The sequence below is a fragment of the Actinomadura sp. 9N407 genome (assembly GCF_044326315.1).
In the GTDB taxonomy this organism is placed as follows: domain Bacteria; phylum Actinomycetota; class Actinomycetes; order Streptosporangiales; family Streptosporangiaceae; genus Spirillospora.
The window spans coordinates 114,114-171,784 of record NZ_JBIRAW010000007.1 but is presented as its reverse complement, the minus strand read 5'-3'; the positions used below and the strand labels follow the sequence as shown (position 1 = coordinate 171,784).

The window sequence follows — 57,671 nt, the reverse complement described above, 5'->3', positions numbered from 1 at the left end:
GGGGGCAAGAGTTCCCTGATCAAGGGGCGACACGTCACTCGCCAAGAGTGAACAAATGGCGGACACTCCGCAGTCGGACGATTACTCTGCGAGTTGCGGACGTCAGAACCGTGCGTCGACCACCCGGAGTTCCATCACCCGGAAAGGAGCGGGTCTCATGGCCAGCTCGGTCAAGGGAGTCCCCCGCCGTCCGGCGGAGGACCACGACGGCGAATCGCTTCCGCCGCCCGAGGAGGTCGGCGGCCTGTTCTCGGCCCGGGCCCGTGCGTACGCCCGCGAGAAGCCACTGGTGGACCTGCACGTCCTGGAGGCCGGCTGCGGCTGGGGCCGGGGGCTCGATCTGGGGGCCCGCGAGCACCAGACCACGGGCGTCGATCTCGATGCCCCCGCGCTGCGCGCGCACACCCGCGAGCGCGGCGATCTGGACGCCTGGCATCTGGGCGACCTGCGCACGGTGCCGATGCCGCCCCGCGCGTACGACGTCGTGCACGCGCCGTTCCTCATCGAGCGGGTACCGCACGCCGAGCTGGTCCTCGACCGGTTCGTGGCCGGGCTGCGGCCCGGCGGGCTGCTGCTGGTACGGCTGCGCGACCGCGACACCGCGTTCGGATTCCTCGACCGCAGGCTGCCGCGCTGGATGCGGGAGTCGATGTGGCGCGGGCTGGCCAAGCTGGAGCCGGGCGCCGGGCGGGCACCGGTGCCGCCGCCGCCCGCGGTCTACGAGCGGGTGGCCTCCCGGCAGGGCATGCGGTGGTACTGCGTGATGCGCGGGCTGGTGATCGCCGAGGAGTACACCTCCCGCGACGCGCTGGACGCGCTCGGGGCCGGAACCGGTCTCGTGGGGGCGCTGTGCCGGCTGGTCTCGGCGCTGAGCCGGCGGCGCCTCACCAGCGAGCACAGCGAGGTGACCCTGGTGATCCGCAAGCCGGAGAACCGCTTCGCCCGGGTGATCTGAGCCGTCGCGGGCCCCGTTTTCAAGCGGCATTGCGAGCCCGCCCGACACCGCGCCGGGCGGGCCGAGGTGCGCGCACCCTCCCCGGCTCGGTAGTTTTCTGCGGAAACCCCTGTTGACCTGCACCAGCCCGGAATCGTTCCCGGGCGGGATCGGAGATCGCGGTGACCGCCGAATCCGGCCTTCCCGACACGCTGCGCGACCTGCCCGCATGGACCCCGGACGCGACCGAGCTCGCGGATCTGGAGTCGCTGCTGGCCGGCGTGTACGGCCCGCTGGCCGGGTTCCTCGGATCGTTCGACACCGCGATGGTGATCGCGGGCGGGCGGCTGGCGGACGGTACGCCCTGGCCGGTCCCGGTGACCCTCACGGTGCCCAAGGACCTCACCGCGCACGAGCGGGTCGTCCTGCAGGATCCCGAGGGCGTGCCGCTGGCCGTGCTCGACGTCGCCGAGGCATGGCAGGACCCGACCTCCCAGGGCTGGCGCCTGGCGGGCACGCTGGAGGCCCTGCGCGCTCCCGCGCACGGACCGTTCCACGGACTGCGACTGCGCCCCGACGAGATCCGGCCGCACGAGGGCCCGGTGCTGGGCGTCGCGACCCGCGAGCCGCTGCACCGCAAGCAGCTCGGGCAGCTGCGCCAGGTCGCCGAACGGCTCGACGCCCGGGTCCTGGTGCTGGCGCTGATGGGCGGCGAGCACGACGAGGCGCTGGTCCGGGCGCTGCTGGCGGTCCGCAAGGAGCTTCCCGAGGGGGCACAGGTCGTCCCGATCCCGCTGCCCCGGCGCGATGACGAGCAGCGCGATCTGCTGCTGCGCTCGCACGTGGCCGCCGCGTACGGCGCGACCCACCTGCTGGCCGGGGAGGAACTGGCCGGGAAGGAGATCGAGGGCACCGCGATCCCGGTCGTGGTCCCCGAGCCCTGGGCGTACGACGCCGACGTCGAGGTGTGGCGGCCGGTGGCCCGGATCGAGCCCGACCACGTCCAGGCGGAGCTGACCCCCGAGCGGCTCGGCGAGCTGCTGGACCGCGGCGACCCGGTCCCCGACTGGTTCACGCCGCCCGCGGTGGCCACCGAGCTGGCGGTGGCCCGCCCGCCCAAGCACCGGCGCGGCATCACGGTCTTCTTCACCGGCCTGTCGGGCTCGGGCAAGTCGACGGTGGCGCGGGGGCTGGCCGACGCGCTGATCGAGCGCGGCGGCCGTACGGTCTCGCTGCTGGACGGCGACGTCGTACGGCGGCTGCTGTCGGCCGGGCTGACCTTCTCCAAGGCCGACCGCGACCTCAACATCCGGCGGATCGGCTATGTCGCGGCCGAGGTCACCCGGCACGGCGGGGTCGCGATCTGCGCGCCGATCGCCCCGTACGCGCAGACCCGCGCGGAGGTGCGCCGGATGGTGGCGTCGGTCGGCGACTTCGTCCTGGTGCATGTCGCCACGCCGCTGGAGGAGTGCGAGCGGCGCGACCGCAAGGGGCTGTACGCCAAGGCCCGCGCCGGGCTGATCCCCGAGTTCACCGGGATCTCCGACCCGTACGAGGAGCCCGGCGACGCCGACCTGGTGCTGGACACGTCGCGGATGGCACCGGACGAGGCCGTCGGCCAGGTCCTGGACCTGCTGGCCAACGGCGGCTGGGTCCGCCCCGCCTGATTCCATGCCGGGACCACCTCGTATCCTGACATCTGAACAATTCCGATATATCCGGTAGGACATAGCGATGGACTTCGATTGGGCGATGGCGCTGGGCTCGTTCCTGGTGGCCATCGTCGTCGGGCTGACCGGCATGGGCGGCGGCGCCCTGATGACCCCGATGCTGGTGACGTTCTTCGGCGTCAGCCCGCTGGCCGCGGTCTCCAGCGACCTGGTGGCCGCCGCGGTGATGAAGCCGGTCGGCAGCGCGGTGCACTACCGCCAGGGCACGATCAACATGCGCCTGGTCGCCTGGCTGTGCGTGGGCTCCGTACCGTCCGCCTTCTGCGGGGTCCTGGTCGCCAAGGCCCTGGGCAGCGGCCAGGACGTCCAGCACGTGATCGAGATCGCGATGGGCATCGCCCTGCTGATCGCCGCCTTCGGCCTGGTCGTCCGCGGCTACCAGGCGATGCGCGACCGCGCCGCGCGGCACACCGGCGCCGACCGGCGGACGGCGGCGCCGGGCTCACCCGCCGCCACCGACGCCCCCGAGATCACCGTCCGCCCGATCCCCACCGTGCTGGTCGGCGCCGTGGGCGGGCTGGTCGTGGGCATCACCTCGGTCGGCTCCGGCTCGCTGATCATCGTGGCGCTGCTGGCCCTCTACCCCGCGCTGAAGGCCAACCAGCTGGTCGGCACCGACCTGATGCAGGCCGTACCGCTGGTGATGGCCGCGGCGATCGGGCACCTGCTGTTCGGCGACTTCCAGATGGAGGTCACCACGGCGCTGCTGGTCGGCTCCATCCCCGGCGTCTACATCGGCTCGCGGATCTCCTCCCGCGCGCCCGGCGGTCTGATCCGGCGGCTGCTGGCCTTCGTCCTGGTCGCGTCGGCGCTGAAGATGTTCGGGCTCTCCACGACCGCGCTCGCCTGGTCCCTGCTCGCGCTGGCGGCGGCCAGCTGGCTGACCTGGATCTTCGTGCGCCGGCAGGTGCACGCCCGGCTGGCGGCGGACGCCACCGACCGGCCCGAGGAGGACCTGCGGGTACCGGCCGGCGACGCCTGAGGGCCGCCCTTTCCTGTACGGGACATGACGGAAATACGGCTCCCGGCGAACCGGCAGGCCACCGAACCGGTACGCTGCCCCCGTTCCTGGTCTCCGCGACAACTACCTGGTAAGGAGCCGTTCAGCGCGATGAGGGGGGCCATCGAGGCCGCATGGCGGCAGGACACCGTTGACGTTCTTGGAGTGCGGGTCAGCCGGGCCGACGCCCCCGCGCTCACGAGGCTGATGGCGGCGGCCATCCAGGCGGGGGAACGGCTCACCGTCACCTTCGCCAATCCCGACTACGTGCTCAAGGCCGCCAAGGACCCCGAGCTGCGCGACATGATCAACGGTTTCGACCTGGTCCTGGCCGACGGCTGGGGCGTGGTGATGGCCTCCCGGATCTTCGGGCGGCCGGTCCCGCAGCGGATGGCCAACGACGACCTCACCGACGAGCTGTTCGGCGTACCCACCGATGAGCGCTGGGGCGTCCACCTCTTCGGCAACGCCCCCGGCGTGGCGGACGCGGCGGCCGACAACCTGCGCCGGTGGTATCCGGGCCTGCGGATCACCGGGACCCAGCACGGCCACTGGGCCGGCCCGGACGGGCGCATCCCCGCCGACGTCGCCGAGCAGCTGGTCAAGGAGATCAACGCGGCCCGTCCCGACATCCTGCACGTCGGCCTGGGAACGCCCCTCCAGCAGCGCTTCGTCACCGAGTACCGGGACCGGCTCGAGGTGCCGGTGATCTTCACCTGCGGCGCCTACTTCGAGCATCTCGCCGAACGGCGCTCGTACTACCCGCGCTGGGTCCTCAAGCTGCGCGTCGGCTTCCTCTACCGGCTGGCCCGCGAGCCCCGCCGGCTCTGGCGGCGCTACACCATCGAGCTCGGCACCTATGTCTGGCGGGTACTGGCGTACCGGATCCGGAACGGGCGCCAGCGCTGACCCGATGGCAGCGTCGCCTCGATACCACAGGAAGCCGCGATGACGGAAATCGTGTGACACGGGGCGACGGGAGCCTGTTCATGGGAACAGAGCACACCAACGTGATCATCATGGTACAAAGAGCCGTCCCAGACCATCCGACCGTGGAGTGACGACATGCGCCCGCGTTCTATGGCGACGACAGCACTGGGTGCTCTCGTCGTGACCATCCCGCTGGCGGCTCCACCCGCGTCGGCCGACATGGCCCACTCGGCGGTGGTGTCGACCAACCCCGCGAACAACACCCCCCACGTGCTCGACGGCACCGTGCGCGCCATCGCGGTCGTGGGCACCCGGGTCGTCGTCGGCGGCAACTTCACCAAGGTGAAGGAGGCCGGCTCCGGCAAGCCGACCATCGCCCGCGCCAACGTGTTCGCCTTCGACGCCGCCACCGGCAAGATCGACACGAAGTTCGTCCCCAAGGTCGACGGCACGGTCTACACGCTGGAGACCGGCGCGAGCGGCACCGTCTACGCGGGCGGCACGTTCAAGAACGTCAACGGGACCAAGACCGGCACCGTGGCACTGCTGCTGGCGACCACCGGCGCACCGGTCAAGACGTTCCAGGCGAAGATCCCCTGGGGCCGGGTCTCGGCCGTGGTACGGCGCGGCGCCAAGCTCTACATCGGCGGGGCGTTCACGCAGGTCGCGGGCAAGAACCAGCCCGCGCTGGTCCGGCTGAACAGCACCACGGGCGCCGTCGACCCCACGTTCAAGATCACGCCGAGCAGCCCGCGCGCGGGGACCCTGAAGGTCCAGGAACTCATCGTCAACCCGCAGGGCACGCGGATGGTCGTCAACGGCACGTTCACCCAGGTGAACGGGGTCCGCCGGTACCAGATCGCCATGATCGACACCGCCGCCTCGCCGGCCGCGCTCACCTCGTGGTCGACCGAGCGCTACGCCACCGCGTGCAACCCCCGGGCGTTCGACACCTACATGCGCGGCATGGACTTCTCACCCGACGGCTCCTACTTCGTGGTGACCACGACGGGCGGGCCGTACGGCCGCGCCCAGCTCTGCGACACCGCCGCCCGCTGGGAGACCGGCCGCACGGGCTCGGGACAGGACCCGACCTGGGTCAACTGGACCGGCGGCGACACGCTGCTGTCCACGGCGGTCACCGGCGCGGCCGTGTACGTCGGCGGGCACCAGCGGTGGCACGACAACCCCTACGGATCCGACTTCGCCGGTCCCGGCGCCGTCGCCCGCCCCGGGATCGCGGCGCTGAGCCCGACCAACGGCAAGGCCATGTCGTGGAACCCGACCCGCAGCCGCGGGCATGGTGTCGAGGCGCTGGTGGCCACACCCAAGGGGCTATACGTGGGTAGCGACACCGACCAGCTCGGCAAGGAGTACCACGGCCGGATCGGAATGTTCCCGCTACCGTAGCGGTAACGGAGAGAGGACGGTCCATGGCCCACGGTCACCACCGCAGATCCTCCGGTCCGCCACCGAGCTTCGGGGGCGGAGAAGGTCCGGCCTCCGGTGGCCGTGGACGCCACCGGCCGGCGCCCGTGCGGCGACCGGAGCCGGGCCCGCCCCGCCCGTCCCGGCGGCGCGGCCGCAGGATGGCCTTCTCCACCGCGGCGGTGCTCGCCGCCGGTGCGTGCGTCGCCGGGGTCACGGTGTCCGCGTCCAAGGCGGCTCCGAAGACCGCGGAACGCGCGTCCTCCGGTCCGGTGAGCCTGCCGGCCGTCGCCGACACCTATGTCATCCAGCAGAGCCCCGCCGTCCGGCGGGGCACCTCCGCCACGATGAGCGCGGCGGCGTGGCCCGGCTGGAACACCGAGGGCTATGTGGCCTTCGAGGTGCCGCGCCGGGCCAAGGGGGTCCGCACCGCCCGCCTCGACCTGACCTTCGAGCGGCTGGCCAACCGTCCCTCGACGTTGGAGCTGCGCTCGCTGCCCACGGCAGGCTGGTCCGAGCAGGGGACGACCTGGGCCGACCGTCCCGCCGCCGGTGACGTGCTGGCCAGTGCCCGGAGCGCCGAGGGCGGCACCGTCTCGTTCGACGTCAGCCGCTGGGTCGACCGGCCCGGCCGGTACGCGTTCGCCGTGACCAATCCCGGCCAATGGTCGGCCGCGCGCTTCCACGCCCGGGAGAGCGGGCCGCGGGGCCCCCGGCTGGTCGTCTCCGACGCCTCCGACGTCGCCATGCCGCCCGCGCCGCGGCCGTCCCGGCCGGCTCCGACGCCCAGTCCGGTGCCGAGCAGCGAGCGGCCCGTACCGAAACCGACCGCCGGCGTCCCCGCGCCCGCGCCGTCCGACGACGACCGCATCCGCAAGGGCACGCTGTGCGGTGCCTCCTTCGAGCCCGAGGGCGGCCAGTCGGTCAAGTCGGCGCTGAAGGCCACCGACCAGCGGTACGGCGGGATGGAGATGACCCGGGTCTTCTATCCCGGGCTCCCCGCCGGCTGGCCCGGCAAGCTCGGCGACGACCGCCGCACCACGGTGGTCTCGTTCAAGATGAACCCGCGCGACGTGCTGTCGGGCCGCCACGACGACCGGATGCGGACCTGGTTCCGCGACGCTCCCGGCGACCGCGACGTGTACTGGGTCTACTACCACGAGCCCGAGGACAACATCGCGAAGGGCGAGTTCTCGGCGGCCGACTACCGGGCGGCCTGGCGGCGGCTGCGGTCCCTGGCCGACAAGGCCGGCAACAAGCGGCTCAAGGCCACGCTGGTGCTGATGAGCTGGAGCCTGGAGCCCGGTTCCCGCCGCGACTGGCGCGACTACTACCCCGGCCGCGGCGTCGTCCAGGTGCTCGGCTGGGACGCGTACAACCTCTCCAAGACCGGCTACCAGGATCCCGCCGAGATGTACCGCAAGATCATCTCGGTGAGCAGGTCGGAGCGGCTCCCGTTCGGTGTCGCCGAGACCGGCAGCCACCTGATGGGCGGCGACACCGGCGCGAAGCGGGCCGCCTGGCTGCGCGAGATGACCAACCACCTCACCAAGAACAAGGCGCTCTGGGCGGCCTACTTCGACCTCGACTGGCACACCGGCGACTACCGGCTGCGGGACGCGGCGGGCATCAAGGCGTGGCGCGACTTCTGCTGATCCGCTCTCACCGGCCGAACTCCTACCGGCCGAACTCTCACCGCCGAGGTTTCAGAGGCTGACCGAAGCGAACGCGGCCCGGTCCGGGATCTCTCCCGGACCGGGCCGCGTCATCGCGTTCCCGCCGCCCTCGCGGTCAGCGGTTCAGGACGATCGTCCACATCTGCGCGCGGCTGGGGGTGTCGGTCGTGGCGCTGAGCCCGTTGAAGGCCCCCGCCGGCACCGCCCCGCCGCTGTCCACGACCAGGGACGTCACGCGTCCGCTGCCCGAGCCGATGCTCGTACCGCGGACGGTGCCCGCGGCCGGTGCGGTCCACGCCGTGGTCGTGGACGACTTGTCCGCCCAGTACGTCACGACCCAGCTGCCCGGGTTGGCGACGGTCACGTCCGGAGCGGGATGGGACGCGGTGTCGGCCGAGTCGGCCGCGCCCTCCGCCACGGCCACCGGGGTGGCGCCCGTGTCGGCGTAGGCCAGGATCCGCAGGTCGGCCTTGGCGAAGCCGCTGAGCCCGACCTGGACGGCCGTACCGGCGTCACCCGCGACGGCCGTCCGCCGCCACACGGTGGACACCGCACGGCCGTTGTCCTGCCGGCCCACCTGCGTCCATCCGGACGGCGGGGTCGGGGTCACGCCGGTGGCGTTGTGGGTCAGGATCAGCAGCATGCCGTCACCGGCCTGGACCCCGGCGGGGACGTTCACCGTGGCGGCGTCGGTGTTGGCGTTGTACCCGTCGGTGCCGCGGAACGAGATCCCGACCTGGTCGGGGGCCACGGTCACCGACTGCTGGGCGCTGTCGGAGGACCCGCGGTCATCGGTCACCGTCAGCTTCACGGTGTACGTGCCCGCCTGGTCGTACACGTGGTCCGGGGTGGCGCCGGTGGCGTTCTCGCCGTCACCGAAGTCCCAGTCGTAGGTGGTGATGGTGCCGTCGGGGTCGTCGCTGGCCGAGGCGTTGAACGAGCAGCTCAGCTCCGCGCAGGTGCGGGTGAAGTCGGCCACGGGGGCCTGGTTGGCCGTTCCGGAGAACAGGAACGTCGCGCGCCCGCGCCAGTCGCTCTCGTCCACCACGGCCGGGGTCCCGGAGGGCACCCCGTCGGTGAGGGCGAGGCTGCGCAGCTTCCCGTCCGCGGTGTCGACGTAGTAGAGCTTGCCGCCGGCGGTGAACATCCCGCCGACGTTGCTCCAGTTGACGCCGGGCAGGTTGCCCGTGGCGGTCAGTTCCAGAGCGCCGACCACGCGGCTCTCAGGGGTGAAGTACCGGTAGTACAGCGCCGAGGTTCCGCGGGTGTAGTAGACCTTGCCGTCCGCGTAGAACATGCCCTTGATCGACGGCACCTGGCCGTGCCAGGTGGTCATGTTGGCCAGCTGGTCGGCGGTGTCGACCGGCTCGGCGGGACCGAAGCCGCCGCCGTCGAAGGAGCGTGACACGAAGGCCCCGTTCGAGGAGCCGTGGTAGAGCACGCCGCTGATCATGAAGGCGCCCCGGGTGGTGCGCCAGTCGATCCCGCCGGTCGGATCGTCCACCGGCGCTCCGGCGGTGGTGCCGTCGAACGAGCGGTGCCGCAGGTAGTTGTCGGCGATCAGGCCGGTGCCGCCCGCGTAGTAGATGTTCCCGGGCAGCGCTCCCGTGTTGAGCGCGGGCAGCTCCTTGCCACCCGCGGTGGGGAACATCGCGACCTTCTGGTGCCACTCGCCGCCGGCCTCGTCGGTGTCGCTGCCCATCCACAGTCCCTGCGGGGTGGCCAGCAGGTCGAACACGCCGACGCCGCGGGTCCGTCCCGGGTTCCAGGTGAACGGGAGCCCGTTGGCCGGGTCCAGGGCGGCGATGCCCTCCCTGGACACCGCGCCCTGACCGGCCCGGTCCGCGGCGTAGGGGTTGTTGGCCCAGCGGAAGTGGCCGCCGACGTAGACCGCGTTGCCGGTCACCTCGACCGCGTAGCTGGTGTCACCGCCGGTCCAGTTGACCCAGGTGGGCTGCTTGCCCGTACCGGTGGCGACGTTCTCCCAGCGCGCGTGGGTGTCGCACAGCTTCGCCGAGCCCCCGTGCCCTCCGGTGGTCGTCACGACGAAGAAGGCGCCGTCGGGCGAAAAGTCGACGTCGCGCATGTAGGTGTCGAACGACGCCGAGCACGCGTCGGCGTACCGCGCGGTCTGCCAGCCGGCGAGCTGCGCCTGCGCGCCGCTCAGGTCGAACATCGCGATCTGTGGCCGGGACTGGCCGCCGACGGTGGTGAAGTTGCCGACCGCGACCAGCCGCGTCCCGTCCGGCGAGAGGTCCATCTTGAGGATGGAGGTGGTGCCGCCGCTCTGCGTACCGGCGATGTCGATGTCGAAGAACGCCTCGCGCGCGCCGGTGGTGGGGTCGACCGCCGCCAGCGCGTTCTGCGCCACGCCGCCGACCGTGCTGAAGGGGCCCGACACGTACAGCCGGCCCCCGGCCAGCCGCAGGTCCAGCACCTTGGCGTCCAGTTGCGGCTGGAAGCCGGCGATGGGCGCGCCGGTGTTGATGTTCACCCGCGCGAGCTTGAACCGCGGGGTGCCGTTGATGTTGCTGTAGCTGCCGCCCACGTAGAGCGACTGGCCGTCGGGGGCGGGCAGCAGCGCGCTGACCTCGCCCTTGTCGATGTCCGGGGCGAAACCGGCGTCGATCGCGCCGGTGCTGGCGTTGAACGACAGCAGCCGGGTGCGGGTCAGAACCGGCTTGCCGGCCCCGTTCTCCTTCACCTGGGTGAAGCTGCCGCCCAGGAAGATCCGGTCACCGACCTGGACGATCGCCTTGACGGCACCGTCCTGGAGGTGCGGGGTGAAGCCGACCGGGTCGGCGTTCACCAGCGAGCCACGGTCCGCCTCGGCGTGGGCCGGGATTCCGGCCGCCCCGAGTCCGACTGTGGTCAAGACCGTGGCCGTCACAACGGCGCAGAGCCTTCTCAGGCGCATACATGTCCCCTTCTCCCGGCCGGATCCTCGATCCGTCGGCACCCATGGCACACCCCTGGCACGAGCCACGACGACACGGCGACAGCTCGACCAACGACATTCGACCAACGACATTTCGACAGGGAGCTGGGCAACATTACCGCTGGCAGCGGTATCGGACAGCGGCGGGTGCCTAACGTTTTCGTCTCCACGGCATCCGCCTGATCCGATGCCGGGACGATGCGTGATTTATCCCGGTCCGGCAACGTTCGGTCACGGGCGCCCAGTAGGATCCATCCTCGGTGAACGGGGGTGGAACGGTGGCGAACGACAAGACGATCGCGCTGCCACTGCCGCTGCCCTCGACGCCCGATCCCTCGAGGCCCGGCACGGACCCGGCCCGGTCGCCGCAGGGCCCGGCCGCGCAGCCGGGACGCCTGCGTCCCGGCTGGCCACTCAGCGTGATCTTCCTGGCCTTCCCGCTGTGGTGGATGCTGGGGCTCGGCGCACTGATCTTCATGGTGATGGCGGTGCCGATGGCGCTGTACCTGTGGCGGCGGCGCGAGCGGCTGGTGGCGCCCGGCGGGTTCGGGGTGTGGCTGCTCTTCCTGGCCTGGGTCATGCTCGGCGTCGTGGTGCTGTGGGCCGACGCCCCCGACACCGAGCCCGGCGGCGGGGTCAGCCGCCTGCTGGTCTTCGGCTGGCGGATGGCCTGGTACCTCTGCTGCACCATCGTGCTGCTCTACATCGCCAACCACGACGAGCGCGAGCTGCCCACGGGCCGGATCGGCGGCCTGCTCGGGATCATGTTCATCTTCACCACGGTGGGCGGGCTGGTCGGCTCGTTCCTGCCGGGGCTGCAGATCACCTCGCCGTTCGAGCTGCTGCTGCCCGAGGGGGTGGCGAGCAACCCGTTCGTCCGCGACATCGTGGATCCCAAGACCGCGGAGATCTCCACGATCCTGGGCTTCGAACAGTCCCGGCCGATGGCCCCGTTCGCCTACGCCAACACCTGGGGCGCCGCGTACGCGTTCCTGCTGCCGTTCTTCCTGATCACCTGGGTGATCCGCGCCCGGGGCCGCAAGCGGCTCTTCGGCGTGCTGATCCTGATGGCCTCGCTGTGGCCGGTCGTGTACTCCCTCAACCGCGGCCTGTGGGCCGCGCTGGGGCTGATCGTGGCGTTCGCACTGATGAAGATCATCATCGTCGGCGGCGCCAAGTACATCTCGCGGGCGATCGCCGTGCTGGCCATCGGCGCCGTCCTGGTCGCGTTCTCCCCGCTGCCCGGCATGATCATGACCCGGCTGGACAACCCGCACAGCAACAACCGGCGGACGGAGCTCGCCTCGCAGACCATCGGTACCGCCCTGGCCGGCTCGCCGCTGGTCGGCTTCGGCTCGACCCGTGACGTCCAGGGCAACCTGCAGTCGATCGGCGGCGGGTCGCGGCCGGGCTGCAGCGCCTGCGGCTCGCCGCCGCTGGGCACCCAGGGGCACATCTGGCTGCTGATCTTCGCCCACGGGACGGTCGGCACGCTGGCGTTCCTCGTCTTCTTCGGGATCCGGTTCGTCCGCCACTGGCTGGACCGCTCGGCCTACTCGCTGGCCGGATGCTGCGTCCTGCTGTCCTGTGCCCTGTTCCTGTTCTTCTACGACCTTGTGGAGGTCCCGCTGTACACGGTGATGATCGCGGTGGCCCTGATGTGGCGGGCCAAGCGCGACGCGGCCGCCGCTCCGCACGGGGCGGCGTTGTGACCGCCGGCGAGGTGAACGGCGCCCCTGTGAACGGCGGCCCTGTGAACGGCGGCCCTGTGAACGGAGACCGTGCCGGCGGCGGCCGCTTGGGCGACACCGCCGCTCCCTGGGTCGAGACGGTCGCGGCGCTGTGGCCCGACGCCGAGGTGACCTCCGCCGGCGGTGCCGGCGGCGACGCGCACGAGCTGTCGTTCCTGCCGAACGCGCAAGCGCCCCGGCTACTCATCCCGTCCACGCTGCCCGCCGTGGCGGCCACCGCGCTCCGCCGGTACAGCCACGACCTCACGGTGCGCCAGCGCGTGTCCCGGAGCCTGGTGGCCACCGCCGCCCGCACCGGCCTGCCCGGCCGCGCGCTGCGCGACCGGCTCCAGGTCCACGGCGGCACGGGCTCGGTCCAGGACCGCCTCAGCGACCTGCTGGGGCGGCGCGTGGTGGTCACGATCGGGCTCGGCACCGCCCGCGCCAACCGCAAGCCGATCCTGCACGCGATCACCCCGGAGGGACGGCCGCTGGCCTTCGTCAAGGTCGGCGACACCGGCGTCACGCGCGAACTGCTCGCCGGCGAGGCGGCCGCGCTGTCCTTCCTCGACGGCCGCCCGCTCCACGGGATCACGATCCCGCGCGTCCTGTGGCACGGCGGGTGGAACGGGCTGACGCTGCTGGTCCTGTCCCCGCTGCCGACCAGCGCGCGCGGGTGGCGCCCGCGGCGCGGTGCCCCGCTCAAGGCGATGGACGAGCTGTTCGGGGTGAGCGGGACCAAGCGCGCCACGCTCGCCGGCAGCGACTTCTGGGCCGGCCTCAGGGCCACGCCGGACGAGCTCATGGGCGAGCGGTCGCTGCGGCTCGCCGCGGTGATCGACCGCATCGCCGCCGCGTACGGCGACCAGATGCTCGACTTCGGTGCCTGGCACGGCGACTGGACGCCCTGGAACATGGCGTGGCACCGGGGCGAGTTCCAGCTCTGGGACTGGGAGCGCTTCGAGCCCGCCGTCCCCCGCGGCTTCGACCTGCTGCACTACCGCCTGCAGGAGGCGACGCGGCGTCCCGGCCCCTCGCCGTACGAGCGGCGCCCGGACGGTGCCGCCGACCTGACCGGGCCCCTGGGCGTCACCGGCGCGGCGGCCGCGGCCACGGCCGACCTCTACTATCTGGCCCTGTGCTGCCGGTACCAGCGCGCGGCGGGCGGACCGCTCGGGGACGCCGTCCTCGGGCAGGCCGACCGGCTGCTGGAGCTGCTCGAAGACACCGGAGGAAAGCCGTGATCACCCGACGCGACGCCCCCCAATGGGTGAAGGACTCGGGCCGCAACGCCACCCGCACGCTGGGCCGGCTCACCGCCGACGCGCGGATGCTGCCCGGTTTCCTCATGGTCGGGACCCAGCGCGCCGGTACGACCTCGCTCTTCCGGGCACTGGCGCAGCACCCGGCGGTCGTCCAGCCCAACTTCCACAAGGGCGTGCACTACTTCGACGTCGAGTACCACCGCTCCATGGCGTGGTACCAGGGACACTTCCCGCTGCGGTCGGCCGCGCGGCGGCGGGCGGGCGACGAGCCGCCGCTGGCGTTCGAGTCGGCCGGGTACTACATGCACCACCCGGAGGCACCGCACCGCATCGCCCGCGACCTGCCGGGCGTCAAGCTCCTGGCGATCCTGCGCGATCCGGTCGAGCGCGCCTACTCGGCGCACCGGCACGAGCTGATGCGCGGCTTCGAGACCGAGCCGTTCGAGCGGGCGCTGGAGCTGGAGCCGGAGCGGCTGGCGGGCGAGGTCGAACGGATCAAGGCCGATCCGCAGTACCTGAGCCACAGCCACCGGCACCACGCCTACCTCGACCGCAGCCAGTACGCCGGGCAGATCGCCCTGCTGTACGAGCTGTTCGGCCGCGACCGGGTCCACGTGCTCTTCGCGGAGGACTTCTTCGCCGAGCCGGAGCCCGTCTACGACGGGGTCCTGGACTTCCTCGGGCTCTCCCGGCGGCGTCCCGACGCCTTCGAACGGCACAACGCCCGGCCGCGCTCCCCCATGCCCGAGGAGCTGCGCGCCCGGCTGGAGACCCATTTCGAACCCCATGACCACCAGCTGGCGGCGCTACTGGGCAAGGTGCCGCCCTGGCGCCGATGAGCCGCCGCGCCGGGCGGCCGCGCGACGACCGGCCGCTCCGGTCCCGGGACTCGGTGCCGCTGTCGCACTACGCGGGCGTCGTCCGCCGGCACCGGCGGCCGCTGGTGGCCATGATCGCGATCGGCGGGCTGCTCGGGCTGGCGCTGGCGCTGCTCACGCCCAAGGCGTACCTGGCCTCGGTGACGGTACTGGCGCCGGCGGTGCCGCTGCACGCGGTGGAGGCGGTCAAGGCGGAGGAGGGCGAGGAGAAGCCGAAGCCGCCCGAGGACGCCACCGTCGACACCGAGGCGCAGCTGGTCCACACCGAGGAGGTCCTGGCCCGGCTCGGCACGCTGCCGGGCTTCAACGGCCTGTCCCGCTCCGAACTGAACTCGCGCATCGTGGTCACGGTGGCCCCGCACACCCGCGTGATCACGATCGGCGTGCGCGCCTACGAGCCCCGGCAGGCCCGCGAGGGCGCCGAGATCACCGCGGAGGCCTATCTCAACCTGCGGCACGAGATCCTGGGCGGTGTGCAGCAGCGCGACCGCGAGTCGCTGCAGCGGCGCGAGAAGCTGCTGGAGAAGCAGCTGGAGACCCTGCCGGGCGAGGCGGCGTCGCTGTCGGACACCGTCGCGCGCACCCGCCGGCAGGCGATCGCGAAGCAGATCGAGCAGGTCCGCAAGGATCTGTCGGCCATCGACGGCAAGGCGGTCACACCGGGTGAGATCGTACGGCGCGCCGCGCTCCCGAAGCGGCCCGAGGACCGGCGCCGCGACGTGTCGCTCACGACGGGCGCGGGGGTCGGCCTGCTCCTCGGCCTGCTGTTCGCGGTGTGGCGGGAACGGCGGCCGCACCGGATCCGCACGGCCGCCGGGATCCAGGTGCACACGCGGGTGCCGGTCATCGGCACGGCGGGCCCCGATGCCGCCGCGCGGGACGACACCTGCCGCCGGCTGCGCAATATGATCTTCGACGAGCGGGCCGGCTCGGTGCTGGTCACCGGTGCGCCGGCGAGCGCGGCCGAGCCCATCGCCCGGCAGCTGGCGCGGCTGTGCGCCAGCGGCGGCGTGACCACCACCTTCCTGCGGATCCAGGACGAGGATGCCCCGCGCGAGGAGTGGGTTCCGATCAACGGCGCCGGCGGGGACACCGTCCACGTCAGCGGCGGTCCTGGAACGAACGCCGGCTCTCAAACGAACACGGACGCCGGCGACGCGGACCCGGACGCCCCCGCCCGGTCCGGCCGGACGGACCGGACCCGGCCGGACGGACTGGAAGGGATCTGCATCGAACGCACCATGCGGCTGAGCGACGGCGACCGGGGGCTGCGCGGCGGCCTGGACCGCGCGCTGCGCCGGGCCGACATGGCGATCATCACCGGCCCCGCGCTCGGCAGCGTGGAGACCCTGACGCTGGCCACCCTCTGCGACCTCACCGTGGTGGTCGTCGAGCAGGGCAGCGCGATCGACCTGGACGTGGCCCGCGGGATCGACCAGCTGGCCGACGCGGCCGTGCCGGCCCGGGGCCTGATCCTCACCGAGCGGGCGGCCGGGACCGTCACCAGGCCGGCGCCGGACCCGGTAGCACGGTGACCCGGTATCACGATGCCCGGCATCACGATGCCCCGTATCACGGAGCCCGGCATCACGGTACGCGGCAGCATGGTGACGCGGTATCACGGTGACGCGGACAAAGCCGAACAAGCTGTCATCAACAGATAAAGTCTGCATCGACGTTCGGCGAACAGACGGCCGGACCGGGAGGGAACATCGTGGCGGCTGACCATTCGCCTGAGACCAGGAGTCTCCTGGTCATCATGCTCCGGCAGCGTATCCGCCTGCTGGTCGTCCTGGCGGTCCTGGGGGCCGGTCTGGGCGTGGCGGTCGCCGTGCTCCTGCCCGCGCAGTACTCGGCGAACGCCACCGTCCTGGTCAGCCCGCTGGAGGGCAACCCGTACTCGCCCGAGGGGCGCGGGGACGACCTGGTCAACCTGGAGACCGAGGCGCAGCTGGTCGGCACCGACGCGGTCGCGCGGATCGCCCAGCAGCGGCTGAAGGGCAGCGACCTGGGCAAGCTGCGCTCCCAGGTGTCGGTGAGCGTGCCGCCCAACACCCAGGTCCTCAACATCACCTACACCGCCGCCAGCGCCGGCGACGCCCGGGCGGGGTCCAGCGCGTTCGCCGAGGCCTACCTGGAGTTCCGCAGGCAGCGGGCGCAGTCGGTGCTGAACGGGCGGATCCAGAAGCTCAAGGACCAGTCGGCCACCGTGGAGGCCCGGCTGCGGGCCGCGACGCAGAAGCTCGCGGGCGCCTCGGGCAGCCAGCGGACGTACTTCACCCAGCGCATCACCGCCTACACCAACCAGCTCGGCGTCATCGACGAGCAGAGCAACGACATCAGCAGCACGCCGATCAGCCCGGGCCAGGTCATCAACCCGGCGACCGCGCCGTCCGGCGCGGCGGTGATGCGGATGGTGATCTTCGGTGCGGGCGGGCTGCCCGCGGGGCTGGCCCTGGGCGTGTTCCTGGTGTGGCTGCGGCAGCGCCTGGACCAGCGGCTGCGCGTCCCGGAGCAGATCGAGGCGCTGGGGCTGCGGCTGCTCAGCACGATCCCCGATGAGCCGGCCGAGGCCGGCGGCGGAGTGCTGGCACTCGTCGACACGCCCAAGAGCGCGCCGAAGAGCGCCACGGGAGAGGCCTACCGCCGGCTGCGGTCCGGGCTCGTGGCACACATCCCCGAGACGCCGGTGTCGCTGCTGGTGGCCAGCGCGACGCCCGGCGGCACCGCCGCCGCCACGGCGACCAACCTGGCGGTCGCGCTCGCCTTCGCCGGCTCCAAAACGATCATGATCGACGCCACCGCGCACGGCCTGGACCCGGCCGGGCTGTTCGGCGTCCGTCCCGGCAAGGGACTCTCCGAGGCGCTGCTCACCGGCGCCGACCCGGCCGCGATGCTGATCCACGCCGACCCGCAGCTGCGGCTGCTGCCGCGCGGCAGCGACGCCGCCGCGTCCGGCCACCGCTTCAGCGGCCCCCGGATGCGGACGACCGTGGAGACGCTGGGCGGCCGCGCGGACTTCCTGCTGATCAACAGTCCCAGCGTGCACGACGCCGACGCGCAGGCCCTCTGCACGCTCGTCGACAAGGTCATCCTGGTGGTGCACCGGGGGCTGACCACCCGCGACCAGCTCGAGCAGGCCCGGACCGAGGCGATCCACGCCGGCGCGGACGTGGTCGGCGTGGTCCTGGAGTCCGGCCCGCCCCGGACGGCCGCCCCGGTCGCCCCTGCGGTTCCGAGCGGCGATGAGACCGTCGCCCTGCCGCGCCAGCCGGCCAGGCGCCCCTCCCGCACCGGGCGGCGGCCCGCTCCCCCGACGGGCTACGACCAGTTCAGCGAGGAAGCGCCCGCGAGAGCCGAGCCGGCGCCCCAGCAGCGGCAGCCCCGGCGCCCTGAGGGCGGCACGGCCGGTCCGCGCTACTCCGGCAAGCGCAGCCGTCCGCCCGAGGAACGTCCCGGGGACGCCAAGGCGGCCGGACCGAAGTCGTCCGGCCCCAAGGGAGGGCACCCGACGAAGCCCGGCCCGGTCCCCCCGGCGAGCCCGCGCCCGGCGGGCCCCGGCCCCGTCGGCCCGATACCGGAGGGTCCCGACCCGGCCGGTCCGACCTCCATCGACTCTGCGGCGATCGACCCGGCGGTGCTCGCCCCGAAGATGCCGGTCATCCCGAAGGCCTCGATCAACAAGAACGGGACGGGCAAGGGCGAGGCCACGGCCTGACCGCGGGGCCCGGCCGGGCCCCGCACGCACCGGCGCACCCGTACCCAGCGCGTCCGTACCCAGGCAATCCATACCCAGGCAATCCGTACACGGCAAACCCGACAGAGCATGACCCGGGCCCGCCCCGGTCCGGACCGGAACGAGCGATGACCACTTCCCAGACGCCCCCAGCCGACCTCACCAGGCTCGCCCGGGGTGGCGCCATCAACCTCGTGGGGGCGATGTGCGCGGGCCTGATGGGCTTCGCGCTGATCGTGACGGTGGCCCGCACGTACGCGCCGGCCGTGGCCGGGGCGTTCTTCGCGGCGATGTCGCTGTTCATCATCCTGAACGCGGTGGCCGGGCTGGGCACCGACGCGGGCCTGCTGCGGTGGCTGCCGCGCCATCTGGCGCTCGGGGCGCGCGTGAGCGCCCGCCGGACCGTGCCGATCGCCCTGGTCCCGGTGGTCGCGACGGCGTTCGTGGCGGCGCTCGCGCTGGCGCTGGCCGCGCCCTGGCTGGCAGGTCTGATCGACTCCGGCGGCGCCGGCCAGGCCACCGGCATGCTCCGGATCATGGCGGTCTTCCTGCCGGTCGCGGCCGCGCAGGACGCCCTGCTCGCGGCCACCCGCGGGTACGACTCGATGCGGCCGACGGTGCTGGTGGACAAGATCTTCCGGCAGGTCTCGCAGGTCGGCGCCGTCCTGGTCGCCTACGCCCTGTCCGGCGGGCCGGAGGTGCTCGCCCTGGCCTGGTCGGCACCGTACGTTCCGGGCCTGATCGCGGCGGCGGTCGCCTACCGCGGGCTGTCCCGCCGGGCCGGTACGCGGCGCGCGGCCGCACCCGCCGACGGCGACGCCGAGCTCGGACCGCGCGAGCTGGCCGGGGAGTTCTGGCGGTTCACCGCGCCCCGTTCCGTGGCCCAGATCTGCCAGACCGCGCTGCAGCGCTCCGACATCGTGCTCATCGCCGCGCTCAGCTCCCCGAAGGACGCGGCGATCTACACCGCGGCGTCCCGCTTCGTCGTCTTCGGCCAGCTCGCCGCGCAGGCGGTGCAGCAGGTGATGCAGCCGGCGGTGAGCCGGCTGCTGGCCATCGGCGACCGGGACGGCGCGCAGCGGGTACTGGCGGTCAGCAGCACCTGGACCGTGGTGATCACCTGGCCGCTCTACCTCGCCCTGGCGGTGGGGGCGCACACGTTCCTGACGATCTTCAGTCCGGAGTACGCGGCGGAGGGGCAGGCGGCCACCGTCATCCTGGCGGTGACCATGCTGCTCGCGGCCGCCGTCGGGCCCGCCGACGTGGTGCTGATCATGGCCGGGCGCAGCGGCCTGAGCCTGGCCAACAACTCGGTGTCGCTGGCCGTCAACCTCGCGCTCAACGTGGTGCTGATCCCGGTCCTGGGGGTGACGGGGGCGGCACTCGCCCGCGCCGCGGCGCTGGCCACCCGCAACCTGCTGCCGCTGGTCCAGATCCGGCGCCTGCTGGGGATGGGTCCGAGTGGAGCCGGTCTATTCACTTCCATCGCTTATGCCACTGTTTGCTTCGGTATGCTGTCGATCGTCGCGCAGGTGGGACTCGGCAGGAACGTCTTCGCCCTGCTGACCGGCCTGGTGCTGGGAACGGCCGGCTATCTGGCGCTGCTGTGGGCGGGACGGGAGAGGCTCGCGCTCACCGCGTTCAAGGCGCTGGTGACGCGACGCCGAGGCGGCGCCCACCCTCCGGTCGCCGTGACCACCCCGCCAGAACAGACCGGTGCCGCCCATGGATGATCAGTTTCGCCCCGGCCCCCGGCCCACCCCTCGGCCGGCACGGCGCGGGGTCGCGGTCCTCGTCTCCGCGCTGGCCCTGACCGTCACCGGCACCCTCGCGGCCTGTTCTCCCGAGACCGGTGCGCCCGCGGGTGCGCCGTCCCCCGCCGCGGACCAGAAGGACGGGACGCCGGGCGAGGTCTGGAGCACCGGGCTCAACGGCGACGGGCAGCTCGGGCGGCCGCGCAACGACGTTGACGTCGCCCTGGGCCCGGTCGTGGCCGGGCAGGGACGCCATCTCACCGACGTCGTCGCCGTCGCCGCGGGCGACCGGCACTCGCTCGCCCTCACCAAGCAGGGCCGCGTGATGGCCTGGGGCGCCAACGCCAACGGCCAGCTCGGCAACGGAACCGGCAAGCCCAGCTTCGCGCCCGTGGCGGTGCGCGCCCCCGGCGGCGCGAGTGAGCTGCAGGACGTCACCGCGATCGCCGCCAGCGGCGGCCTCTCCATGGCCCTGCGGCGCAACGGCAGCGTCGTGACCTGGGGATCCAACGGCCACGGACAGCGCGGCAGCGGTTCGCGCAAGTCCTCCAAGTTCCCGACCCTGGTCCGGTCGGCGACCGGCAGGGGCGCCCTGACCGGCGTGACGGCCATCGCGGCCGGCGACCACAACGGGCTGGCGCTGCTGCGCGGCGGCGCCGTCGTGGCCTGGGGCTCCAACCGGGCGGGCCTGCTGGGCGACGGCGGCGGGCGCGACCGCGGGCTGCCGGGGCCGGTACGCGGCGCGGGCGGGAGCGGCAGGCTCGCCGGCGTCGCCCAGATCTCCGTCGGCAGCAAGCACGTCCTCGCGCGCCTCGGCGACGGGCGGGTACTGACCTGGGGCGCCAACGACCGCGGCCAGCTCGGCGACGGGACCGGGCGTCCCCGTACGGTGCCCGGCGCGGTCGCCGACCCGGGCGGCGGCGGGCTCGACGAGGTCACGTTCGTCGCGGCGGGCGGCAAGCACAACTACGCGGTGCACCGTGACGGTACGGTCCTGGCCTGGGGCGACAATGCCAACGGGCAGCTCGGCAACGGGACCACCAAGCCCGCGCCGCGTCCCGTCCACGTCGCGGGCACCCACACCGAGTCGCTGCGCGGAGTGTCCAGGATGGGCGCCGGGCAGGGGTACGGGGTGGCCGTGCTCGTGGGGGGCTCGGCCCTGACCTGGGGCGTCGCCAGCAAGGGACAGCTCGGCTCGGGCAACCGGGTCGCCAGGACCCGGCCCGGCCCGCTCGTCGCCGCCAAGGGCGCCCGGATCTCCACGATCACCAACCTCGCCGCCGGCGCCCGGCACCTGCTTCTGCTCGTACGGCCCCGAGGAACCGAATGAATCGATCCACGGGGCCGGCCGCGGCCCTGCTCGCGGCCGCCCTGTTGGCCGGTGCCTGCTCGTCCGGGGCATCGGAACGGCACCGGGTGCTGATCGGATCCGTCGCCAAGGACCAGGCCGAGCTGGCCGCGCGCGAGCAGGAGTCCGGGCGGCGGCTCAGCAGCCTGCGGATCTTCCGCCGCTGGGGCGAGGATCTGGTCGACCCCTACGTGCGCTCGGCCGCCGACCGCCACGTGCTCTTCCTGTCGGTCAAGGCGCGCCTGGCGGACGGGCGGTCGCTGAGCTGGGCGGACCTGGCGGCGTCCCGGCCCGGCTCGGCGCTCGACCGGGAAGTGCGCCGCCAGGCCGGCCAGCTCAAGCAGCTGGACGGCGTGGTCTACTTCACCTTCAACCACGAGCCGGACAACAAGGCCTCGTCCGGGATGGGGACCCCGGAGGAGTACGCCGCCGCGTGGCGGCGGGTGGTCTCGGTCTTCCGGGACGAGGGCGCCGACAATGTGCGGTTCGTCTGGACGCTGACCGACCAGACGTTCGCGCAGAAGCAGCCGGAGCGGTACTACCCGGGCGACGCCTACGTCGACCACATCGGCGTGGACGCCTACAACTGGCACCAGTGCCGCGGCCGCTCCGAGGGCTGGCGCAGCCTCGCCGAGCTGATCGAGCCGCACCGCCAGTTCGGCCTGCGCCATCCGGGCAAGGGCCTGATGATCCTGGAATGGGGGTCGGTGGAGGACGCCGACCGTCCCAACCGCAAGGCGCGCTGGCTGGACGAGGCGGCCCGGCTGTTCACCAAGCCGGAGTACCGGGGGTACAAGGCGCTCCTGCACTGGGACGACCGCTACGCGCGCGGCGAGACCCCGGCCGAGTGCAACTGGGACTACCGCACCTCGCCCGCGGCGACGGCCGCCTGGCGCAGGATGGTCGCCGCCCCCACGTTCTCGGCGGCCGAGCCCTGCGACATCGGTGACTGTCCAGAGCCCGGCCTGCCGCCGGCGCTTCTAGTGCTGGCCGCCGGGGGGACCCTGCTGGTCGGCGGCGGAGCCACCGCGCTGGTCGTGGCCAGGCGGCGGCGTGGACTGCGCGCCACCCCCGACGGCCCCCGGCCCGGCGGGTAGCCCACCGGCGCCCGGAGCCCCACCCGGCACTCCGCCTGCCGCACCACCCGGTGCGCCCACAGGTGCCGGGGTGGCCTTGCCGCGGCGGCGCAGGATCAGGAACGCGCCCACGGCCACCAGGACGGCCAGTGCGCCGAGCACGCCGATCAGCAGCCCGATCGGAAATCCGCCGTCGTCCTTGCGGGTGGCGGCGGCCGGCGTCTTCGGAGAGTCCGCGGCCTCCTGCTCGGCGGCCGACCGGTCCTCGCCGACCTTGGTCTCGTTGAGCGGCTTCTTGACGGTCCGGGGGTCCTTGGGCGGCATCTGCTGGGCCTTGGGCAGCTGGCTCACGAAGTCGACCAGGGCCTTGTCGGGACGGCCCGCGTTGGCCGCCGTCGCCTTCTTCAGGGTCGAGGTGACCGTGGCCGGGGGGAGCGTGTTGGAGCGAACCTGGAGCGTGTCGCCCGCCAGGACCGCGTACGTGCCCTTGCGGCCGACGGCCGCCATCAACTGGGTGGCGGCCTTGTCGGCCGCCACCCCCTTGGGCAGGACGGCGACGAACACCGGGACCCTGCGGTCCTTGGTGTCGCGCAGCAGGTCCAGGGCCTTGTCGGACTTGAAGTAGCCGGCGCCCGAGTCCACGTAGTACCCGGCCTCGCCGATCGACTCCGCCACCAGTTCCATATCGACCTGCGCCCGGGCCGGTGCGCCGGGCCAGACGGCCAGCGCCATCAGCGCGACGACGGCGGACACCAGGAAGCGGCGCAGATGCACTCGCACAGGGATTCCTCGCAGGGGTCTCGTAAGCCGGAGGGGTCTCATAAGCCGGAGGGGTCTCGTCAGCGGTTCAGACATAGAAGCGGGTCACACATATCCGTAGTGGCGCAGCAGCGGCAGCGTCAGAGCGGTGACGGTGCGGCGGTGCGCCGGTTCCATCCGGGTGCGCCAGTGGTCGTCCCGCCGCAGCTCGATGGGCCCGGTCTTGAAGCGCATCGGGTTGCCGGAGGCGGTGTGGTTCTCCGACAGCACGGCCCGGTCGTCGCTGAGGAACGACAGCGCCTCGTCGTCGGCGGGTACCCCGGCGAACTCGGCGATCCGCCGCAGCGACGCCCGGGGGTCGGCCATGAACCGCTCGTACCGGACGGTCTCGACCGGTACGCCGCGGCGGCCCAGCAGCCCGAACGCGCCGTTCTCGGCGTTCCAGTGCAGCGCGACCTTGCCCGGTGACCACTGCGCCATCCACTCCTCGCCGCCGGCCGCGGCCTCGGGCCGGCGGACCTGCTTGGCCCACGACAGCGCGACACCGCGGCTGTCGCGCACGATGTGCGCCACCCGCAGGTCGAGCCTGCCCGCGAGGCTCGCCCAGCGCAGGCAGAAGGCCAGGGACGCGTGCTTGCTGGAATCGACCAGCAGGCCCGCCCCGGTCACCTGCCGTACGGCCTCGTACAGCCGCAGGTAGTGATCGACGTAGGCATCGAGCGTCTCGCGCAGGTCACCGGACAGCTCGCGGCGGGAGAGCGTGGGAATGTGGCGGATCCGGTCGACCGGATCCCGCAGCGCCCGGAAGCGGTCGAGGTCGAAACCGTCCCAGCCGCCGAAGGCGATCTCCCCGACCTCGGTCCAGAAGGGGCACTCGCGGAAGCTCTGCCGGCAGCCGCAGGACTCGCCCGCGCCGACCCCGCGCTCCCACAGGTGGACGACCTCGCCCAGGGACATCGTCCCTGGCAGCTCGGCGACCAGGCGCTCGATCAGCGTGCTACCGCTGCGCCCGAGCCCGCCGAGGAACAACACCCGCACCGGGCCGTCCTGGTTCATCCACCCTCACCCGTATCGAGCATGAAACATCCCTTAACCGTACAGTTGACGGCCCCATGGCGAGGCCGATTCGCCCTCGGCGGCCGGGGTCGTCCCGTCCGGACGTGGTCAGATGCCGCGGCCGCGCGAATGCAGTGCCAGCAGCACCCGCTTGCCCGACACCGCGCCGGAGGCGACGGCGAGCGCGAAGGGCACCCGGCGCTCCTTGGGGTTGGCCCGCAGGGCGCGCCCGGCCCAGCGCATCGCGTCGCGGCGGCGGCCGACCGTGGCGCAGCCGAACGCGATCTGCCCGTACACCCGCCCGGCGGCGCCCGGCTCGTCGCCGATCTCCGGGTAGTGCTCCAGGAACCACTCCAGCGCGGCGACCTTGGTCTCCCAGGCCTGCGCGTAGTACGAGGTCAGGCCCCACAGCACCCGGACGAGCGGTTCGTCGACGTTCACGATGGGGTGGCGCCGGGCGGCGCGCAGGGCCAGGTCCCAGTCCTCGCCCTGGCCGCCGGGGATCGACTCGTCCACCATGCCGATCTCGATCAGCGGCTCGCGGCGGGCCACGTACGTCGAGGAGTGCACGCTCATCATCCGGTCGCGGATCAGGTCCTCGTACGTGACCCGCTCGGTGCCCGCGAGCCGGGGCAGCTCGCGCCCGTCGAAGTCGACGAGGATGCCGCTGCTGCACAGCACCGCGTCCGGCTCCTTCTCCAGTGCCGCCACCTGGGCCGCCAGCTTGCCCGGCAGCCACGCGTCATCGTCGTCGCAGGAGGCCACCAGGTCGGTGTCCAGCGCCAGGATCCCGCTGTTGCGCGCGCCGGCCAGGCCGGGCGAACGGGTGTTGGTGATCACCTGGACCCGGTCGGACTCCAGCGTGCGGTCGGGCTCGGCCCGGTCGAACACCACCACCACGCGGAGATCGCCGTCGTACTCCTGCGCCAGCACCGATTCCAGCGCGCGGCGCATGAGCTCGGGCCGGTTGTGGGTCGGCAGCACGACACCGACGGATGGAGACAAGCGGAACCCCTCCAGTACATGACCAGACGCGTACACGGCCCGATGCGGATGCATGACCAGGACCGGACCTCGATCGCCATGCCCGTGCCCGGGTTGGAGCGGCGAATCATGGCATTATCCCGCATGTGGAACCACTCGGCATCAAGGGAGCGTTTTCTTCTACCCCCCGGGTCTACGGCGACCATCGCGGCTCGTTCCACGAGTGGTTCCGGCACGACGACCTCGCGGCCGCCGGGCATCCCCTCAGCCTGGCCCAGGCGAACTGCTCGGTGTCGTCCAAGGGGACCTTGCGCGGCGTCCACTTCGCCGACGTTCCGCCGAGCCAGGCCAAGTACGTCACGTGCGTACGCGGCGCCATCCTGGACGTGGTCGTCGACATCCGCGTGGGGTCGCCCACGTTTGGGCGGTACGAGGCCGTACGGCTCGACACCGAGAACCGCCGCTGCCTCTACATCGCCGAGGGGCTCGGGCACGCCTTCATGGCCCTGGACGACGACACGATGGTCATCTATCTCTGCTCGGAGCCGTACGCTCCCCAGCGCGAGCATGGCCTGCACCCGCTCGACCCCGAACTGGGCATCGCCTGGCCCGAAGGCATCGAGCCCGTCCTGTCGCCCAAGGACGCCGCCGCGCCCACCCTGGCCGAGGCGGAGAAGTCCGGGCTACTCCCGGATTATCAGGAGTGCCTCGACTTCTACGCCTCACACAAGCAGCCCTAGGCGGTCTCCTGTGGCCAGGCGCACATGGCCATCTCGGCGATGGCCTCCAGTTCCTCGCGGGTCGCGCCGTCCCGTGCCTGCTGTGACAGCCCCTGGAGAACGGCACCGCTGAACCGGGCGAGCGCGCGCGGGTCGGTGCCCGCGGGCAGCACGCCGGAGGCCACATCGTCCTCGATCCTGCGCTGGACGGCGCGGACGTTGTCGTTGCGCAGCCCACGCAGGTACTCCTCCACCTCCGCCGATCCTGGCGCGCAGTTGGTGGCGGCGGTGATCACCAGGCAGCCCCGGGGCAGGCCCGGGACGGTGTACGCGGTGGCCGCCTCGCGCAGCATCTGCGCCACCGCGCGCTTGGCGGTCGGCTCCTCCGCCATCGCGCGGACCGCGAAGACGCCGTACCGGGCCCGGTTGCGGTCCACCGCCTCTTCGAACAGCGTCCGCTTGTCGCCGAACGCCGCGTACAGGCTGGGCGCGCCGATCCCCATGGCCCGGGTCAGCTCGGCGACCGAGGTCGCCTCGTACCCGTGCGTCCAGAACAGCAGCATGGCCTGCTCCAGGGCCTCCTCCCGGTCGAACGACCGGGGGCGTCCGCGCTGCTTCGCCGTCATGCCCCAATTTTATAGCACTCGCTAAACAATATGCTACGGTCCTTTTTGTAGCGATCATTAGCGAAAGGTGTGAGCGGCATGAGCGGGATCCTGGACGGCAAGACGGCACTGGTCACCGGGGGAAGCCGGGGCATCGGGCGGGGCACCGCGGTGCGGCTGGCGGCGGACGGTGCGCGGGTGGCGGTGCACTACGGCGACAACGAGGTGGCCGCCAAGGAGACCGTGGCCACGATCGAGAACGCCGGCGGAAGGGCCTTCCCCATCGGGGCGAAGCTGGGCGTCCCGGGCGACGCCGAGGCGCTGTGGACGGCCTTCGACCGCGAGGCGGACGGCCTGGACATCCTGGTCAACAACGCCGGCACCGGGCTGTACAGCCAGATCGCGGAGGTCGATGAGCAGGGCTACGACGAGGTGTTCGCGGTCAACGCCAAGGCACCGTTCTTCATCGTGCAGAAGGGCCTGGCACGGCTCCGGGACGGCGGGCGGATCGTCAACGTCTCCACGGGGTCGACCCGGATCGCGACCCCGGACATCATCGCGTACGCGATGGCCAAGGGCGCGCTGGAAGTACTGACGCACACGCTCGCCCAACAGCTCGGCCCGCGCGGGATCACCGTCAACAGCGTCTCCCCCGGCATCGTCGAGACCGACATGAACGCCTGGCTGGCCGACCCGGCGGCCCGCGCGCAGGCGGGCTCGCTCTCCACGTTCGGCCGGGTGGGGCAGGCGGCCGACATCGCCGACATCGTCGCCTTCCTGGCGTCCGACGACTCCCGGTGGGTCACCGGGCAGCGGATCGACGCCACCGGCGGCTCGATGCTCGGGCTCAGCCTGCCCGTCTGATCAGCCTGCCCGTCTGATCAGCGCAGCGCGGGCCAGGCGGCGCGCAGGGCGTCCCGCCAGTCGCGGATGGGGCTCAGGCCGGCCGCGGCCCAGCGGTCGTGCCCGAGGACGCTGTACGCGGGACGCGGCGCGGGGCGGGGGAACGCGGCACTGGAGACCGGCCGGACGCGGCCGGGATCCAGGCCGAGCAATGTGAAGATCTCGCGGGCCAGCCCGTACCAGGTCGTCCGGCCCGCGCTGGTCCCGTGGTAGACGCCGTGCGGGGCACCGGAGCGGGCGAGCGCGACGATCTGGTCGGCCAGATCGCCCGTCCAGGTGGGCTGGCCGAACTGGTCGTCGACGACGCTCACCGTGTCGCGCTCGGCGGCCAGCCGCATCATGGTCTGGACGAAGTTGGGGCCGTACGCCCCGTACAGCCACGCCGTGCGGACGACGTAGCCGCCCGCCTTCGCCGCCGCCTGCTCCCCCGCGAGCTTGGTACGCCCGTACGCGTTGACGGGCGACGTGGGGGCGTCCTCGGCGTACGGGCGGACGCCGCGGCCGTCGAAGACGTAGTCGGTGGAGATCTGGACCAGGGTCGCCCCCGTATCGGCGCACGCGTCCGCCAGGCCCCCGACCGCCGTGCCGTTGACGGCCAGGGCTGCGTCCTCATCGGTCTCGGCGCCGTCGACGGCGGTCCAGCCGGCGCAGTTGACGACCGTCGCGGGGCGGTGCCGTTCGATGACCTCGCGGACGGCGACCGGGTCCCGCAGGTCCAGGTCGGAACGGGTGAGCGCGACGGCGCCGTCCAGACGCACGGCGAGGTCGGTGCCGAGCATGCCCCCGGCACCGGTGATGAGCCAGCTCAACGCGCGTCCTCAGAGCGCTTCTTGAGGGGCTCCCACCAGTCGCGGTTGTCCTCGTACCAGCGGACCGTCTCCGCCAGTCCCTCCTCGAACGTGATGCTCGGGGCATAGCCGAGGCCGCGCAACTTGGCGTCGTCGAGGGAGTAGCGGCGGTCGTGGCCCTTGCGGTCGGCCACCCGCTCCACCCGGTCCCAGCCGGCGCCCAGGGCGTCCAGGAGCCGCTGGGTGAGCTCCAGGTTGCTCAGCTCCGCTGTACCCGCGATGTGGAAGACCTCGCCGGGCTCCGACCGGTCGGCGCGCTCGGCGACCAGCTGGATGCCCCGGCAGTGGTCGGCCACGTGGACCCAGTCGCGGACGTTGCCGCCGTCCCCGTAGAGAGGGACGGTGTGCCCGTCCATCAGGTTGGTGGCGAACAGCGGGATGACCTTCTCGGGGAACTGGTACGGCCCGTAGTTGTTGCCGCAGCGGGTGATGCCGACCGGCAGGCCGTGGGTCCGCGCGTAGGCGCGCGCGATCATGTCGCCGCCCGCCTTGGCCGCCGAGTACGGCGAGTTGGGCGCCGGCGGGGCGTCCTCGTCCCAGGAGCCGGTGTCGATGCTGCCGTACACCTCGTCGGTCGACACCTGGACGATGCGCGGCGTCCCGGCGTCAAGGCACGCCTGCATGAGTGCCTGCACGCCCTGCACGTTGGTACGGACGAACTCCCCGGCGCTGGCGATCGAACGGTCGACATGCGACTCGGCCGCGAAGTTGATCACGGCGTCATGGCCGGGCACCAGATGGGCCAGCAGTTCGTCGTTGCAGATGTCGCCGTGCACGAACGAGAAGCGGCCCGCGACCGGCTCCAGGTTGGCCAGGTCGCCCGCGTAGGTGAGCTTGTCGAGCACCGTGACCTCGGCGCCCGCCCAGGCCGCGTACCGGCCCGAGACCAGCTGGCGGACGTAGTGCGACCCGATGAAGCCGGCACCGCCGGTGACCAGGACCCTCATTTGCTGATCTGCACTTTGCTGTGGTCTCCCAGAACGAGGCGATGGGCCTTCGGAACGCGGGGGGCCGGGGTCACCTCGACCTCGCGGCCGATCAGCGAGCACTCGATCCGGCCCACACCGTCGATCGACGCGCCGCGCAGCACGATCGAGTACTCGATCTCGCTGTCGATCACCGAGCAGTCGCGGTCGATCGAGGTGAACGGGCCGACGTAGGAGTCGCGCACCACCGAACCGGCCCCGACGATCACCGGGCCGACGACCCGGGAGCCGGTGACGGACGCGCCCGCCTCCACCACGACCCGGCCGATCAGCTCGGACGAGGCGTCCACGTCCCCCTCGACGAGGGGCTCGACGCTCTCCAGGACCAGCCGGTTGACCTCCAGCATGTCGGTGACGTTGCCGGTGTCCTTCCAGTAGCCCGAGATCACGGTGGACTCCACCCGGTGCCCGCCCTCGATCAGCGCCTGGATCGCATCGGTGATCTCCAGCTCGTTCCGCCAGGACGGCTTGAGCCCCGCGACCGCCTCGTGCACGGCCCGGGTGAACAGGTAGACGCCGACCAGGGCCAGATCGCTCTTGGGACGCTCGGGCTTCTCCTCCAGGCCGACCACCCGGCCCGAGCCGTCCAGCTCGGCCACCCCGAACGCGCGCGGGTCCGAGACCCGGGTCAGCATGATCTGCGCCTGCGGGCGCTCGCGCCGGAACCGCCGCACCAGTCCGTCGATGCCGCCGACGATGAAGTTGTCGCCCAGGTACATGACGAAGTCGTCGTCACCGAGGAACTCGCGCGCGATCAGCACGGCGTGCGCCAGCCCGCGCGGCGCGTCCTGCGGCAGGTAGGTCACCTGGAGCCCGAAGCGCGAGCCGTCGCCGACGGCCTCCTCGATCTCCGCGGCGGTGTCGCCGACGACGATGCCCGCCTCACTGATCCCCGCGTCCCGGATCGCCTCCAGCCCGTAGAACAGCACCGGCTTGTTGGCGACGGGCACGAGTTGCTTGGCGGAGGTGTGGGTGATGGGCCGCAGCCGGGAGCCGGCCCCGCCGGCCAGCACCAGAGCTTTCACAGGGCGCCCGGGACGGCGGGGTCCGGGAGGATGCGAGGGGCCACAAGGCCTCCAAAGGGTCACCGGCTCCAAGGGCCACCGGCGAAAAGGTCACCGGCAGGTCGATGCGTGATCGACACTACCGGCGCCGATCACCCCGTGACCTCGTGGTTTGCGGCCGCCTCCGGCCGGGGCGCGGCCACGTCCGGCCGCCGGACGTGGACCCGCCGCACCCCCGCGTGTGTTACTTCGCCCCGGTGATCATTCCGGCGCCGACGGTGTTGTTGGTGGCCTCGTCGATGAGGATGAAGCCACCGGTCATCCGGTTGCGGCCGTAGTCGTCGACGAACAGCGGCTGGGTGACCCGCAGCGCGATCCGGCCGATCTCGTTCAGTCCCAGCCCCTGCGCCGAGTCGTCGCGGTGCAGCGTGTTGACGTCCAGCCGGTAGTGCAGTTCCTTGACGACCGCCTTGGCGGTACGGGTGGTGTGCTTGATGACGACCTTCATCCGGGGGGTGAGCTCCCGGTCGGGGGTCATCCAGCAGACCATCGCGTCCAGGTCCTGCGCGGTCTCGGGCCGGTTGTTGGGCCGGGCGATCATGTCACCGCGCGAGATGTCGATGTCGTCGGCCAGCCGCAGCGTGACCGACATCGGCTGGTACGCCTCCTGGACCGGGCCGCCCGGACCGTCGATGGCGGTGATCGTCGTGGTCAGCCCGGACGGCAGGTGCACGACCTCGTCGCCCGGCTTGAGCACGCCGCCCGCGACCTGGCCCGCGTACCCGCGGTAGTCGTGCAACTCGGGGTCGGTCGACTTGTGCGGGCGGATCACGTACTGCACCGGGAACCGCACGTCGATCAGGTTGCGGTCGGAGGCGATGTGCACGTGCTCCAGGTGGTGCAGCAGCGAGCTGCCCTGGTACCAGGGGGTGTTCGGCGAGCGTTCCACCACGTTGTCGCCGTGCAGCGCCGACAGCGGGATGAACGTCAGGTCGGAGACCTCGAGCTTGGCGGCGAACGCGGTGAACTCGTCCACGATCCGCTCGAAGACCTGCTGGTCGTAGTCGACCAGGTCCATCTTGTTGACCGCCACCACCAGGTGCGGCACCTTCAGCAGCGTGGTCAGGAAGGCGTGCCGCCTGGACTGCTCCAGGATCCCCTTCCTGGCGTCCACCAGGATGATCGCCAGATCGGCGGTGGAGGCGCCGGTGACCATGTTGCGGGTGTACTGGATGTGCCCAGGCGTGTCGGCGATGATGAACTTGCGCCGCGGCGTGGCGAAGTAGCGGTAGGCGACATCGATGGTGATGCCCTGCTCGCGCTCGGCCCGCAGCCCGTCGGTGAGCAGCGCGAGGTTGGTGTAGTCCTCGCCGCGGTCGACGCTGGTCCGTTCCACCGACTCCAGCTGGTCCTCGAAGATCGACTTGGAGTCGAACAGCAGCCGGCCGATCAGCGTCGACTTGCCGTCGTCGACCGAGCCGGCGGTGGCGAACCGCAGGATGTCCATCGTCTTAGCCGTGCTCTCGTCTGACGACGTGGCCATTAGAAGTAGCCCTCCTTCTTGCGGTCCTCCATGGCGGCCTCGCTGGAGCGGTCGTCGGCCCGGGTCTGGCCGCGCTCGGTGAAGTGGGCACAGTGCCGCGATCTCCAAGACCTTGCGCCGCTCATCAGAAGTACCCTTCCTTCTTTCGATCTTCCATCGCGGCCTCGCTGGAGCGGTCGTCGGCCCGGGTCTGGCCGCGCTCGGTGATGCGGGTCGCGGCGATCTCCTCGATGACGTCGTCCAGGCGCAGGGCGTCGGACTTGACCGCTCCGGTGCAGGACGCGTCGCCGACGGTGCGGTAGCGCACCATGGCCTCGAACGCCGGCTCGTCGTCGCCGCGGTTGGCGTACGGCAGGTCGGCCAGCAGCATCCCGTCGCGCTCGAACACCCGCCGGGTGTGCGCGAAGTAGATCGGCGGCAGTTCCAGATCCTCGCGCCGGACGTAGTCCCAGATGTCCAGTTCGGTCCAGTTGGACAGCGGGAACACCCGGACGTGCTCGCCCTGCTGGATCTTGGTGTTGAACAGGTTCCACAGCTCGGGCCGCTGGTTCTTGGGGTCCCACTGGCCGAATTCGTCGCGGAACGAGACCACCCGCTCCTTGGCCCGTGCCTTCTCCTCGTCCCGGCGGGCGCCGCCGAACGCGGCGTCGAACCGGTGCTCCTCGATCGCGTCCAGCAGCGTCGTGGTCTGCAGCCGGTTGCGGCTGGCCCGCCGACCGGTCTGCTCCACCACGCGGCCCTTGTCGATCGAGTCCTGAACGGAGGCGATCACGAGCCGCACGCCCAGCTCGGCCACCCGGCGATCGCGGTACTCGATCACTTCGGGGAAGTTGTGGCCGGTGTCGACGTGCATCACCGGGAACGGGACCGGGGCGGGAGCGAACGCCTTCTGCGCCAGGCGCAGCATGACGATGCTGTCCTTGCCGCCCGAGAACAGCAGGACCGGCCGCTCGAACTCCGCGGCCACCTCCCGGATGATGTGGATCGACTCGGCTTCGAGGATGTCTAGCTGTGACAGCTGGTAATCGGAGCGCTGCATCGTCTGGGGCTCTCTCCACGCTTCTGGCAGTGCACCGGTGGTCTCGCGGATGACACGGCGCCATCCCACCGGCCGGACGGCGATCCCCCGCCGGTCACTCCGGCAGGGAGTCGCTCACGTCCCGGATGCCGGTCAGCAGCGCCGCCGCCGACTCGGGGTGACACACCAGGATATCCGGCAACCTGGGGTCCTTCCGGTTGTAGACGGCTTCGGAGCCGTCGATCCGGGACGCATGGGCGCCGGCGGCCAGGGCCACCGCGACCGGCGCGGCCGAATCCCACTCGTACTGGCCGCCCGCGTGCACGTACGCGTCGACCTCGCCCAGCAGGACCGCGGAGATCTTCGCGCCGGCGGAGCCGATCGGGACCAGTTCGGTCTTGAGGCCGGCGGCCTCGTCCAGCCGTTCGGCCAGCCGCTGCACGAAGGCGGGCGGGCGGCTGCGGCTCACCGCGATGCGCAGGCGGCCCGGCTCAGGGGCGGCCTGCCGCAGCTCGCGCGCCGCGCCGGACGTGTCGACGGCCAGGGCCCCGCCGGGCGAGGTGCGGAGAGTCAGCCCCTGGGCGGGCAGCGCCACGGCGCCCGCGGCCAGCCGGCCCTTCTCCCACAGCGCCACGTGGACGGCCCAGTCGGAACGGCCCTCCTCGGAGAACTCCCGGGTACCGTCCAGCGGGTCGATGATCCACACACGGTCGGCGGTGAGCCGGACCGACGCGTCGGTGTTGCCGGTGGGGGGCCCGTCCATCGCCGCGACGCCGGAGCTCTTCCCGGCGACCGAGGCCCGGCCCTCCTCGGACAGGACGGCGTCGGCCGGGCGCCGCTCGGCCAGCGCGCCCATCAGGAACTCGTGCGCCCGCAGGTCGCCGGTGTCCTTCAGCACGCGAGCGTCGGCGAAACCGGTCTCGTCGCGTACGCCCAGCAGCAGGCGCCCCGCGGCCTCGGCCAGTTCCCCCGCGAGCACGTGGTCGTCCACCGGCCCGCGCTCCAGATCCTCCGTCAATCCCACCACAATCCCTACTCGGTTGATCTGTTTACTCTATATTGCCGTTCCTGCCGGAGATTCGCCGGGCGGGCCCGTGAGCTGCCGGGCAGGCTCGCGGATCGCCGGGCAGGCTCGCGCGGGCCGGAGCCCCGGAGCCGCCCGGCAGGACCTCTGCGGGCTGTGTGCCTCGGCGGGCTGTGTGCCTCAGTAGGCGCCCGAGCCCCGGAACACCGCCGACCAGGTCTTCCACATGATCTGCAGGTCGAGGGCCAGGGTCCAGTTCTCGACGTACCGCAGGTCGAGCCGGACCGACTCGTCCCAGGACAGGTCCGAGCGGCCGCTGACCTGCCACAGGCCGGTCATCCCCGGCTTGACCGCCAGCCGGCGGTACACGTCGCCGCCGTACTGGGCCACTTCCTCGGGCAGCGGCGGCCGCGGGCCGACCAGCGACATCTCGCCGCGCACCACGTTGAACAGCTGCGGCAGCTCGTCCAGCGAGTAGCGGCGCAGCCGGCGGCCGACCGCGGTGATCCGGGGATCGGCCTTGATCTTGAACAGCACGCCGTCGTTCTCGTTGGCACCGGTCAGCTCGATCTTGCGGGCCTCGGCGTCCGCCACCATCGTGCGGAACTTCAGCACGGTGAACTCGCGGCCGTCGCGGCCCACCCGGGTTTGCCGGAACATCACCGGGCCCTGGCTGGTGACCTTGATCAGGAACGCCACGAGCAGGAGCAGCGGGCTCAGCAGCAGCAGCCCGCCCAGCGCCAGGGTCCGTTCGAACAGTCCCTTGAGCAGCTTGCGGGAGCCCTCCAGCTCCGGATGCTCCACATGCAGCAGGGGCAGCCCGGCCACCGGCCGGATCGAGATCCGCGGGCCGGTCACGTCCATCAGCGCGGGCGCCACGACCAGCTCGACATCGTCCCGCTCGATCTGCCAGGCCAGCCGGCGCAGCGCCACGCCGTCCATCTCCGGGCAGGCCAGCACCGCCACCGAGTCGGCGCCGCTGCGCCCGACCACGGCCGCCGCCTGGCTGAAGTCGCCCAGCACCGGCACGCCCTCGACGTCCGTGACCGCGTCGTCGCCGGCGGCCAGCGCCGGCGGCAGGCACACGCCCACGATGTCCATCCCGTGGTAGCGCTTCTGCTGCAGCAGCCGGATCAGGTCGGCGACCGCCGCGCGGTGCCCGACCGCGATCACGCGCCGCATGCACTCGCCCTTCCAGCGGCGGTTGTGCAGCCACTTACGCAGCCGGTAGCGCGCGATCAGGGCCAGGACCGTCCCCATGGGCAGGGCCATCACCACGTACCCGCGGGCCACCTCGGTCTTGGTGGCGTACGCCACGATCGCCACGGTCGCGGTGACGATGAACCCCGCGCGCAGCACCCGATGGAACTCTTCCCAGCCGACGCCGATGAAGCGCGGCTGGTAGGCCCGACACATCATCAGGGTGAGCGACCAGGCCAGCGGCAGCGCGACCGTCAGCACCATGTACGGCATGGTCCACTCGCTGGCCATGCCTGGGAATCTCAATACGAACGCGATGAGCCCGGCCAGTAGCATGCTCGCCAGGTCGAGGATGAAGGCCATCCTGCGATAGGACTGGGTCCACCCGTTCGTACCCTGCGACCGGTTGCGATCGGCATCGACCGGGGTTTTCACCCCGACCTCTTCCACCACGGCCATTGACGCATTCACCACCACTGCCGCACCGCCCCTTTACGTACGATCCATCACGGAGACGGCCGAACGGCCGGGTAGGTTCACATGTAACGGGAAGCACGTTTGTGACGCATCTTACGATCCCGATTTGTCCCATGCTGAGCGAACGAACACTTCGCACCGGTGATCGTTGTCAACGAGTGCGTGCCCGTGCCGCCACGGTCACCTGTGGTAGCGGCGGACTTACACAGTGATCGGGTTGCACGGCGACGGCCTTACACGGTGAAGGCCCTACACGGTGTGGCCCTGCCCGGCGATCGGCTCACACGGCGTGGAACGTGTTCTGTGCCGTCTCCAGAGGGTCCGTCAGCAACGCCTCGGCCGCGTCGGCGGCCCGGTCGGCGTTGAGCTCCAGATCCTTGCGCTCGGCGGCGGAGAAGTCCTTCAGGACGAACGCTGCGGCGTCCATCCGCCCCGGCGGGCGGCCCACACCGAACCGGACCCGCAGGTACTCCTTGTCGCCCAGCGAACGGGTGATCGAGCGCAGCCCGTTGTGCCCGTTGTCGCCGCCGCCCCGCTTCAGGCGCACGGCACCGTACGGGATGTCCAGCTCGTCGTGGACGACGATGAGGCGCTCGACGGGCACCTTGTAGAAGTCGCACAGCGCCTTCACCGGCCCGCCCGACTCGTTCATGTAGCCCCGCGGCTTGGCCAGTACGGCCCGCACGCCCGCGAGGCGGCCCTCCAGGACGTCCGCGCGCCCCTTGTGTGACCTGAACCGTCCACCGGCCCGCCCGCCCAGGACGTCCAGCACCATGAAGCCGGCGTTGTGCCGGTTGCCGGCGTACGGGGGACCCGGGTTACCCAGCCCCACGACCAGCCATGGATCAGCGCTCATGAGGCTCCCTCGCTGCTCGGCGGGCGGACATCGCCACGGCTGGACATCTCCGCAGCCGGACACACGGCCGACGGCCCCCGCAGGCGTGAACGCCGCGGGGGCCGTCGGGAACGAACGGTGGCGCCGCCGGTCGCCCGGCGGCGCGGATCACTCGGCCGACTCGCCCTCGGCGCCCGCCTCGGCGGCGGCGCCCTCGCCCGCCTCCGGCTCGGCCTCGGTCGCGACGGTGGCGTCGACGATCTGCACGATCAGCAGCTCCTCGTCGGCGACCAGGGTGGCGCCGGCGGGCAGCTTCAGGTCGCGCGCCAGCACCGCGCTGTCGATCTCCAGCCCGCTGATGTCCAGCTCGACCGACTGCGGGATGTTGGTGGCCTCGGCCTCCACCGCGATCTCGACCTCGGGCTGGACCAGCCGGCCGCCGGCGACCACGTCGCCGGTGATCTCGATCGGGACGGACACCTCGACCTTCTCGCCCAGCTTGACCAGCAGCAGGTCGACATGCTCGAGGAAGCCCTTGATCGCGTCGCGCTGGACGTCCTTGGGCAGGGCCAGCTCGGAGCCGGAGCCGACGCCCTCGACGCGCAGCAGCACGTTGGGGGTCTTGAGCGCGAGCATCAGCTCGTGGCCCGGCAGCGAGATGTGCTGGGGGTCGGTGCCATGGCCATAGAGAACGGCGGGAACCTTGCCGGCCCGGCGGGTGCGCCGCGCGGCACCCTTACCGAACTCGGTGCGCGACTCGGCGGCGATACGTACCTCGGACACGGCGAAAACTCCTCAGTTGTTGCGATCCACGGCCGTCCGGCATTGGACGTCCGCTACGGACATGAGCGAATCAGGCGTTGCTCGATGCGTCAGGCGCCTCGAAGATTCTTTGCGTTGCCCGGGGAGTGCGAGTCCTCGCACGGAGCCACACTGAACGACCCGGGGCATACGCGAATTCAGCAAGTCTAGCCGATCGTCCCCATGGGCAAAGCCAGCGGGGCCCGCTCCGTCCGACCGGATCGGCCCGGCCGGCCCCCGCCGCGCACCAGGTGCGGGGTCAGCTCTGCCCGCCGAACAGGCTGGTCACCGACCCCTCGCTGAACACCTCGTTGATGGCCCGCGCGATCAGCGGGGCGATCGACAGGATGGTCAGCTTGTCGAACTGCTTCTCGTGCGGGATCGGCAGCGTGTTGGTCAGCACCACGTCGGAGATCCGCGAGTTCTTCAACCGGTCCACCGCGGGGCCGGACAGCACCCCGTGGGTGGCGGCCACCACGACCCGGGTCGCCCCGTTGTCGAACAGCGCGTCCGCCGCCTTCACGATCGTGCCACCGGTGTCGATCATGTCGTCGACCACCACGCAGGTCCGGCCCTCGACCTCGCCGACCACGTCGAACACCTTGACCTCGTTGGCCACGTCCGGGTCGCGCTTCTTGTGGATGATCGCCATCGGCACGCCGCCGAGCCGGTCGCTCCAGCGCTCGGTCACCCGGACCCGGCCGGCGTCCGGCGCGACCACGGTGACCTGCGACAGGTCCAGCCGGCTTTCGAAATGCGTGGCCAGCAGGTCCAGCGCGAACAGATGGTCCACCGGGCCGTCGAAGAAGCCCTGGATCTGCGCGGTGTGCAGGTCGACCGCGATCAGCCGGTCGGCCCCCGCGGTCTTGAACATGTCGGCCATCAGCCGGGCCGAGATCGGCTCACGGCCACGGTGCTTCTTGTCCTGCCGGGCATAGCCGAAGAACGGCGCCACCACCGTGATCCGTTTGGTCGACGCGCGCTTGAGCGCGTCCACCATGATCAGCTGCTCCATGATCCACTGGTTGATGGGAGCCGTGTGGCTCTGGATCACGAAGGCGTCGGAGCCGCGTACCGACTCCAGGAACCGCACGAACGTCTCGCCGTTGGCGAAGTCGTACGCCGAGGTCGGCGTGAGCTCGACGTGGAGGTTGTCGGCTACTTCTTTGGCCAGGTCCGGGTGGGCTCGGCCGGTGAAGAGCATGAGCTTCTTCTGGCCGCTCGCCTTGATCCCACTCACCTCTGACAACTCCCCCTCAATGGAACTGAACTACACGTGGGCGTCGTCCCCACAACCCGCGCGCGGCGGGAAGCGCCCCGGCCCGCGCGGGAGATCGTCATTCGCCGGCCTCGGCGGCGCGCCGCGCGGCCTCGGCCGCGGGTGTTCCGGCGCGCTTGCGCTCGACCCAGCCCTCGATGTTGCGCTGCTTGCCCCGCGCGACCGCCATCGCGCCCGGCGGGACATCCTGGACGATCACCGAGCCGGCCGCCGTGTAGGCACCGTGCCCGATGGTCACCGGCGCGACGATCATGTTGTCGCTGCCGACCTTGACATGGTCACCGACCACGCTGTGGTGCTTGCTGACGCCGTCGTAGTTGACGAAGACGGAACTGGCGCCGATGTTGGAGCCGGTCCCGATCGTCGCGTCCCCGACGTAGGTGAGATGGGGGACCTTGCTGCCCTCGCCGACATGGGCGTTCTTGGTCTCCACATAGGTACCGATCTTGGCCTTGCGGTCCAGCCGCGTCCCGGGCCGCAGGTAGGCGTACGGCCCGACCGAGGCCTCCGGGCCGATCTCGGCCTCGACGCACACCGCGTTGATCACCCGGGCGTCGGCCCCGACCCGGGTGTCGGTCAGCGTGCAGCCGGGCCCGACCTCGGCGCCCTCGCCCAGGTGGGTCCGGCCGTGCAGCTGCGTGCCCGGGTGGACGACCGCGTCCTGCTCGGCGGTGACGTCCACGTCGATCCAGGTGGTGGCGGGGTCGACGATCGTGACCCCGGCCCGCATGTGGGCCTCCAGGATCCGGTCGTTGAGCTGCCGGCGCGCCTGGGCCAGCTGCACCTTGTCGTTGACGCCCTGGGTCTCCACCCAGTCGGGGGCCAGATGGGCACCGGCCCGGTGCCCGTCGCCGCGCAGGATGGCGACCACGTCGGTGAGGTACTCCTCACCTTTGGCGTTGTCGGTGGTGACCCGCTTCAGCGCGTCGGCCAGCAGGGCGCCGTCGAAGGCGTACATCCCCACGTTGATCTCGCGGACGGCCCGCTGCGCCTCGGTCGCGTCCTTGTGCTCGACGATCGCGGTGACGGCGCCGGCACCGGCGGGGTTCTCCTCGCGGAGGATGCGGCCGTAGCCGGTCGCGTCGGGCATCTCCGTGGTGAGAACGGTCACGGCGTTGCCCTCGTCCTCATGGACGCGGACGAGTTCGGCCAGCGTCTCGCCGCGCAGCAGCGGGTGATCGCCGTTGGTGACCACGACCGTGCCGGTCAGCTCGCCCCGGTCACCGCCCCAGACCTGTTCCAGCGCCATCCGGACGGCGTGCCCGGTGCCGCCCTGGCGCTCCTGCACCACGGGTTCGGCCGCCGGCACCTGGTCGGCCAGGTACGAGATCACCTGCTCGCGGCGGTGGCCGACGATCACCACCAGCCGTTCGGGGTCCAGCGCGCGGCCGGCGGCCAGGACATGGCCGAGCATCGCGCGCCCGCACAGCTCGTGCAGGACCTTGGAGGTACGGGACTTCATCCGGGTGCCCTCGCCCGCGGCGAGGACGACGACGGCAGCCGGGCGGCTCGCGCTCACGTGGAGGCTCCTCGGCATCGCGGACGGGATTGGCTCGGGCGGCCGGTCTCCCTGCGCAAGCCGATCTACCTGCGCAAACAGGGACGCAACACGCCCGACACCCGAAGGATACCGTTCGCCGGAGCGCTGTCACCCGGCGGCCACCGCCATCACCGGGAACGAGGTGGGGACGAGGCCGGGGGCACGAGGGGCGCGCGAGGGGGCGCCAGGCTCCGGGAGGAGGATTCGAACCCCCGACACTGAGACCAAAACCCAGGGTTATGCCACTTAACTATCCCGGACCGATCCGACCGGATATCTCCGATCGGCGACCAGAGCCAAGATACCGTTTCCGCCGCCCTCGGCATCCGCATTATCCCGACGCCCGCATCCTCCCGGCCCGGCGGCCGGCGGCGAGCCGTCGGCCCGACGTTCCGCGGCGGCCCCGCCCAGCGGGGCTCTCGGGCGAAACGCATGACTTGTCCCGGTTTAGGACGTCGTCGAACGAGCACCCCCCACTTTGAGTCGTCCGACCATTCCCAGGGCGCAGGCGGGAAGCCCGTCTCGGGGAGAGGGTGCGGTTGGAAAGCATGCAGAACCGGTCGCCGGACGTGTCGCCGATCGAGCGGCACATCAGCGCACCTCCGCCGGCGGGGACCGAACGTTCGGCAGGCACCGGACGTTGTCCCTGCGTGAGAGGTGTCTCACCTCTCGGCTCCCGGACTCACCACTCTCGGGCTCTCCGCTCCCGGGAACGCCGTACGAGCGGATCTCCCGCCGCCTGAGATGAGGTCCGGCCGACCTTACGTACCGACCGATTTTACGTACCGGCACTGTAAAACTTACGCAACCGTAGGTTACGGTGGCGTAGGTAGGCGGTCCAGCAGACAGGGACCGGCAGCCAGGGACCGGCAGACAGGGTCCACCGGAACGCGGTCTACCAGAACAGGAAGTGGTGCCCATGACTACAGCTCCCATCCTCGATCCTCCCCGTCCCGAGCGCCGTGCCGAACTCGATCCGCAGTCCTCGGGACGGGCCGAACGGGTCCTCGTCGCCGTCTTCACCGGGGTACCGTTCCTGGCGCTCTTCGCCGCCATCCCGCTGGCCTGGGGAAGCTTTCTCGGCTGGACCGACATCATCCTGATGGCGATCTTCTACTTCCTCTCGGCGGGCGGGATCACGGTGGGCTACCACCGGTACTTCACGCACGGATCGTTCAAGGCCAAGCGCGGGCTCAGGATCGCGCTGGCGATCGCCGGCGGCCTGGCGATGGAGGGGCCGATCATCACCTGGGTCTCCGACCATCGCCGCCACCACAAGCACTCCGACAAGGAGTTCGACCCGCACTCGCCGTGGCGCTTCGGCAACGACTGGAAGGCGCTGGCCAAGGGGCTGGCGTGGGCGCACTACGGCTGGCTGTTCGACGGCAACCGCACGTCCAAGGAGCGGTTCTCCAAGGACCTGCTGAACGACCGTGACATCGTGCGGATCCACAAGGCCTTCCCCTTGCTCGTGCTGGTGACGTTCCTGCTGCCGGGCGTGCTGGGCGGCCTGCTGACCATGTCGTGGGCCGGCGCGCTCACCGCGTTCTTCTGGGCCGGGCTGGTCCGGCTGACCCTGGTCCACCACGTGACCTGGTCGATCAACTCGATCTGCCACACGTTCGGCAACGAGGACTTCGAGGTCCGCGACAAGTCGCGGAACGTGTGGTGGCTGGCCATCCCCTCGCTCGGCGAGTCGTGGCACAACCTGCACCATTCCGACCCGACCTGTGCCCGGCACGGCGTGCTCAAGGGCCAGATCGACATCAGCGCCCGGACCATCTGGGCGTTCGAGAAGGCGGGCCTGGCGTACGACGTCCGCTGGCCCGACGCCGAGCGGCTGGCCGCCAAGCGGACGAAACAGCCTGCGTGAGCGTCACAATTGGTGCCGTGACAGAACCCGCCCCCCGGTCCCGCAGGAAGCGGATGACCGGCAAGGAACGACGCGAGCAGCTCCTCACCATCGGGCGCACGCTCTTCGCCGAGCGCGGTCTGGACGGCACGTCGGTCGAGGAGATCGCCGCCGCGGCCGGGGTCTCCAAGCCCGTGGTGTACGAGCACTTCGGCGGCAAGGAGGGCCTGTACGCGGTGGTGGTGGACCGGGAGTTCGAGGCGCTGCTCGCCTCGGTGACCGAGGCGCTGAACTCGGCGATCCACTACCGCGGCAAGCTGGAGAAGGCCGCGCTGTCGCTGCTGGAGTACGTGGAGACCAATCCGGACGGCTTCCGGATCCTGGTCCGCGACTCGCACGGCGGCACCGGCACCGGCAGCTTCGCGAGCCTGCTGAGTGAGATCGCCGGCGAGGTCGAGCACGTGATGGCCCAGGAGCTGGACCGGCACGACTACGACGACAAGGTCGCGCCGATGTACGCGCAGATGCTCGTCGGGATGGTCGCGCTGACCGGACAGTGGTGGCTGGACGCGCGCCGTCCCAAGCGCGAGGAGGTCGCCGCGCATCTGGTGAACCTCGCCTGGAACGGCCTTTCGGGCCTGGAGCCCCGGCCGTCGCTGGATCCCAAGCGCCGCCGCAAGGAGGCCGAGCGCCGGGAGAAGCGGCTGGAGAAGGCCGCGGCCAAGGCAGAGAAGGCGGAGGAGAAGGCCGCCGCGAAGGCGGAGCGGGCGCACCGCAAGGAGCACCGGGACGAGGACGGCACCGAACCGCCGGACGAGCTCAAGCTGCCGGACGAGCTCGATCCGCCGGACGACAGCGAGGCCCAGGCCGACGCCGCCATCGAGCCAGGCGCCGACACGGACACCGGCACCGGCACCGGCACCGGGGAATCGGCCGTACGGCCGTCCTGAACGACGTGAGCCGGTGACCGCCGGAGTTCGTCCGTGCGGCCACCGGCGGGGTCACCGTGTTACCGGTCGTTCCCTGCCTCGGGTTTCGAGGCGCGGGTCTTTGCCGACCGCGCGTGGCGCGGCCCTGGGACACCGCTCACCATGCGGTCGGGCACACCGCAGGGGAACGATTCGCTCCGCTCGCGCGGCGGGCGGCATCCCGGTTCATGGTCCGGCGCGGTCCGCGATGACGAACACGCGCCGGAAGGGGTAGACGGTGCCGTACGGCGTGGCCGGGTAGGCCTCGCGCAGCACGGCTCCGTACTCGGACAGGAAGTCCCGGGTCTCGGCGGAGCCTTGGGTCTCGGTGGAGCCTTGGGGCTCGGCGCGGTCAAGGGCGGTCAGTACGGGGCGCAGCGTGGTGCCCTTGACCCACTCCAGTACGGCGTCCTCGCCCTGGAGGACCTGCGCGTACGTGGTCTCCCAGGCGTCGACGGCGCAGCCGTGCCTGGCCAGCAGGTCGAGGTAGCCGGCCGGGTCGAGGACGGGACGCGGATCGAACAGCCCGCCAAGCCGGTCGCGCCAGCGGGGCGATTCGCACAGCTCGCGCAGCAGGGTATGGCTGGGAGCGGCATGGTTGCCGGGGACCTGGAAGGCCAGCCTGCCTCCGGGTGCGAGTGCGTCGGCCCAGCGGGGCAGCAGTTCGGTGTGGCCGGGGATCCAGTGCAGGACGGCGTTGGAGACGATCAGGTCGGGCGGCGTCGCGGGCTTCCAGCCTGCGGCGTCTCCGACCGCGAAGCGCAGCCGGCCGGGGATCGCGTGCGCCCGAGCCGCCTCGATCATCTCGGCCGAGGAGTCGATCGCGTCGATGACCGCGTCCGGCCAGCGGCGGGCCAGGCCCGCGGTGAGCTCGCCCGAGCCGCAGCCCAGATCGGCGATCCGGCCGGGCGCGGCGAGTCCGCTCGCGGCCCTGGCCAGCAGCTCGGCGAACGCGCGGCCGCGCTCGTCGCCGAAGATCCCGTACTGCGCGGGATCCCAGACGGCGGCGGACGGCTCCGCCTCGGCATGTCTCGACATCAAGAGACATCATGCCCCGCGGATAATCTTGATGTCAAGAAAGTCTTCTCGATATCGAGACAGGTAACTCGATATCGAGACAGGTAAGGTGTCGGCATGCAGGAGGGTGTCGCCATGCGGGACGAGCGGGACCAGGACGAGGTGGACCGGCTGGTCGAGGCCTGGCACAAGGAGCGCCCTGATCTGGACGTCCAGCCGCTGCAGGTCCTCAGCCGGGTGTCGCGGCTCGCCCGCCATCTCGACCGCGCGCGACGCGCCGTGTTCGTCGCGCACGAGCTGGAGGGCTGGGAGTTCGACGTGCTCACCGCGCTGCGGCGGGCGGGCGCCCCGTACCGGCTCAGCCCTGGCCTGCTGCTGCGCGCCACGCTGGTCACCTCGGGCACCATGACCAACCGGATCGACCGGCTGGCCGCCGCCGGTCTGGTGGAGCGCCATCCCGACCCGCAGGACAAGCGCGGCGTTCAGGTACGGCTCACCGAGGCGGGCATGACCCGCGTGGACGCCGCGTTCGCCGATCTGCTGGCCCGCGAGCACGCGATCCTGGAGACCCTCCCCCCGGCCGACCGGGACGCGCTGGCGGGGCTGCTGCGGAACCTGCTGCTCCAGTTCGACAGCCCCGAGCCCCCCGGACACTGAGGCCTTGGGGGCCCTGGGGGCCCTGGGGGACCTGGGGGACCTGGGGCCCTGGGGGCACTGAGCCTTGGGGGCGCTGAGCCTTTGCAAACGCTGACGATACGTGCGGGCTCGTAGCATCGAAGGATGCGCGTGTTGGTCGTTGAGGACGAGCCCTATATGGCGGAGGCCATCCGCGATGGGCTGCGCCTGGAAGCGATCGCGGCCGACATCGCCGGTGACGGCGACACCGCACTGGAGATGCTGGGGATCAACGCCTATGACATCGCCGTCCTCGACCGCGACATCCCCGGGCCCTCCGGCGACGAGATCGCCGAACGCATCGTCGCTTCCGGCAGCGGCATGCCGATCCTGATGCTCACCGCCGCGGACCGGCTGGACGACAAGGCATCCGGGTTCGAGCTCGGCGCTGACGACTACCTCACCAAGCCGTTCGAGCTGCAGGAGCTCGTACTCCGCCTCAGAGCCCTTGATCGCCGGCGCGCCCACAACAGGCCGCCGGTGCGGGAACTCGCCGGTCTCCGGCTGGATCCGTTCCGCCGCGAGGTCTACCGGGACGGCCGGTACGTCGCACTCACCCGCAAGCAGTTCGCCGTGCTCGAAGTCCTGATCGCCGCCGAAGGCGGCGTCATCAGTGCCGAACGGCTCCTGGAACGAGCGTGGGACGAGAACGCCGACCCGTTCACCAACGCCGTGCGCATCACGGTCTCGACGCTGCGCAAGCGCCTCGGTGAACCATGGATCATCGCCACGGTGCCCGGCGTCGGCTACCGCATCGACACCGGACCCGCCACCGGGAGCGAGGGAGGCGAACGTGGATAGGGCGCCCGGATTGAGCGTTCGCCTCAAGCTCACCTTCAGCTACGCCGGCTTCCTCATGCTCGCCGGCGCGGTGCTGATCGGGGCGATCGCGGTGTTCCTGGACGGCTACCGGGAGAGGGCACAGGACCGCGGCGAGATCGTGATAGCGCCTTCGGGACCCGAACTACTGCGTGACTTCGCGCCGGCGGCCGTCGGCGCGATGGTGTTCCTCCTGGTGTTCGGGCTCGCCGGAGGGTGGTTTCTCGCCGGCCGCATGCTGGGCCCCTTGACCCGGATCACGGCCGCCACGCGAAGGGCCGCGAAAGGGTCGCTCTCACACCGGATCGAGTTGGAGGGCCGCCAGGACGAGTTCCGCGAATTCGCCGACAGCTTCGACGCCATGCTCGCGCGGCTCGAAGCCCATGTCGCCGAGCAGCAGAGGTTCGCGGCCAACGCCTCCCACGAACTGCGCACTCCCCTGGCGATCACTCAGACCCTGCTCGACGTCGCCCGCAACGATCCGAACCGCGAAAGCAGCGAGCTCGATGAACGCCTCCGCGCCGTCAACGCCCGCGCGATCGACCTCACCGAGGCGTTGCTCCTGCTCAGCCGTACCGACCAGCGTTCCTTCACCCGGGAAGCCGTCGACCTGTCCCTCATCGCGGAAGAAGCCACCGAGACACTCCTCCCGCTCGCCGAGAAGCATGGCGTCGTCATCGAAACCTCCGGGGACATCACACCCGCCATCGGCTCCCACGCGCTCCTGCTGCAGTTGACCACGAACCTCCTGCACAACGCGATCGTCCACAACCTGCCCGATCACGGGACCGTCCAGGTCAGCACCGCTGCGGGTCCCCAGGCTGCCGTGCTCACGGTCGAGAACACCGGCGACCGGCTCGGCCAGGACCTGGTATCGACCCTCACGGAACGGTTCCAGCGCGGCACCGAGCGCGTCCGCAGCGACCACGCAGGTGCCGGCCTCGGCCTCGGCCTCGCGATCGCCGAGAGCATCACCCGAGCACACGACGGAACCCTCGCCCTCAGTCCCCGAGCCGCCGGCGGGCTCCGCGTCACGGTGCGACTGCCCGCCGCTCGGCGATCGCCTTGAGGCGATCGCCTTGAGCACATGCCGGTCCCGGGCAGGATCGGTGAGCACCGGGATCAATGTCGTCCCGATCACGGTCGTGTCGATCACGGTCGCCTCGATCACGCTGCCCGGCTACCGGCGACCAACATGATGGGGAAATCGAAATAGGTGCTGGGGTAGGGCTCGTCTCTCAGCGTGTAATGCCACCACTCGCACTCGTATCGATCGAAGCCGGAGTCCTCCATGATGGAGGACAGATACCGACGGTTCGCGGCCTCGGCGTCCGTGATCCCCTTTGCCCCATGATGTGAGACCGGGTCCATCAGGTCATGGTCGCCGCCCATGCGTGCGAGTTCGCCGGTCGCGAGGTGATAGAGGGTCAGGTCGACGGTACTGCCTCGACTGTGGCCCGATTTGGCCGCCACATAGCCCTGCTCGAACATCTCCGTTCTGTCGATGTTCGGGTAGTGCCGCTGCTTCTTCCGGCCATCCTCCGGTTGCCTTGACCAGCGCAAGAAGCAGTCCACGGCACGTTGAGGCCGGTAGCCGTCCCAAAGCAGCAGGCCGAAGCCGAGGGACGCGGCCTGCTCTTGGGCTCGTCCCAGGGCCGCGCACAGGGCGGTCGTGCCGACGATTCGATTCGCCAGATAGCCGTCCACCGGCTTGCCGGTGAAGTTGCTCCAGGTCGCGTATTTGGCATCCCAGCGAATGCCGGGAACCAGCTCGTCCACGAACGCGAAATCGTCGTTCATCGCTTCACTCCGTGCAGTGCCAGTGACACGAGCCGGTCGATGACCTCGGACAGCGACAGTCCTGCCGCCGCCATCATCCTGGGATAGCGGCTGTACGAAGTCAGACCGGGCAGGGTGTTGACCTCGTTGAGGACCACCTGCCCGTCATCGGTGAGGAACACATCCACGCGGGCGAGCCCCGTGCAACCCAGGATGCGGTAGATGGTCTTGGCGGTCTTCTGAACGAGTCGGCGGGCCTCTTCGGAGATGTCGGCGGGAACGATGAACGTCGAGTTCTCCGAGCCGGTCTCGGGTGAGTCCTCCTGGTGGATTCGGAAGAAGCCATGAGACAGGGCGACGCGATCCACCTCGCCTGCGATCAGGTCCGGATCGGTGCCCAGGATGGCGCATCCGACCTCCCTGCCGTCCACCGCCTCCTCGATCAGCACTTTCGTGTCGTACCGGCCCGCGGTCTCCAGCGCGCTCGGCAGCTCGTCTTCTCGGGTGACTTTGCTCACGCCGAACGAGGAACCCGAGCGGGCCGGCTTCACGAAGACGGGATAAGTGAGCCGGCCGGGGTCGACCTTCTCGTCCGGCGTCACGATCCAGAACTTCGGCGTGGCGATTCCCGCGCCGCTCGCGACGGTGTAGGCCAGGGACTTGTCCATGCACACGGCGGAGCTCTGGACATCGCAGCCGACATAGGGGATGCCGGAGAGCTCCAGCAGGCCCTGGATCGCTCCGTCCTCGCCGAGGCTGCCATGGAGCACGGGGAAGACCAGATCGAGGCGGATCGCTTCGTATCGTCCTCGTTCCAGGACGAGCAGCCCGTGGACGGTTCGGTCCGGCGACAGCATGGCGGGGCGGGAGTCACCGTTCTCCCAATCCGCGTCAGGACCGTCGCAGAGTTTCCAAACACCGTCTGCCGTGATGCCGATCCAGAAGGGTTCGTACTTCTCGGTGTCGAGGTTCTCCGCGACCTCACGCGCGGACTTGACGGAGACCGGATGTTCTTCGGAGGCACCGCCGAAGATGATTCCGACCTTCAACCTATCCACGGTGGTTCTCGCTTTCGAAGTTCAGGCAGTTGAGGAGGGTGTTCTCGACCGTGTCGGCCAGGGCATGGTCGGTGTAGTAGGCGGTATGCGGACTGATGACCACGTTCGGCAGGCTTTGCAGCCGCAACAGCGCCCTGCTTTTGATGGGCTTGTTCCGGCAGTCGGAGTAGAAGATTCCTTCCTCGCCTTCGATCACGTCCAGCGCCGCTCCGCTCAATCGCCCGCTCTCCAACGCCCGCAGGAGTGACGCGGTATCGACCAGTGGCCCGCGGCCGGTGTTGACGATGAACGCGCCGTGCTTCATCCGCTCGATGCGTCGGCGGTCGAGGAGATGGTGCGTGTCCGCGGTCAGCGGGGTATGGAGCGTCACGATGTCGCTCTGCCTGAGCAACTCATCGAGCGGAACGTAGTCGGCGGAGGCCTTCGCACTGCTGTCATGGGCCAGGATGCGACAGCCGAAAGCCCGCAGCCGGTCAATGACCGCGGTGCCGATGCGTCCCGTTCCGACCACTCCAACGGTCTGGTCGCGCAACTCTCTGCCGCGCACGTCGCTCAGTCGGTAATCATGCATGTCGGCACGGCGAATGACGGATTTCGCATCGCGCACGGCCATCAGCATCATCATCAGCGTGTAGTCCGCCACGCTGTCGGGCGAGTAGGCGACGTTGCCGACGGCAATGCCGACACCCGCCGCGTAGTTCACGTCGATGTGGTTGTAGCCAATGCTTCTCGTGGAGATGTACTCCACACCGGCCCTGCTAAGCGCGAGCAGCGCGAGATTCGCGACAGGGGTCTTGTGGCCGATGCTGATGCATCGGTTTCCGACCGCCGATTCGATGTTGGCTTCGGATACCGCCGCCTCGATGATCGTTGGCCGTACGCCATGGCGAGGCGCCATCTCTCGCAACAGAAGGGCCTCGTCCCGGCCGCATCCGTAGAAGGTGATTCCCGTGGTCGGGGCGGACGGTGAGGTCGCGGACGCCGGCGACCGGGTGCGGCTGACCGTGGTACGTGCTGGTGCGCTGTAGCTCATGCCCCCCAGTCAAGAGAGCGTCGCGTTGCCAGCACGTATCCGGTTTTCGATATGCCGACGATATGCCCGATGGATCAGGTCTCACCGAGCCTGTCGGCGTGCGGAGTCCGCTACTCCAGTTCGACAGCTCCGAGGCCCCCGGGGGGGGCACTGAGCGAGGCTCAGCCCACGTCCTCGGCGAGCATCAGCCACTCCTCTTCGACCTGCTCGGCCTCGGCCTGGACCTGCTTGAGCTTGCCGTCCAGCTCCTGGAGCTTGGCGTAGTCGGTGGCGTGCGCGGCCAGCCTCTCGTGCAGGTCGGTCGCCTGCTTGGCCAGCTTCTCGAGCCGCCGTTCGAGCTTGTCGAGCTCCTTGCGGGACTTCCAGTCCTGCCCGCCGCCCTTCGCCTGCCCACCGCCCTTAGCCTGCGCCGCCTTGGAGCCCGCGGCCTTGGGCGCCGTGACGGCGCCCGCCGTGGTGCCGGCCGCCGCGACGGTACGGGTCGGAGCGTTGCCCTCGGACCGGCGCTGCAGGTACTCCTCGACACCACCGGGCAGCATCGACACCTGCCCGTCGCCGAGCAGGGCCACGACATGGTCGGTGACCCGCTCCAGGAAGTAGCGGTCGTGGCTGACCACGATCAGCGTGCCGGGCCAGCCGTCGAGCAGGTCCTCGACCTCGGTGAGCGTCTCGATGTCGAGGTCGTTGGTGGGCTCGTCCAGCATCAGCACGTTGGGCTCGCCCATCAGCAGCCGCAGCAACTGGAGCCGGCGCCGCTCGCCGCCGGACAGGTCGCCGATCGGGGTCCACTGCCGGTCGCTGCGGAAGCCGAGCCGTTCGAGCAGCTGGCCGGCGGTCCAGTCGCGCTTGCCGACGGTGATCCGGTTCTTGATCTCCTCGACCGACTCCAGCACCCGGCGGGCCGGATCGAGCTCCTCCAGGTCCTGCGACAGGTGGGCCGGCTTCACGGTCTTGCCGCGGATCACCCGGCCCGCCTCGGGACCGATGGAGCCCTCCAGCAGCCGCAGCAGGGTGCTCTTGCCGCTGCCGTTCACCCCGACCAGGCCGATCCGGTCGCCAGGACCCAGCCGCCAGGTCAGATGCTCGAAGATCTTGCGGTCGCCGACCTCGACGGTCGCGTCCTCGACCTCGTACACGGTCTTGCCGAGCCGGGCGGTGGCGAACCGGGTCAGCTCGACCGCGTCGCGCAGCGGCGGCTCATCGGCGATCAGCTCCTGCGCCGCGTCCACCCGGAACTTGGGCTTGGACGTGCGGGCCCGCGGGCCGCGGCGCAGCCAGGCCAGCTCCTTGCGCAGCAGGTTCTGCCGCTTGGACTCGGTGGCGGCGGCGATCCGGTCGCGCTCGGCCTTGGCCAGCACGTACGCCGAGTAGCCGCCCTCGTAGCGCTCCACCCGGCCGTCGACGACCTCCCAGGTGCGCTCGGTCACCTCGTCCAGGAACCAGCGGTCGTGCGTGACGATCAGCAGCGCGACCCGGCGGGCCCTCAGATGCCGGGCCAGCCAGTCGATGGCCTCGAGGTCGAGATGGTTGGTGGGCTCGTCCAGCATGACCAGGTCGGTGTCGGCCACCAGCAGCCGGGCCAGCGCGACCCGGCGCCGCTCACCGCCCGACATGGCGGCGACCGGGGCGTCCAGGTCGAGGTCGGCGAGCAGGCCGGCGAGGACGTCGCGGGCACGGGCGTCGCCCGCCCACTCGTGCTCCTGCCGGTCGCCGAGCACGATGCCGCGTACGGTCGCGCCCTCGGGGAACGCGTCGCGCTGGGTCAGGTAGCCCAGCCGCAGCCCGCGGGCATGGGTGACCCGTCCCGCGTCCGGCTCGGTGGCTCGGGCGAGGATCTCCACGAGGGTGCTCTTGCCGCCGCCGTTGCGGCCGACGACGCCGACCCGGTCGCCCTCGTCGAGGCCGAGGGAGACCGCGTCGAGCAGCGGCTCGGGGCCGTAGGCCTTGGTGACGTTCTCAACATTGATCAGATTCACGACCCTCCCAGGCTAATGCCCTTCGGGAACGGCCGTGCCCGGCGGGGCTCACATGCCCGGGCCGCCTCCAGGGCCGTGCTGGCCACCGTACGGGCCACCGGGCGGGCCGGGAGGCGGCCCGTACTCCTGCCCAGGCGGCGGACCCTGCGGCGGGCCGTACTCCTGCCCGGGCGGCGGACCCTGCGGCGGCCCGTACTGCTGCCCGGGCGGCGGGCCCTGCGGCGGGCCCTTCTTGCCGCTCTTGTTCATGACGACGGCGACGACGACCACCACGGCCAGCGCCGCCACCAGGACGATCACCAGGAGTGCGACGATGACCAGCAGGGAACTCATGACCGGTGTCTCCGTTCGATGGGGGCTTGCGGACGGGCGGGACCGGCCCGTACGGGGCAGGTGATCTGCGGTCAGATGATCACGGCGCCGGGGACGGGGCCGTGCGCGGGCAGCGCCTCGCGGACGGTGTCCGCGCCCGCCAGCGCCGCCGCCAGATCCGCCGCGTGCTCGGCGGACTCGGTCAGGAACGCGCAGGTGGGCCCGGAGCCCGAGACCAGCGAGCCGAGGGCGCCCAGATCCCGTCCGGCGGTGAGGGTACGGCGCAGCGAGGGCCGCAGTTCCAGCGCGGCGGCCTGCAGATCGTTGGTCAGGGCGGCACCGAGGCCCTTGGCGTCCCCGGTGGCCAGGGCCGTCATCAGCTCTTCCGATACCTCGGGCAGCCCGGGCGGCTCCGCCTGCTCACCGTTCGCCTCGCGGAGCCGGTCGCACTCGGCGTAGACCACCGGAGTGGACAGCCCGCCGCCGGCAGTGGCGAAGACCCAGTGGAAGGTGCCGCGAGTGAGCGCGGGAGTGAGCCGCTCCCCCCGCCCCAGGCCGACCGCCGTCCCGCCCAGGAGCGCGAACGGTACGTCGCTGCCCAGGACGGCGCCGAGCTCCAGCAGGTCGTCGCGGCCCAGCAGCGGGTCCTCGCGGTCGTCCCACAGCCGCGCGCAGGCGACCAGGGCGGCGGCGGCGTCGGCGCTGCCGCCCGCCATCCCGCCCGCGACCGGGATCGCCTTGCGGATCCGCAGCGCGGCCTCCGGCTCGACGCCGAGGTGCTCGGCCACCAGCAGCGCCGCCCGTACGGCGAGGTTGTCGGCGTCGAGCGGGACGCCGCCGACCGCCACGGCCGAGCCGGGCGCGGCCTCGACCGTCACCGTCAGGCGCGCGGCCGGAGTGGCCGTCACCTCGTCGGCGAGGGAGACGGCGTGGAAGACGTTGACGAGGTCGTGGTACCCGTCGTCGCGAAGCGGCCCCACGCTGAGCTGGAGGTTGACCTTCGCCGGCACGCGTACGGTCACTGAGGTCACGTCACGGAAGCGTAGGGGACCCGGCCCCCGGCCCGCACTCCGGGTCGCGCCAGGCTCTACCCGCCGCTGGTGACGGGCAGGTTGCGCGGGTTGAAGTACGGCGTGGTCGCCAGTTCCCGGAGCGCGGAGACGGCCTGCTGGTCGCCGGACACCGCGTACGCGCGGCGCTGGTCCCTCGGCTCGCTCGCCCGCTCGTCGGAGTTGAAGTAGACCACCGCCTTCACCTGCGGGTCCTGCAGGGTCTCGGCGGCCTTGCGGAGCCACTCGGCGCGCCGCGGACCGTACGAGCGCGGCACCCCGAACTCCGCGATCATGATCGGCTTGGGCCGGTCGTCGGCCCAGTCCAGGAAAGGCTTCAGGGTGTCCGACAGGTCCTGGTAGTCGTTGCCGCCGCCCGGCTGGGCGTCCGCGCAGATCCAGTCGACCTGGTCGTCACCGGGATAGTACGCGGGCGCGTTGCGGGCGCCGAAGCCCCCGGCGGTCGGGCACCAGACCCAGGCCACGTTGTCGACCCGCTCCGCCTTGAAGACCGCCCGCAGGTGCCTCCAGGCGGCGATGAAGTCCTTGCCGCTGTGCACCCGGCCCTCCAGGCTCGCCTTCTCCATGTCGGGAGACCAGCGCAGGAAGATCGGCTTGCCGGTGGCCTTGATCTGCCGGGCGCGTTCCCTGACCAGCTCGTCGTGCTCGCCGGACACGATCTCCTTGGTGTCGGCGCCCGCCCAGGTCAGCAGCAGGTAGCGGTCCCCGGCGTCGAGCAGCGCGGCGTCCTCGCGGCTCGGGAACTTGGACTTCCAGCTGCGGTAGCTCTGCACGATGTCCAGCTGCCGGCCGAGGTCCTGCTCGAAGCCCCGTACCGGCTCGGGCGCCGGCCGTCCCGTGGGCGACCCGGAAGCGGAGGGTGTCCCGGAGGCAGAGGGCGTCTCAGAAGCAGAGGGCGTCTCAGAAGCAGAGGGCGTCTCAGAAGCAGAGGGCGTCTCAGAAGCGGACGGCGTCGCTGAGGCCGTGGGCGACCCTGAGGGCGAGGGCCTGCGGTCCGACGGCTTCGCCTTGGGCTCGTCCCGCTCCGGCGCCCAGGCGCCGAAATAGGCGCCCTTGGCGGGCGGTACCGGAGCCACACCCGGCCGGGCCGTGGTCGTGATCTTCGGCGTCGCGCCCGCGCCGTTACTGCAGGCCGCCGCCAGCAGCAGTACCGCCAGCGCCGCCGCGGGCCCCTTGGCCCGCGCCGTCCGCGAACGCCCCTTCACCATGGTCCTCCGCCTCGTTCCGGTCCAGCACGCCCCCAGGACGATACTGGGCGATCCGGGCGAAGGCGGCCACGTCCAGCGCTTCTCCCCGCGCCTTTGGATCAACATCGGCGGCGCGCAGCGCCCGTTCCGCCGCCGCGGGCGAGCCCGCCCAGCCCGCCAGCGCCGCGCGCAGGGTCTTGCGGCGCTGCGCGAACGCGGCGTCCACCACGGCGAACACCTCCTTGCGTGAGGCGCTCGTGGCCGGCGGCTCGCCCCGGGTGAAGGCGACCAGGCCCGAATCGACGTTGGGCGCGGGCCAGAAGACCGCGCGTCCCACCCGCCCGGCCCGCCGCGCCTCCCCGTACCAGGCCAGCTTCACCGACGGCACGCCGTAGGTCTTGCTGCCCGGCGGCGCCACCATCCGGTCGGCGACCTCCGCCTGCACCATCACCAGCGCGCGGCGCAGCGAGGGCAGCGTGGCCAGCAGGTGCAGGACGACGGGGACCGCGACGTTGTACGGGAGGTTGGCGACCAGCGCGGTCGGCTCCGGCCCCGGCAGGTCCTCGATCCGCATCGCGTCCGCGACCACGACCTCCAGCCGCCCGGCCAGCTCGGGGGCGTGCGCCGCCACCGTCGCCGGCAGCTCGCCGGCCAGCACCGGATCGATCTCCACCGCGAGCACCCGCCGCACCTCGGGCAGTAGCGCCAGGGTCAGCGAGCCCAGCCCGGGGCCGACCTCGATGACCACATCGTCCGGCGCCACCTCGGCGGTACGGACGATGCGGCGCACGGTGTTGGCATCGATGACGAAGTTCTGGCCGAGCGACTTGGTCGGCCGGACTCCGAGCCGGGCCGCCAGCTCCCGAATGTCGGCGGGTCCGAGAAGTGCCTGTGCGTCCCCCACCCGTCCAGTGTCTCAGGTCCTGGGAGCCCGGCTAGCTGAACAGCCGGCTGCCGCAGTTGGGCCACTGCCCCTGCCAGCGCCCGTTGACCTTGTTGTAGAGCATCTGCGCGCGGTAGGTCTGCTCGCCCGGAGAGGCGTCGGACGGACGGCCCTTGCCGCCGACCGAGCCCCAGGTCTGCATCGAGAACTGGTAGAGCCCGTAGTACCCGGCCGGGTTGACGGCCTTGGGGTTGCCGCCGGACTCGCACTGCGCCAGGCCCGCCCAGTTGAGGCTCGCCGCCGAGCCGCTGCCCGCGCTCTTGGGACCGACCGCCAGGATCGTCGCGACCGGCTTGCGCTTGATCTTCTCGGCGAGCACGATCTTGACCTTCTTGCCGCGCCGCTTGGCATAGGCGGTCTTCACCAGCTTGAGGCCGGGCTTGCCCTTGCGCAGGACCTTCTCGCTGAACGGCGCGACCTTGGAGCTCTTCTTGCGGACGGTCGGCGCGGTCGTCTTCACGCTCCTGACGACCGGCTTGGACAGCAGCCGCACCACCTTGATCGTCTCGCCGGGCGGCGCCGTCCGCGGCGGGGCGACCAGATCGTACGGGCCGAGCGCGATCTTGGCCTCGGTCAGCACCTGGGCGACCGTGCCGCCGGCGCTCATGACCTCGCTCTTCTTCTTGTCCACCACGATCACGACCTTGCGCGGTGTGGGGCTCGGCTTGGGCGCGTCCGCCACCGGGGCGGTCTTGGGCGCCTTGGTCTCACCCCCGCATCCGGCGGCCAGGACGGCCACCATGAGCAGGGACAGCGCAGAGCGCGTGGGGGGTCGGCGCACCTTGGTTCCTCCATGGCTCACGAGGCTCTGGGTACGGCCCCGTGCAACGGCCAGACCTTAGAGCCCCGCGGGCACCTTTCGCCACCGCATCACCCGTTTTCGTCCCGGGCGCGATGTCACCGGGTGCAGTGTCACCAGGGCCGCGGACGCGCTCACCAAGCGCCGAAGGCGCGCTCTCCGTTGGCGCTGATGGCCGTGCAGAGCTCGGCCAGGTCGACGCCCTTGACCTCGGCCATGAAGCGGACGGTGTGCGGGATGAGGTACGAGGCGTTGGGCTTGCCCCGGTGCGGGAGCGGGGTGAGGAACGGCGCGTCGGTCTCGACCAGCAGCAGGTCGAGCGGCGCCGCCCGGAGGGCCTCGCGGAGGGGTTCGGCGTTCTTGAACGTGACATTTCCCGCGAAACTCATCAGGTAGCCGCGCTCGGCGCACACCTTGGCCATCGCGGCGTCGCCGGAGAAGCAGTGGAACACCACCCGCTCGGGCGCGCCCTCCTCCCGCAGGATGCGCAGCACGTCGTCGTGGGCCTCGCGGTCGTGGATGACCAGGGCCTTGCCGGTGCGCTTGGCGATGGCGATGTGGGCCCGGAACGAGCGGTGCTGGTCGTCCTTGGGCGCCCAGTCGCGGTAGTAGTCGAGCCCGGTCTCGCCGATCGCCCGCACCTTGGGATGGGCGGCCAGCGCCTCGATGTCGTGCAGCACCGCGTCGGTGATGCCGGTCGTGTCGTTGGGATGCATCGCCACGCCCGCGTACACGTTCTCGAACTCGTCGGCGGTCTCCACGGCGAACCGCGAGGACGGCAGGTCGCAGCCGATCGTGACGATCCGGGCGATCCCCGCCGCGCGGGCCGAGGCCAGCGCCTCGGTCACCGGCGTCTCGGCCATGTCGAGATGGCAGTGGCTGTCGAAGACGTCCACCGGAAGCCGCTCGGGCAGCGGCGGGAAGGACCGCGAGGCCTCCCCGCCGGCGCCCTTGTTCACTTGGTGTCCCCTGGGGTCTCGGTCTCCCCCGCCTTGGTCTCCTGCGCGGCCTCGGAGCCTCCCGTGCGCTCCTTGAGGCGGGCCAGCTCCTCGTCGACCACCGAGGCGTCCAGCTTCTTGAACAGCGGCACCGGCTTGGCCAGCGGCTGCCCTACCTTGATCGGACGGGACTCCCAGACGGCCTCGGTGTCGTAGTCGCCGGTCAGCACCGGGTAGTCGGGGCCGCCCTCTTCGGAGACCGTCTCCAGGCGCGGCATCCCGCTCCACACGCCCTCGCCGCCGAGCATCTCGTACACCTTCTGCGAGGACTCGGGCAGGAACGGGGTCAGCATCGACTTGGCGTCGTCCACGACCTGGAGCGCCACGTGCAGGATCGACTTGACCCGCTCGGGGTCGTCCTTGAGCTTCCAGGGCGCCTGGTCCGACAGGTAGCGGTTGGCGTCGCGGACCACGTCCAGCGCCTCGGTGATCCCGTTCTTGAACCGGGACCGCTGCAGCTCGGCGCCCACCGCGCCGAACGCGCCGCGGCTGCGCTCCAGCAGCGCGCGGTCGGCGTCGGTCAGGTCGCCGGCGGCGGGGATCGACCCGAAGTTCTTGGCGGCCATGTTGACCGAGCGGTTGACCAGGTTGCCCCAGGCCGCGACCAGCTCGTCGTTGTTGCGCCGCTGGAACTCCGACCAGGTGAAGTCGGTGTCCTGGTTCTCCGGGCCGGCGATCGCCACGTAGTAGCGCAGCGCGTCGACGTCGTACCGCTCCAGGAAGTCCTTCACGTAGATGACCACCTGGCGGGACGAGGAGAACTTGCGGCCCTCCATCGTCAGGAACTCCGAGGACACCACCTCGGTCGGCACGTTCAGCGCGCCGAGCGGGCCCGCCGTGCCGCCCTTGTCGCCCTGGCCGTTGTAGCCGAGCAGCATCGCCGGCCAGATCTCGGCGTGGAAGACGATGTTGTCCTTGCCCATGAAGTAGTACGACAGGGCTTCGGGGTCCTGCCACCAGGCGCGCCACGCCTCCGGGTCGCCCTGCCGGCGCGCCCACTCGACCGAGGCGGAGAAGTAGCCGATCACCGCGTCGAACCAGACGTACAGCTTCTTGGCCGGGTTGTCGCGCCAGCCCTCCAGCGGGATCGGCACCCCCCAGTCGAGGTCGCGGCTGATCGCCCGCGGCTGCAGGTCGTCCAGCAGGTTCAGCGAGAACTTCAGCACGTTGGGGCGCCAGTC

General features: G+C 71.4%; 50 protein-coding genes and 1 tRNA gene (1 of these 51 only partly in view). 21 read left to right on the top strand and 30 right to left on the bottom strand.

All coding sequences use genetic code 11. The features are described from left to right. Nucleotides 1-157 precede the first annotated feature (157 nt). From ACH34Q_RS13550 to ACH34Q_RS13525, 6 genes are all read left to right on the top strand, one after another. Nucleotides 158-955, top strand: a complete 798-nt coding sequence (locus tag ACH34Q_RS13550) for a class I SAM-dependent methyltransferase (RefSeq protein WP_395983218.1) — start codon at nt 158-160, stop codon at nt 953-955. 161 nt (nt 956-1,116) lie between these two features. Next, nucleotides 1,117-2,601, top strand: coding sequence for an adenylyl-sulfate kinase (gene cysC, locus ACH34Q_RS13545; RefSeq protein ID WP_395983217.1), 1,485 nt, complete (start codon nt 1,117-1,119; stop codon nt 2,599-2,601). A gap of 67 nt (nt 2,602-2,668) precedes the next feature. Next, on the top strand, nt 2,669-3,646 hold the full coding sequence (locus ACH34Q_RS13540; RefSeq protein WP_395983216.1) for a sulfite exporter TauE/SafE family protein: 978 nt from the start codon (nt 2,669-2,671) through the stop codon (nt 3,644-3,646). A 129-nt stretch (nt 3,647-3,775) separates the two neighbouring features. Next, nucleotides 3,776-4,573 (top strand): WecB/TagA/CpsF family glycosyltransferase, encoded by a 798-nt coding sequence (locus ACH34Q_RS13535; protein ID WP_395983215.1) that lies wholly within the window; start codon nt 3,776-3,778, stop codon nt 4,571-4,573. A 156-nt stretch (nt 4,574-4,729) separates the two neighbouring features. After that, complete coding sequence (locus tag ACH34Q_RS13530; protein WP_395983214.1) at nt 4,730-6,004, top strand: hypothetical protein; 1,275 nt, start codon at nt 4,730-4,732, stop codon at nt 6,002-6,004. A gap of 125 nt (nt 6,005-6,129) precedes the next feature. Beyond that, nucleotides 6,130-7,677 carry a DNRLRE domain-containing protein gene (locus ACH34Q_RS13525; RefSeq protein WP_395983213.1) on the top strand — a complete coding sequence of 516 codons (1,548 nt, stop codon included), beginning with the start codon at nt 6,130-6,132 and terminating at the stop codon, nt 7,675-7,677. 136 nt (nt 7,678-7,813) lie between these two features. Here ACH34Q_RS13525 and ACH34Q_RS13520 read toward each other — a convergent pair whose 3' ends face one another. Beyond that, nucleotides 7,814-10,573, bottom strand: a complete 2,760-nt coding sequence (locus ACH34Q_RS13520; protein WP_395983212.1) for a PKD domain-containing protein — start codon at nt 10,571-10,573, stop codon at nt 7,814-7,816. Nucleotides 10,574-10,914: 341 nt separating this feature from the next. On the opposite strand from ACH34Q_RS13520, the gene ACH34Q_RS13515 reads away from it, so the two are divergent. From ACH34Q_RS13515 to ACH34Q_RS13480, 8 genes are all read left to right on the top strand, one after another. Then, nucleotides 10,915-12,348, top strand: a complete 1,434-nt coding sequence (locus ACH34Q_RS13515) for a hypothetical protein (protein WP_395983211.1) — start codon at nt 10,915-10,917, stop codon at nt 12,346-12,348. 56 nt (nt 12,349-12,404) lie between these two features. Next, entirely contained in the window at nt 12,405-13,610 is a 1,206-nt protein-coding gene (locus tag ACH34Q_RS13510; protein ID WP_395983210.1) for a hypothetical protein, read from the top strand. Beyond that, nucleotides 13,607-14,470 (top strand): sulfotransferase domain-containing protein, encoded by an 864-nt coding sequence (locus ACH34Q_RS13505; RefSeq protein WP_395983209.1) that lies wholly within the window; start codon nt 13,607-13,609, stop codon nt 14,468-14,470. Before ACH34Q_RS13510 ends, ACH34Q_RS13505 begins: the two co-directional genes overlap by 4 nt. Continuing rightward, a complete protein-coding gene (locus ACH34Q_RS13500) occupies nt 14,467-16,044 on the top strand; it encodes a hypothetical protein (protein WP_395983208.1) in 1,578 nt (525 codons plus the stop codon). Before ACH34Q_RS13505 ends, ACH34Q_RS13500 begins: the two co-directional genes overlap by 4 nt. 224 nt (nt 16,045-16,268) lie before the next feature. Next, nucleotides 16,269-18,227, top strand: coding sequence for a Wzz/FepE/Etk N-terminal domain-containing protein (locus ACH34Q_RS13495; RefSeq protein WP_395983207.1), 1,959 nt, complete (start codon nt 16,269-16,271; stop codon nt 18,225-18,227). Between the two features lie 146 nt (nt 18,228-18,373). Then, nucleotides 18,374-19,978, top strand: a complete 1,605-nt coding sequence (locus ACH34Q_RS13490; protein ID WP_395983206.1) for a polysaccharide biosynthesis C-terminal domain-containing protein — start codon at nt 18,374-18,376, stop codon at nt 19,976-19,978. Then, nucleotides 19,971-21,329, top strand: a complete 1,359-nt coding sequence (locus ACH34Q_RS13485; RefSeq protein ID WP_395983205.1) for an RCC1-like domain-containing protein — start codon at nt 19,971-19,973, stop codon at nt 21,327-21,329. Before ACH34Q_RS13490 ends, ACH34Q_RS13485 begins: the two co-directional genes overlap by 8 nt. Continuing rightward, the gene (locus tag ACH34Q_RS13480) at nt 21,326-22,444 is read left to right on the top strand and encodes a glycoside hydrolase family 26 protein (RefSeq protein ID WP_395983204.1); all 1,119 of its coding nucleotides are present in this window, start codon (nt 21,326-21,328) and stop codon (nt 22,442-22,444) included. The genes ACH34Q_RS13485 and ACH34Q_RS13480 overlap by 4 nt, the downstream gene beginning before the upstream one ends. Here the strand turns inward: ACH34Q_RS13480 and ACH34Q_RS13475 are convergent. From ACH34Q_RS13475 to ACH34Q_RS13465, 3 genes are all read right to left on the bottom strand, one after another. Beyond that, nucleotides 22,328-23,203 carry a hypothetical protein gene (locus ACH34Q_RS13475; protein WP_395983203.1) on the bottom strand — a complete coding sequence of 292 codons (876 nt, stop codon included), beginning with the start codon at nt 23,201-23,203 and terminating at the stop codon, nt 22,328-22,330. The genes ACH34Q_RS13480 and ACH34Q_RS13475 overlap by 117 nt on opposite strands. Before the next feature lie 84 nt (nt 23,204-23,287). Continuing rightward, nucleotides 23,288-24,238: a sulfotransferase domain-containing protein gene (locus tag ACH34Q_RS13470; RefSeq protein ID WP_395983202.1), complete on the bottom strand. Its 951-nt coding sequence runs from the start codon at nt 24,236-24,238 to the stop codon at nt 23,288-23,290. Between the two features lie 108 nt (nt 24,239-24,346). Beyond that, nucleotides 24,347-25,243, bottom strand: coding sequence for a glycosyltransferase family 2 protein (locus ACH34Q_RS13465; RefSeq protein ID WP_395983201.1), 897 nt, complete (start codon nt 25,241-25,243; stop codon nt 24,347-24,349). 125 nt (nt 25,244-25,368) lie between these two features. On the opposite strand from ACH34Q_RS13465, the gene rfbC reads away from it, so the two are divergent. Continuing rightward, nucleotides 25,369-25,962, top strand: coding sequence for a dTDP-4-dehydrorhamnose 3,5-epimerase (gene rfbC / locus ACH34Q_RS13460; RefSeq protein WP_395983200.1), 594 nt, complete (start codon nt 25,369-25,371; stop codon nt 25,960-25,962). On the opposite strand, the gene ACH34Q_RS13455 is transcribed toward rfbC, so the two are convergent. Beyond that, nucleotides 25,959-26,567 (bottom strand): TetR/AcrR family transcriptional regulator, encoded by a 609-nt coding sequence (locus ACH34Q_RS13455; RefSeq protein ID WP_395983199.1) that lies wholly within the window; start codon nt 26,565-26,567, stop codon nt 25,959-25,961. The genes rfbC and ACH34Q_RS13455 overlap by 4 nt on opposite strands. Nucleotides 26,568-26,645: 78 nt before the next feature. Here ACH34Q_RS13455 and ACH34Q_RS13450 point away from each other — a divergent pair, with 78 nt between their 5' ends. Then, the gene (locus ACH34Q_RS13450) at nt 26,646-27,410 is read left to right on the top strand and encodes an SDR family oxidoreductase (RefSeq protein WP_395983198.1); all 765 of its coding nucleotides are present in this window, start codon (nt 26,646-26,648) and stop codon (nt 27,408-27,410) included. A gap of 17 nt (nt 27,411-27,427) precedes the next feature. Here the strand turns inward: ACH34Q_RS13450 and rfbD are convergent, their stop codons facing one another. The 13 genes from rfbD to ACH34Q_RS13385 form a co-directional block, all read right to left on the bottom strand. Next, entirely contained in the window at nt 27,428-28,258 is an 831-nt protein-coding gene (gene rfbD / locus ACH34Q_RS13445) for a dTDP-4-dehydrorhamnose reductase (RefSeq protein WP_395983197.1), read from the bottom strand. Beyond that, on the bottom strand, nt 28,255-29,244 hold the full coding sequence (gene rfbB, locus ACH34Q_RS13440) for a dTDP-glucose 4,6-dehydratase (RefSeq protein WP_395983196.1): 990 nt from the start codon (nt 29,242-29,244) through the stop codon (nt 28,255-28,257). Before rfbB ends, rfbD begins: the two co-directional genes overlap by 4 nt. Further along, a complete protein-coding gene (locus ACH34Q_RS13435) occupies nt 29,241-30,308 on the bottom strand; it encodes a glucose-1-phosphate thymidylyltransferase (RefSeq protein WP_395983195.1) in 1,068 nt (355 codons plus the stop codon). Before ACH34Q_RS13435 ends, rfbB begins: the two co-directional genes overlap by 4 nt. Before the next feature lie 223 nt (nt 30,309-30,531). Next, nucleotides 30,532-31,794 carry a sulfate adenylyltransferase subunit 1 gene (locus ACH34Q_RS13430; RefSeq protein ID WP_395983367.1) on the bottom strand — a complete coding sequence of 421 codons (1,263 nt, stop codon included), beginning with the start codon at nt 31,792-31,794 and terminating at the stop codon, nt 30,532-30,534. A 35-nt stretch (nt 31,795-31,829) separates the two neighbouring features. Further along, a complete protein-coding gene (locus ACH34Q_RS13425; RefSeq protein ID WP_395983194.1) occupies nt 31,830-31,955 on the bottom strand; it encodes a hypothetical protein in 126 nt (41 codons plus the stop codon). Next, nucleotides 31,955-32,869, bottom strand: coding sequence for a sulfate adenylyltransferase subunit CysD (cysD, locus tag ACH34Q_RS13420; RefSeq protein ID WP_395983193.1), 915 nt, complete (start codon nt 32,867-32,869; stop codon nt 31,955-31,957). Before cysD ends, ACH34Q_RS13425 begins: the two co-directional genes overlap by 1 nt. Before the next feature lie 94 nt (nt 32,870-32,963). Further along, a complete protein-coding gene (locus ACH34Q_RS13415; RefSeq protein WP_395983192.1) occupies nt 32,964-33,872 on the bottom strand; it encodes a 3'(2'),5'-bisphosphate nucleotidase CysQ in 909 nt (302 codons plus the stop codon). Nucleotides 33,873-34,052: 180 nt separating this feature from the next. Then, nucleotides 34,053-35,531 (bottom strand): sugar transferase, encoded by a 1,479-nt coding sequence (locus ACH34Q_RS13410; RefSeq protein WP_395983191.1) that lies wholly within the window; start codon nt 35,529-35,531, stop codon nt 34,053-34,055. A 298-nt stretch (nt 35,532-35,829) separates the two neighbouring features. Then, nucleotides 35,830-36,405, bottom strand: coding sequence for an aminoacyl-tRNA hydrolase (gene pth, locus ACH34Q_RS13405; RefSeq protein WP_395983190.1), 576 nt, complete (start codon nt 36,403-36,405; stop codon nt 35,830-35,832). A gap of 147 nt (nt 36,406-36,552) precedes the next feature. Continuing rightward, entirely contained in the window at nt 36,553-37,167 is a 615-nt protein-coding gene (locus ACH34Q_RS13400; protein ID WP_395983189.1) for a 50S ribosomal protein L25/general stress protein Ctc, read from the bottom strand. A 277-nt stretch (nt 37,168-37,444) separates the two neighbouring features. Next, on the bottom strand, nt 37,445-38,425 hold the full coding sequence (locus ACH34Q_RS13395) for a ribose-phosphate diphosphokinase (protein WP_395983188.1): 981 nt from the start codon (nt 38,423-38,425) through the stop codon (nt 37,445-37,447). Between the two features lie 97 nt (nt 38,426-38,522). Beyond that, the gene (gene glmU / locus ACH34Q_RS13390; protein ID WP_395983187.1) at nt 38,523-39,983 is read right to left on the bottom strand and encodes a bifunctional UDP-N-acetylglucosamine diphosphorylase/glucosamine-1-phosphate N-acetyltransferase GlmU; all 1,461 of its coding nucleotides are present in this window, start codon (nt 39,981-39,983) and stop codon (nt 38,523-38,525) included. A 210-nt stretch (nt 39,984-40,193) separates the two neighbouring features. Beyond that, nucleotides 40,194-40,264 (bottom strand) — tRNA-Gln (locus ACH34Q_RS13385). A gap of 659 nt (nt 40,265-40,923) precedes the next feature. On the opposite strand from ACH34Q_RS13385, the gene ACH34Q_RS13380 reads away from it, so the two are divergent. Further along, on the top strand, nt 40,924-41,877 hold the full coding sequence (locus ACH34Q_RS13380) for an acyl-CoA desaturase (RefSeq protein ID WP_395983186.1): 954 nt from the start codon (nt 40,924-40,926) through the stop codon (nt 41,875-41,877). A gap of 17 nt (nt 41,878-41,894) precedes the next feature. Beyond that, the gene (locus ACH34Q_RS13375; RefSeq protein WP_395983185.1) at nt 41,895-42,806 is read left to right on the top strand and encodes a TetR/AcrR family transcriptional regulator; all 912 of its coding nucleotides are present in this window, start codon (nt 41,895-41,897) and stop codon (nt 42,804-42,806) included. Between the two features lie 204 nt (nt 42,807-43,010). On the opposite strand, the gene ACH34Q_RS13370 is transcribed toward ACH34Q_RS13375, so the two are convergent. Next, on the bottom strand, nt 43,011-43,862 hold the full coding sequence (locus ACH34Q_RS13370; RefSeq protein ID WP_395983184.1) for a methyltransferase domain-containing protein: 852 nt from the start codon (nt 43,860-43,862) through the stop codon (nt 43,011-43,013). A gap of 96 nt (nt 43,863-43,958) precedes the next feature. Here ACH34Q_RS13370 and ACH34Q_RS13365 point away from each other — a divergent pair, with 96 nt between their 5' ends. From ACH34Q_RS13365 to ACH34Q_RS13355, 3 genes are all read left to right on the top strand, one after another. Next, on the top strand, nt 43,959-44,498 hold the full coding sequence (locus tag ACH34Q_RS13365) for a MarR family winged helix-turn-helix transcriptional regulator (RefSeq protein WP_395983183.1): 540 nt from the start codon (nt 43,959-43,961) through the stop codon (nt 44,496-44,498). 123 nt (nt 44,499-44,621) lie between these two features. Next, nucleotides 44,622-45,317, top strand: coding sequence for a response regulator transcription factor (locus tag ACH34Q_RS13360; protein WP_395983182.1), 696 nt, complete (start codon nt 44,622-44,624; stop codon nt 45,315-45,317). Nucleotides 45,318-45,327: 10 nt separating this feature from the next. Continuing rightward, nucleotides 45,328-46,404 carry a sensor histidine kinase gene (locus ACH34Q_RS13355; RefSeq protein ID WP_395983181.1) on the top strand — a complete coding sequence of 359 codons (1,077 nt, stop codon included), beginning with the start codon at nt 45,328-45,330 and terminating at the stop codon, nt 46,402-46,404. A gap of 98 nt (nt 46,405-46,502) precedes the next feature. Here the strand turns inward: ACH34Q_RS13355 and vanX are convergent, their stop codons facing one another. The 11 genes from vanX to metG all read right to left on the bottom strand — a co-directional run. Further along, nucleotides 46,503-47,135 (bottom strand): D-Ala-D-Ala dipeptidase VanX, encoded by a 633-nt coding sequence (gene vanX, locus ACH34Q_RS13350; RefSeq protein ID WP_395983180.1) that lies wholly within the window; start codon nt 47,133-47,135, stop codon nt 46,503-46,505. Then, nucleotides 47,132-48,172, bottom strand: coding sequence for a D-alanine--(R)-lactate ligase (vanA, locus tag ACH34Q_RS13345; RefSeq protein ID WP_395983179.1), 1,041 nt, complete (start codon nt 48,170-48,172; stop codon nt 47,132-47,134). The genes vanX and vanA overlap by 4 nt, the downstream gene beginning before the upstream one ends. Continuing rightward, complete coding sequence (vanH, locus tag ACH34Q_RS13340) at nt 48,165-49,205, bottom strand: D-lactate dehydrogenase VanH (protein WP_395983178.1); 1,041 nt, start codon at nt 49,203-49,205, stop codon at nt 48,165-48,167. Before vanH ends, vanA begins: the two co-directional genes overlap by 8 nt. Nucleotides 49,206-49,366: 161 nt before the next feature. Beyond that, nucleotides 49,367-51,181, bottom strand: a complete 1,815-nt coding sequence (locus tag ACH34Q_RS13335; protein ID WP_395983177.1) for an ABC-F family ATP-binding cassette domain-containing protein — start codon at nt 51,179-51,181, stop codon at nt 49,367-49,369. Nucleotides 51,182-51,229: 48 nt separating this feature from the next. Further along, nucleotides 51,230-51,514: a hypothetical protein gene (locus tag ACH34Q_RS13330; protein WP_395983176.1), complete on the bottom strand. Its 285-nt coding sequence runs from the start codon at nt 51,512-51,514 to the stop codon at nt 51,230-51,232. Nucleotides 51,515-51,585: 71 nt separating this feature from the next. After that, nucleotides 51,586-52,515: a 4-(cytidine 5'-diphospho)-2-C-methyl-D-erythritol kinase gene (locus ACH34Q_RS13325; protein ID WP_395983366.1), complete on the bottom strand. Its 930-nt coding sequence runs from the start codon at nt 52,513-52,515 to the stop codon at nt 51,586-51,588. 65 nt (nt 52,516-52,580) lie between these two features. Continuing rightward, the gene (locus tag ACH34Q_RS13320) at nt 52,581-53,771 is read right to left on the bottom strand and encodes a hypothetical protein (protein ID WP_395983175.1); all 1,191 of its coding nucleotides are present in this window, start codon (nt 53,769-53,771) and stop codon (nt 52,581-52,583) included. Then, nucleotides 53,686-54,654 (bottom strand): 16S rRNA (adenine(1518)-N(6)/adenine(1519)-N(6))-dimethyltransferase RsmA, encoded by a 969-nt coding sequence (gene rsmA, locus ACH34Q_RS13315; RefSeq protein WP_395983174.1) that lies wholly within the window; start codon nt 54,652-54,654, stop codon nt 53,686-53,688. Before rsmA ends, ACH34Q_RS13320 begins: the two co-directional genes overlap by 86 nt. A gap of 31 nt (nt 54,655-54,685) precedes the next feature. Then, the gene (locus ACH34Q_RS13310) at nt 54,686-55,474 is read right to left on the bottom strand and encodes a transglycosylase family protein (RefSeq protein WP_395983173.1); all 789 of its coding nucleotides are present in this window, start codon (nt 55,472-55,474) and stop codon (nt 54,686-54,688) included. Nucleotides 55,475-55,626: 152 nt separating this feature from the next. Then, nucleotides 55,627-56,451, bottom strand: coding sequence for a TatD family hydrolase (locus tag ACH34Q_RS13305; RefSeq protein WP_395983172.1), 825 nt, complete (start codon nt 56,449-56,451; stop codon nt 55,627-55,629). Beyond that, nucleotides 56,448-57,671, bottom strand: partial view of a methionine--tRNA ligase gene (metG, locus tag ACH34Q_RS13300; RefSeq protein ID WP_395983171.1) — the 3' portion only. 636 nt of this gene lie beyond the right edge of the window; only the last 1,224 of its 1,860 coding nucleotides appear in the window; its start codon lies beyond the right edge, outside the window — the gene reads right to left on this strand; its stop codon occupies nt 56,448-56,450. The genes ACH34Q_RS13305 and metG overlap by 4 nt, the downstream gene beginning before the upstream one ends.

What these genes read in the sequence shown, in the direction of transcription:
- ACH34Q_RS13550 (WP_395983218.1), top strand. Translation starts at nt 158, where the DNA reads ATGGCCAGCTCGGTCAAGGGAGTCCCCCGCCGTCCGGCGGAGGACCAC.
- ACH34Q_RS13540 (WP_395983216.1), top strand. Translation starts at nt 2,669, where the DNA reads ATGGACTTCGATTGGGCGATGGCGCTGGGCTCGTTCCTGGTGGCCATC.
- ACH34Q_RS13535 (WP_395983215.1), top strand. Translation starts at nt 3,776, where the DNA reads ATGAGGGGGGCCATCGAGGCCGCATGGCGGCAGGACACCGTTGACGTT.
- ACH34Q_RS13530 (WP_395983214.1), top strand. Translation starts at nt 4,730, where the DNA reads ATGCGCCCGCGTTCTATGGCGACGACAGCACTGGGTGCTCTCGTCGTG.
- ACH34Q_RS13500 (WP_395983208.1), top strand. Translation starts at nt 14,467, where the DNA reads ATGAGCCGCCGCGCCGGGCGGCCGCGCGACGACCGGCCGCTCCGGTCC.
- ACH34Q_RS13495 (WP_395983207.1), top strand. Translation starts at nt 16,269, where the DNA reads ATGCTCCGGCAGCGTATCCGCCTGCTGGTCGTCCTGGCGGTCCTGGGG.
- ACH34Q_RS13490 (WP_395983206.1), top strand. Translation starts at nt 18,374, where the DNA reads ATGACCACTTCCCAGACGCCCCCAGCCGACCTCACCAGGCTCGCCCGG.
- ACH34Q_RS13485 (WP_395983205.1), top strand. Translation starts at nt 19,971, where the DNA reads ATGGATGATCAGTTTCGCCCCGGCCCCCGGCCCACCCCTCGGCCGGCA.
- ACH34Q_RS13480 (WP_395983204.1), top strand. Translation starts at nt 21,326, where the DNA reads ATGAATCGATCCACGGGGCCGGCCGCGGCCCTGCTCGCGGCCGCCCTG.
- ACH34Q_RS13470 (WP_395983202.1), bottom strand. Translation starts at nt 24,238, where the DNA reads ATGAACCAGGACGGCCCGGTGCGGGTGTTGTTCCTCGGCGGGCTCGGG.
- ACH34Q_RS13455 (WP_395983199.1), bottom strand. Translation starts at nt 26,567, where the DNA reads ATGACGGCGAAGCAGCGCGGACGCCCCCGGTCGTTCGACCGGGAGGAG.
- ACH34Q_RS13450 (WP_395983198.1), top strand. Translation starts at nt 26,646, where the DNA reads ATGAGCGGGATCCTGGACGGCAAGACGGCACTGGTCACCGGGGGAAGC.
- rfbB (WP_395983196.1), bottom strand. Translation starts at nt 29,244, where the DNA reads ATGAGGGTCCTGGTCACCGGCGGTGCCGGCTTCATCGGGTCGCACTAC.
- ACH34Q_RS13430 (WP_395983367.1), bottom strand. Translation starts at nt 31,794, where the DNA reads ATGGACATCCTGCGGTTCGCCACCGCCGGCTCGGTCGACGACGGCAAG.
- ACH34Q_RS13425 (WP_395983194.1), bottom strand. Translation starts at nt 31,955, where the DNA reads ATGAGCGGCGCAAGGTCTTGGAGATCGCGGCACTGTGCCCACTTCACC.
- cysD (WP_395983193.1), bottom strand. Translation starts at nt 32,869, where the DNA reads ATGCAGCGCTCCGATTACCAGCTGTCACAGCTAGACATCCTCGAAGCC.
- ACH34Q_RS13410 (WP_395983191.1), bottom strand. Translation starts at nt 35,531, where the DNA reads ATGGCCGTGGTGGAAGAGGTCGGGGTGAAAACCCCGGTCGATGCCGAT.
- pth (WP_395983190.1), bottom strand. Translation starts at nt 36,405, where the DNA reads ATGAGCGCTGATCCATGGCTGGTCGTGGGGCTGGGTAACCCGGGTCCC.
- ACH34Q_RS13380 (WP_395983186.1), top strand. Translation starts at nt 40,924, where the DNA reads ATGACTACAGCTCCCATCCTCGATCCTCCCCGTCCCGAGCGCCGTGCC.
- ACH34Q_RS13370 (WP_395983184.1), bottom strand. Translation starts at nt 43,862, where the DNA reads ATGTCGAGACATGCCGAGGCGGAGCCGTCCGCCGCCGTCTGGGATCCC.
- ACH34Q_RS13365 (WP_395983183.1), top strand. Translation starts at nt 43,959, where the DNA reads ATGCAGGAGGGTGTCGCCATGCGGGACGAGCGGGACCAGGACGAGGTG.
- ACH34Q_RS13360 (WP_395983182.1), top strand. Translation starts at nt 44,622, where the DNA reads ATGCGCGTGTTGGTCGTTGAGGACGAGCCCTATATGGCGGAGGCCATC.
- vanX (WP_395983180.1), bottom strand. Translation starts at nt 47,135, where the DNA reads ATGAACGACGATTTCGCGTTCGTGGACGAGCTGGTTCCCGGCATTCGC.
- vanH (WP_395983178.1), bottom strand. Translation starts at nt 49,205, where the DNA reads ATGAGCTACAGCGCACCAGCACGTACCACGGTCAGCCGCACCCGGTCG.
- ACH34Q_RS13330 (WP_395983176.1), bottom strand. Translation starts at nt 51,514, where the DNA reads ATGAGTTCCCTGCTGGTCATCGTCGCACTCCTGGTGATCGTCCTGGTG.
- ACH34Q_RS13320 (WP_395983175.1), bottom strand. Translation starts at nt 53,771, where the DNA reads ATGGTGAAGGGGCGTTCGCGGACGGCGCGGGCCAAGGGGCCCGCGGCG.